Source organism: Streptococcus oralis (genome assembly GCF_021497945.1).
GTDB lineage: Bacteria > Bacillota > Bacilli > Lactobacillales > Streptococcaceae > Streptococcus > Streptococcus oralis_BR.
On sequence record NZ_CP046524.1, the window covers coordinates 1,790,667 to 1,848,337 of the forward strand.

Annotated in this window: 50 protein-coding genes (2 of these 50 cut by a window edge); 13 read left to right on the forward strand and 37 right to left on the reverse strand. The window is 41.7% G+C overall.

The annotated features are described in order from the left end of the window. From dltB to tsaB, 16 genes are all read right to left on the reverse strand, one after another. A protein-coding gene (gene dltB / locus GOM47_RS08940) for a D-alanyl-lipoteichoic acid biosynthesis protein DltB (RefSeq protein ID WP_049477566.1) crosses the window boundary here: on the reverse strand, positions 1 to 882 show its 5' portion. 273 nt of this gene lie to the left of the window's left edge; the window shows 882 of its 1,155 coding nt (coding positions 1-882); the start codon lies at positions 880 to 882; its stop codon lies off the left edge, out of view. 158 nt (positions 883 to 1,040) lie between these two features. Next, positions 1,041 to 1,733, reverse strand: a complete 693-nt coding sequence (locus GOM47_RS08945; RefSeq protein ID WP_235080581.1) for a methionine ABC transporter permease — start codon at positions 1,731 to 1,733, stop codon at positions 1,041 to 1,043. Position 1,734: 1 nt separating this feature from the next. Next, positions 1,735 to 2,796, reverse strand: a complete 1,062-nt coding sequence (locus GOM47_RS08950; RefSeq protein ID WP_235080582.1) for a methionine ABC transporter ATP-binding protein — start codon at positions 2,794 to 2,796, stop codon at positions 1,735 to 1,737. Next, a complete protein-coding gene (locus GOM47_RS08955) occupies positions 2,789 to 4,162 on the reverse strand; it encodes a M20 family metallopeptidase (protein ID WP_235080583.1) in 1,374 nt (457 codons plus the stop codon). Before GOM47_RS08955 ends, GOM47_RS08950 begins: the two co-directional genes overlap by 8 nt. A 120-nt stretch (positions 4,163 to 4,282) precedes the next feature. Beyond that, entirely contained in the window at positions 4,283 to 5,137 is an 855-nt protein-coding gene (locus GOM47_RS08960) for a MetQ/NlpA family ABC transporter substrate-binding protein (RefSeq protein WP_000694518.1), read from the reverse strand. A gap of 153 nt (positions 5,138 to 5,290) precedes the next feature. Then, a complete protein-coding gene (locus tag GOM47_RS08965; RefSeq protein ID WP_235080584.1) occupies positions 5,291 to 6,133 on the reverse strand; it encodes an amino acid ABC transporter substrate-binding protein in 843 nt (280 codons plus the stop codon). A 102-nt stretch (positions 6,134 to 6,235) separates the two neighbouring features. Then, a complete protein-coding gene (locus tag GOM47_RS08970; protein WP_235080585.1) occupies positions 6,236 to 6,559 on the reverse strand; it encodes an AzlD domain-containing protein in 324 nt (107 codons plus the stop codon). Next, positions 6,549 to 7,244, reverse strand: a complete 696-nt coding sequence (locus tag GOM47_RS08975; RefSeq protein ID WP_235080586.1) for an AzlC family ABC transporter permease — start codon at positions 7,242 to 7,244, stop codon at positions 6,549 to 6,551. Before GOM47_RS08975 ends, GOM47_RS08970 begins: the two co-directional genes overlap by 11 nt. Before the next feature lie 137 nt (positions 7,245 to 7,381). Next, positions 7,382 to 7,990, reverse strand: coding sequence for a hypothetical protein (locus GOM47_RS08980; protein ID WP_235080587.1), 609 nt, complete (start codon positions 7,988 to 7,990; stop codon positions 7,382 to 7,384). A 189-nt stretch (positions 7,991 to 8,179) separates the two neighbouring features. Continuing rightward, positions 8,180 to 8,854 (reverse strand): CPBP family intramembrane glutamic endopeptidase, encoded by a 675-nt coding sequence (locus tag GOM47_RS08985; protein WP_235080588.1) that lies wholly within the window; start codon positions 8,852 to 8,854, stop codon positions 8,180 to 8,182. Positions 8,855 to 9,023: 169 nt separating this feature from the next. After that, complete coding sequence (locus tag GOM47_RS08990) at positions 9,024 to 9,692, reverse strand: CPBP family intramembrane glutamic endopeptidase (RefSeq protein ID WP_235080589.1); 669 nt, start codon at positions 9,690 to 9,692, stop codon at positions 9,024 to 9,026. 66 nt (positions 9,693 to 9,758) lie between these two features. Beyond that, a complete protein-coding gene (locus tag GOM47_RS08995) occupies positions 9,759 to 9,959 on the reverse strand; it encodes a peptide pheromone VP1 (RefSeq protein WP_235081288.1) in 201 nt (66 codons plus the stop codon). Between the two features lie 162 nt (positions 9,960 to 10,121). After that, the gene (locus GOM47_RS09000) at positions 10,122 to 10,985 is read right to left on the reverse strand and encodes an Rgg/GadR/MutR family transcriptional regulator (RefSeq protein WP_235080590.1); all 864 of its coding nucleotides are present in this window, start codon (positions 10,983 to 10,985) and stop codon (positions 10,122 to 10,124) included. A gap of 110 nt (positions 10,986 to 11,095) precedes the next feature. Further along, positions 11,096 to 12,106, reverse strand: a complete 1,011-nt coding sequence (tsaD, locus tag GOM47_RS09005; RefSeq protein WP_235080591.1) for a tRNA (adenosine(37)-N6)-threonylcarbamoyltransferase complex transferase subunit TsaD — start codon at positions 12,104 to 12,106, stop codon at positions 11,096 to 11,098. After that, positions 12,096 to 12,533: a ribosomal protein S18-alanine N-acetyltransferase gene (rimI, locus tag GOM47_RS09010; RefSeq protein ID WP_235080592.1), complete on the reverse strand. Its 438-nt coding sequence runs from the start codon at positions 12,531 to 12,533 to the stop codon at positions 12,096 to 12,098. Before rimI ends, tsaD begins: the two co-directional genes overlap by 11 nt. Continuing rightward, positions 12,530 to 13,213, reverse strand: a complete 684-nt coding sequence (gene tsaB / locus GOM47_RS09015; RefSeq protein WP_235080593.1) for a tRNA (adenosine(37)-N6)-threonylcarbamoyltransferase complex dimerization subunit type 1 TsaB — start codon at positions 13,211 to 13,213, stop codon at positions 12,530 to 12,532. Before tsaB ends, rimI begins: the two co-directional genes overlap by 4 nt. Positions 13,214 to 13,403: 190 nt before the next feature. Between tsaB and cibA the strand changes: the two genes are divergently transcribed. Beyond that, positions 13,404 to 13,586 carry a fratricide two-peptide bacteriocin subunit CibA gene (cibA, locus tag GOM47_RS09020; RefSeq protein ID WP_000180842.1) on the forward strand — a complete coding sequence of 61 codons (183 nt, stop codon included), beginning with the start codon at positions 13,404 to 13,406 and terminating at the stop codon, positions 13,584 to 13,586. A gap of 1 nt (position 13,587) precedes the next feature. Continuing rightward, positions 13,588 to 13,731, forward strand: a complete 144-nt coding sequence (locus tag GOM47_RS09025) for a bacteriocin (protein ID WP_235080594.1) — start codon at positions 13,588 to 13,590, stop codon at positions 13,729 to 13,731. Between the two features lie 270 nt (positions 13,732 to 14,001). Here the strand turns inward: GOM47_RS09025 and GOM47_RS09030 are convergent, their stop codons facing one another. After that, positions 14,002 to 14,217, reverse strand: coding sequence for a hypothetical protein (locus GOM47_RS09030; protein WP_000492020.1), 216 nt, complete (start codon positions 14,215 to 14,217; stop codon positions 14,002 to 14,004). Positions 14,218 to 14,507: 290 nt separating this feature from the next. Here GOM47_RS09030 and GOM47_RS09035 point away from each other — a divergent pair, with 290 nt between their 5' ends. Further along, positions 14,508 to 14,741: a DNA-dependent RNA polymerase subunit epsilon gene (locus GOM47_RS09035; RefSeq protein WP_000639588.1), complete on the forward strand. Its 234-nt coding sequence runs from the start codon at positions 14,508 to 14,510 to the stop codon at positions 14,739 to 14,741. 1 nt (position 14,742) lies between these two features. Beyond that, positions 14,743 to 16,425, forward strand: a complete 1,683-nt coding sequence (rnjA, locus tag GOM47_RS09040; protein WP_000331971.1) for a ribonuclease J1 — start codon at positions 14,743 to 14,745, stop codon at positions 16,423 to 16,425. A 197-nt stretch (positions 16,426 to 16,622) separates the two neighbouring features. On the opposite strand, the gene GOM47_RS09045 is transcribed toward rnjA, so the two are convergent. The 8 genes from GOM47_RS09045 to GOM47_RS09080 all read right to left on the reverse strand — a co-directional run bounded on the left by GOM47_RS09045 (position 16,623) and on the right by GOM47_RS09080 (position 26,130). Next, positions 16,623 to 17,204, reverse strand: coding sequence for a hypothetical protein (locus GOM47_RS09045; RefSeq protein WP_125424969.1), 582 nt, complete (start codon positions 17,202 to 17,204; stop codon positions 16,623 to 16,625). 780 nt (positions 17,205 to 17,984) lie between these two features. Next, a complete protein-coding gene (mnmG, locus tag GOM47_RS09050; protein ID WP_235080595.1) occupies positions 17,985 to 19,898 on the reverse strand; it encodes a tRNA uridine-5-carboxymethylaminomethyl(34) synthesis enzyme MnmG in 1,914 nt (637 codons plus the stop codon). 8 nt (positions 19,899 to 19,906) lie between these two features. Continuing rightward, complete coding sequence (locus GOM47_RS09055) at positions 19,907 to 20,362, reverse strand: NUDIX hydrolase (protein WP_070695962.1); 456 nt, start codon at positions 20,360 to 20,362, stop codon at positions 19,907 to 19,909. A 140-nt stretch (positions 20,363 to 20,502) separates the two neighbouring features. After that, complete coding sequence (gene mnmA / locus GOM47_RS09060; protein ID WP_070695960.1) at positions 20,503 to 21,624, reverse strand: tRNA 2-thiouridine(34) synthase MnmA; 1,122 nt, start codon at positions 21,622 to 21,624, stop codon at positions 20,503 to 20,505. Positions 21,625 to 21,785: 161 nt separating this feature from the next. Continuing rightward, positions 21,786 to 23,177 carry an argininosuccinate lyase gene (gene argH, locus GOM47_RS09065; protein ID WP_001125690.1) on the reverse strand — a complete coding sequence of 464 codons (1,392 nt, stop codon included), beginning with the start codon at positions 23,175 to 23,177 and terminating at the stop codon, positions 21,786 to 21,788. A 27-nt stretch (positions 23,178 to 23,204) separates the two neighbouring features. Then, positions 23,205 to 24,401, reverse strand: a complete 1,197-nt coding sequence (locus GOM47_RS09070; protein WP_000031908.1) for an argininosuccinate synthase — start codon at positions 24,399 to 24,401, stop codon at positions 23,205 to 23,207. Positions 24,402 to 24,416: 15 nt separating this feature from the next. After that, positions 24,417 to 25,223, reverse strand: coding sequence for an ABC transporter substrate-binding protein (locus GOM47_RS09075; RefSeq protein WP_139689683.1), 807 nt, complete (start codon positions 25,221 to 25,223; stop codon positions 24,417 to 24,419). A 277-nt stretch (positions 25,224 to 25,500) separates the two neighbouring features. After that, positions 25,501 to 26,130 (reverse strand): LysM peptidoglycan-binding domain-containing protein, encoded by a 630-nt coding sequence (locus GOM47_RS09080; RefSeq protein ID WP_235080596.1) that lies wholly within the window; start codon positions 26,128 to 26,130, stop codon positions 25,501 to 25,503. A 241-nt stretch (positions 26,131 to 26,371) separates the two neighbouring features. Between GOM47_RS09080 and sdaAB the strand changes: the two genes are divergently transcribed. Genes sdaAB through GOM47_RS09095 form a run of 3 tightly spaced genes read left to right on the forward strand, consistent with a single transcriptional unit; the run spans position 26,372 to position 28,581 of the window. After that, entirely contained in the window at positions 26,372 to 27,043 is a 672-nt protein-coding gene (gene sdaAB, locus GOM47_RS09085; protein ID WP_000555868.1) for an L-serine ammonia-lyase, iron-sulfur-dependent subunit beta, read from the forward strand. 8 nt (positions 27,044 to 27,051) lie between these two features. After that, positions 27,052 to 27,924 (forward strand): L-serine ammonia-lyase, iron-sulfur-dependent, subunit alpha, encoded by an 873-nt coding sequence (gene sdaAA / locus GOM47_RS09090; RefSeq protein WP_049478962.1) that lies wholly within the window; start codon positions 27,052 to 27,054, stop codon positions 27,922 to 27,924. 27 nt (positions 27,925 to 27,951) lie between these two features. Next, positions 27,952 to 28,581, forward strand: a complete 630-nt coding sequence (locus tag GOM47_RS09095; protein WP_049490502.1) for an HAD-IA family hydrolase — start codon at positions 27,952 to 27,954, stop codon at positions 28,579 to 28,581. A gap of 95 nt (positions 28,582 to 28,676) precedes the next feature. Here the strand turns inward: GOM47_RS09095 and GOM47_RS09100 are convergent, their stop codons facing one another. Continuing rightward, positions 28,677 to 30,527, reverse strand: coding sequence for a nucleoside-diphosphate sugar epimerase/dehydratase (locus tag GOM47_RS09100; RefSeq protein WP_235080597.1), 1,851 nt, complete (start codon positions 30,525 to 30,527; stop codon positions 28,677 to 28,679). An 81-nt stretch (positions 30,528 to 30,608) separates the two neighbouring features. Next, positions 30,609 to 31,439 (reverse strand): glycosyltransferase, encoded by an 831-nt coding sequence (locus tag GOM47_RS09105; protein ID WP_235080598.1) that lies wholly within the window; start codon positions 31,437 to 31,439, stop codon positions 30,609 to 30,611. A gap of 222 nt (positions 31,440 to 31,661) precedes the next feature. Here GOM47_RS09105 and GOM47_RS09110 point away from each other — a divergent pair, with 222 nt between their 5' ends. The 6 genes from GOM47_RS09110 to GOM47_RS09135 all read left to right on the forward strand — a co-directional run bounded on the left by GOM47_RS09110 (position 31,662) and on the right by GOM47_RS09135 (position 38,825). Next, positions 31,662 to 32,828 carry a CynX/NimT family MFS transporter gene (locus GOM47_RS09110; RefSeq protein WP_235080599.1) on the forward strand — a complete coding sequence of 389 codons (1,167 nt, stop codon included), beginning with the start codon at positions 31,662 to 31,664 and terminating at the stop codon, positions 32,826 to 32,828. A gap of 201 nt (positions 32,829 to 33,029) precedes the next feature. Next, positions 33,030 to 35,813, forward strand: a complete 2,784-nt coding sequence (locus GOM47_RS09115; RefSeq protein WP_235080600.1) for a DUF2971 domain-containing protein — start codon at positions 33,030 to 33,032, stop codon at positions 35,811 to 35,813. Between the two features lie 155 nt (positions 35,814 to 35,968). Then, positions 35,969 to 36,295 (forward strand): PadR family transcriptional regulator, encoded by a 327-nt coding sequence (locus GOM47_RS09120; RefSeq protein ID WP_000273860.1) that lies wholly within the window; start codon positions 35,969 to 35,971, stop codon positions 36,293 to 36,295. Further along, positions 36,282 to 36,875 carry a DUF1700 domain-containing protein gene (locus GOM47_RS09125; RefSeq protein ID WP_235080601.1) on the forward strand — a complete coding sequence of 198 codons (594 nt, stop codon included), beginning with the start codon at positions 36,282 to 36,284 and terminating at the stop codon, positions 36,873 to 36,875. Before GOM47_RS09120 ends, GOM47_RS09125 begins: the two co-directional genes overlap by 14 nt. After that, on the forward strand, positions 36,868 to 37,800 hold the full coding sequence (locus tag GOM47_RS09130; protein WP_001229043.1) for a DUF4097 family beta strand repeat-containing protein: 933 nt from the start codon (positions 36,868 to 36,870) through the stop codon (positions 37,798 to 37,800). Before GOM47_RS09125 ends, GOM47_RS09130 begins: the two co-directional genes overlap by 8 nt. Positions 37,801 to 37,862: 62 nt before the next feature. After that, positions 37,863 to 38,825, forward strand: coding sequence for a DUF6574 domain-containing protein (locus GOM47_RS09135; protein ID WP_235080602.1), 963 nt, complete (start codon positions 37,863 to 37,865; stop codon positions 38,823 to 38,825). A 62-nt stretch (positions 38,826 to 38,887) separates the two neighbouring features. On the opposite strand, the gene GOM47_RS09140 is transcribed toward GOM47_RS09135, so the two are convergent. The 10 genes from GOM47_RS09140 to GOM47_RS09185 form a co-directional block, all read right to left on the reverse strand. Next, complete coding sequence (locus tag GOM47_RS09140) at positions 38,888 to 39,748, reverse strand: DUF4299 family protein (protein ID WP_235080603.1); 861 nt, start codon at positions 39,746 to 39,748, stop codon at positions 38,888 to 38,890. Positions 39,749 to 39,869: 121 nt separating this feature from the next. Then, positions 39,870 to 40,856 (reverse strand): rhodanese-related sulfurtransferase, encoded by a 987-nt coding sequence (locus GOM47_RS09145; RefSeq protein ID WP_001030012.1) that lies wholly within the window; start codon positions 40,854 to 40,856, stop codon positions 39,870 to 39,872. A 307-nt stretch (positions 40,857 to 41,163) separates the two neighbouring features. Continuing rightward, on the reverse strand, positions 41,164 to 42,648 hold the full coding sequence (locus tag GOM47_RS09150) for an ABC transporter substrate-binding protein (RefSeq protein WP_235080604.1): 1,485 nt from the start codon (positions 42,646 to 42,648) through the stop codon (positions 41,164 to 41,166). Between the two features lie 107 nt (positions 42,649 to 42,755). Beyond that, positions 42,756 to 43,676: a carbohydrate ABC transporter permease gene (locus tag GOM47_RS09155; RefSeq protein WP_000818290.1), complete on the reverse strand. Its 921-nt coding sequence runs from the start codon at positions 43,674 to 43,676 to the stop codon at positions 42,756 to 42,758. A 13-nt stretch (positions 43,677 to 43,689) separates the two neighbouring features. Next, positions 43,690 to 44,619 (reverse strand): ABC transporter permease, encoded by a 930-nt coding sequence (locus GOM47_RS09160; RefSeq protein WP_235080605.1) that lies wholly within the window; start codon positions 44,617 to 44,619, stop codon positions 43,690 to 43,692. 209 nt (positions 44,620 to 44,828) lie between these two features. Further along, a complete protein-coding gene (locus GOM47_RS09165) occupies positions 44,829 to 45,944 on the reverse strand; it encodes a DUF4767 domain-containing protein (protein ID WP_235080606.1) in 1,116 nt (371 codons plus the stop codon). A 1,305-nt stretch (positions 45,945 to 47,249) separates the two neighbouring features. Beyond that, a complete protein-coding gene (locus tag GOM47_RS09170) occupies positions 47,250 to 53,201 on the reverse strand; it encodes a mucin-binding protein (RefSeq protein WP_235080607.1) in 5,952 nt (1,983 codons plus the stop codon). A 309-nt stretch (positions 53,202 to 53,510) separates the two neighbouring features. Then, positions 53,511 to 55,391, reverse strand: a complete 1,881-nt coding sequence (locus tag GOM47_RS09175) for a beta-N-acetylhexosaminidase (protein WP_235080608.1) — start codon at positions 55,389 to 55,391, stop codon at positions 53,511 to 53,513. Then, a complete protein-coding gene (locus GOM47_RS09180) occupies positions 55,385 to 56,254 on the reverse strand; it encodes an ROK family protein (protein WP_235080609.1) in 870 nt (289 codons plus the stop codon). The genes GOM47_RS09175 and GOM47_RS09180 overlap by 7 nt, the downstream gene beginning before the upstream one ends. 133 nt (positions 56,255 to 56,387) lie before the next feature. Further along, positions 56,388 to 57,671, reverse strand: the 3' end of a protein-coding gene (locus GOM47_RS09185; RefSeq protein WP_235080610.1) for an alpha-mannosidase. The gene runs 1,362 nt beyond the window's last position; 1,284 of the gene's 2,646 nt are visible here — the last part of the coding sequence; the start codon falls outside the window, past its right edge; it ends in the stop codon at positions 56,388 to 56,390.

A 57,671-nucleotide genomic window follows, 5' to 3' on the forward strand; every position in this document is an offset into this window, starting at 1 on the left:
TAGTCTATTTTTAAACCATTTTTTCCTGATAACCTGCATCAATACTCTTGAAAATACAAAATCTCTCAACCAGGTCGACAAGGTGATATGCCATCTGGTCCAGAAATCTTTGATATCGACACTCAAGAAAGGTTTGTTAAAGTTCATCGGTGTCTGAATACCTAGAATGTTACTACTTCCAACGGCCATTAGACTGTAGCCTGCAAAGTCAAAGAACAGATACAAGGTATAGAGGTACATATACTTGATTGAATAAACGACTGTGCCAGTATTATTTAGAGCGAGTAACATCTGGTAAACATAGGTTGATAAAACAATCTTGTAAAGGAGGCCTAGAACGATACGATACACACCGTCCCCTGCTAACTCTAGATACTCTTTTCGGGGCATGACCTCGTTTATCTCTTTTAAAAATCTCCTACTCCGATCAATCGGACCAGCACTAACTGTTGGGAAAAAGAGCAAAAACTGTAGATAATCTTTTACAGTGATTTTTTCTTTGATTAAGCCATCCGATATCTCTAACATGATCTGAATGGTCTTAAAGGACATGTAAGAAATTCCAATAAAGGCCAACAAATGCAGAGAAGTCAGGGCAAAGACTTTATTGATCACCAAAGGAAGAATGGAAAGGAAAACCAGTGGTTTCAGCCACTTTGCCTCTATCCGCTGCGCTAGAAAAACCAGAAAATACTGGTAAACGATAAAGGCGAGTAAATAGACAATCATCGCTCGGCTCTTACCATAGATAGCTCCTGCAAATAAGAGGGAGAGCGCCAAAATATAGTAGTCTTTACGTTTTTCAAAAAAGTTTACCACAAAACCAATCAGTAAAACTACAAACAAGAGAAGGAAAAACTCATTCCCCTCGAAATAATTCATACCAGACAAACTCCTTTACATTATCATCTCTTCTACAGCAAACTTTTTGATTTGCTAATTGAGGACCTTTATTTATTATAGCATATTTCTAAAAAGAAGCTTTATCCTTCTTGCATTTCGGTGAGAAAACAAAAAGGAGTCCCTTTGAACTCCTTCCATTATTTATGACTTAGTTTCTTGGTCAAGAAATCTCCCAAGAACTGGATCGTAAAGATAATCAAGATGATAATGATGGTTGCCAAGATGGTCACATCGTGATTGTAACGGTTAAATCCATAAGCAATGGCCACGTTACCGATACCACCAGCACCAACTGCTCCCGCCATGGCTGTTTCCCCAACAAGGGAAATCAAAGTCACAGTCGTCACACGAATCAAATCTGGCAAACCTTCTGATAGGTAAACACCCACGATATCCCAGAAGGTCGCTCCGCTCGCTTGAGCCGCCTCAATGACACCGCCATCCAGCTCAGCCAAGACAACCTGCACCTGACGGGCAAAGAAGGCAAAGACTGCAAAAGAAAGGGGGACAAGGGCTGCATTTGGCCCGATACTTGTTTTAACAATCAAGTGAGAGAGTGGCGACATGATTGCCAAGAGGATGATAAATGGTACCGCGCGGAAAATAGAGGTAATCTTGTCTAAAATCCAGAAGATAACCTTATTTTCCAAGACACCGCCTGGCGCTGTCAAGACGAGGAAAAGACCTGCTACCAACCCCAAGAACCCTCCGATGATGAAAGAAAGAACTGTCATATAAAGAGTTAGGTAGATGGCTGTTCCCCAGCCTGCCTGACCAGCCCAGCCCATCTTATAGACATTTGGTAGATAAGTTTGAATCAAGTCTGTCATTTTACTGTCCTCCCTTCAATACTTTTAGCTGGACGCCAGCCTGACGGATGGCATCTTGAGCACCTACTAGCGCTGCTTTTTCCCCTGACAAGACCACAACCAATTCTCCAACAGGAGTGCCATCGAGAATTTCGATATTTCCATAAAGGATATTAGCCGTTACTTGGTAATGCTTGTACAATTCATTTAAAAGTGGTTCGTCTGTCGAAGCCCCCGCATACTTGAGCTGCACTAAAATACTGTTCTCAGATAAATGTTCTACGATTTCTTGCTTCTCAATCTTGACCATGGCTTCATCAATACCTGTAGCTGTTGAGATAAAGTCTTGGGTCAAAGGTTGTTTAGGATTTGAGAAGATTTCAAGGACACTACCTTCTTCAATCAAACGACCATCCTGCATGACTGCTACACGATTAGCAATGTCTTTGACAATCTGCATTTCGTGTGTAATCAGGACAACGGTCAAGCCTAATTTTTGGTTCAAATCTTGCAACAAGGCCAAAATCTGCTTGGTTGTCTTAGGGTCGAGGGCAGAGGTTGACTCGTCTGAAATCAAAATTTTCGGATCATTGGCCAAGGCACGCGCAATGGCCACACGCTGTTTTTGTCCTCCAGATAGTTGTGAAGGGTAGTTTTCAGCACGATCTGCAAGGCCAACCAAGTCTAACAACTTAGCTACTTTTGCTTTCTTTTCTTCCTTGCTGAGTCCAGAATGTTTGAGGGCAAAAGCCACATTTTCCTCTGCTGTTTTTTGACTCATGAGGTTGAAATGCTGGAAAATCATCCCGATATCTTGACGTTTGCGACGCAACTGCTCTGCCGTCAAGGTCACCTTACCATCAAAAATCACATCGTCGTCAATAGTAATTTTGCCTGCAGATGGTTTTTGCAGGAGGTTAATCACCCGGACTAGAGTGGATTTTCCTGCTCCAGAATATCCAACGATTCCGTAGATATCCCCTTCTTGGATGTGAATGGTCACATCCTTGACTGCTGTGATGGTTCTCTTCTTTTGGTGAAAAGTCACATCGATCTGATCTAACTTGATAATATCTCTACTCATAGCTTCTAATCAGCTCCTCTACTAATTCAATATGGGTGTAGTAATCGGCGATTCGCACGTTTTCATCTCCACCGTGGTCTCGGCTATTGGCATTCCCTAAACCGAAGGCTACCATAGGTACCTCTAGGGCGTCAAAGACCGTATGCATAGGTCCTGTCCCCGCTGTAGTCGGCAAGACCGATACGCCCTGTGAATAGAATTTCTTGGCCAACTCGATGACATTGAGAATGGCTGGCTCACTCATATCGCTTCGATAACTCATCTCTCCCAAGGTATAATATAATTCTACCTTATCAAAACCATTTTTGTCTAGCTGTTTCCGAATTTTTTCCAGAACATCATGTGGTTCTAAGCCAGGAACCAGACGAACTTCTAGCTTGGCATTAGCTTCTGCTGGCAAAATAGTCTTAACACCCTGACCTTGATAACCTGACTGGATTCCCTCTATATTGAGTGCAGGCTCAAAAAAGAATCGTTTGAGAAAGGCAGCGCGCTCCTCTTGTAAGAGAGGCAATTCCAAGCCGTAAATGCGACTGATTTCCCCAGGGTTGCCCTGTGCATAGGTATCCACCAAGGCTAGTTCTCGTTCATTTGGCTCTTGAACATCCTCGTACAAGTCTTCTACTAAGATACGGCCATCTGCAGCGCGTAGGCTACTTAAGGCCTGGATAAGATACCATGGTGCTGACTCCACGACACCTCCATAACTCGAGTGAATGTCCACATCCGCACTTTTCACCTTGGCATCAAAGGTCACGATTCCCTTGTTTCCACCAGAAATTTCTAACTGCTCCAAGGCATTTTTGGTTCCTTGCTCCCAGACTAGCAAATCTGCTCCACGGAGCTTGTCTGCGTGTTTCTCTAAATACTTATCTAGGTCTGTCGAAGCCGATTCCTCCGCCCCCTCCATGATAAAACTGATATTGACTGGCAGGTCATCATGGTGCTGCATATACTTTCTCAGAGCACTCAAACGAGCCGTGATGTGGCCTTTGTCGTCATCAACCCCACGCCCATACATAAAGCCATTTCGAACAGAAAGTGTAAAGGGATCCTCTGTCCAGATCTGATCTCCGTCCGCTGGTACGGTGTCATAGTGGTTATAGAAGATCAAGGTCTTAGCATCTGGACGCGAACTCTTGAAATGCGCCATGACAAAAGGCGCCGTGTAGCTCTCATCAATCTCGACTTCAGCTCCCACACGCTTGAAAATCTCACCCAGATAATTTGCGACTTCCTTGAGTCCAACCTGCTGGGCAAAGACCGATTTCTTAGAAATCAAGGTACGCAAAACTTCAAAGTAATGCTGGGCTACATGATCCTTTTCAAATTTTTCAATCTGTTCTTGTTCGCTAGGAAAAACCATTTTTCTCTCCCTTTCTACTGAGGACTTGTATCTATGGACGGACGACTAGATTATCTTCTTCAAAACCAACAGTCTAGACAAAAGCAAGAGGTGGAAACTCTCCCACCTCCCTATGTCTTATTACCAAACTGGTTGGTCCAAACCGTCTGATGTTTCTTCGATAACTTTTTTCACTTCATCAGTGTGGTAAGCTGCGATAATTTTCTTGATGGCATCAGCCTTAGGTGATGATTCCCAATCTTTTTTCGCAACAATGATGTTGTACCATTGTTTTGAGTTTTCATCAGCTTGCTCTTTGAAGAGTGCTTTCTTGTAGTCCAATTTTGCTTCTGTAACGAAGGTATTGTTTACAACGGCAGCGTCAACTGATGACAATGAACGAGCTGTTTGAGTAGCATCCAATTCAGTAATCTTCAAGTTCTTTGGATTTTCTTTGATGTTTGCGATTGTAGCAAGTTCAGTTCCTGAAACATCCAACTTGATCAAACCAGCTGATTGAAGAAGGTAAAGAGCACGGCTTTCGTTAGTAGCATCGTTTGGTACTGCGATTTCACCGTTATCTGGGATTTCTTCCACTTTAGTGTACTTGTTTTCTTCTCCATTTTTACCTGAGTAAAGGCGGATTGGTGAGATATAAGTCTCTGCAATCGCTACAAGATCTTTTCCGTTTTCTTTGTTCCAGTTGTTCAAGAAGTTATAGTGTTGGAAAGCGTTCAAGTCTACTTCACCATCAGCAGTTGCCTTGTTTGGTTGTGAGTAATCTGTAAACTCTGTGAATTCCAATTTAATGCCGTCTTTTTCAACTAATTCTTGGACTTTGTCCCAACGTGCTTCCTCTGAGCCACTACGGTTAACAGTCGCAATTTTAACTGTAGTTGTATTGTCTGCTTTCTTGTCTGAATTTCCGCAAGCTGCAAGTGTAAGGCCTGCTACTGTAGCAATAGCTGCTACGCCTAACCATTTTTTAATTTTCATGATTCTTTCTCCTTTAAAAATAATACCGTAATAGTATCTCATACTTTATTTGATTTCGCAAATTGTTATTAGATAGGCAGACATATAGTTTGAAACTATAAGTCTAGAAGTTGCAAAATCATCCACCTACGAGAGAATGGATGATTTACAAACTTATTTAATATCAGCTTCTGCTGGTAGGTAAGAACCGCCAAAGAACTGTTGAGATAATTTTTCAAGAGTTCCGTCTTTGTATAGTTCTTGGATGCGTTTATCCACAAATTCCTTCAACTCATCTTGGCCTTTTGCAAGAAGTGGGTATACGTAAGGTTGTTGGTCGCTTGGAAGTTCGATGACTTTCAAATTATCCAAACCTTGGTTTTTGATAACTGTCTCTACACCGATTTTGTCAAAAATCTTGTAGTCAAATTGTCCATCACTTAGACGAGACATAATTTGTTGGAAGTCAGCCTTTGTATAGTTAAGGATAGTTGGATTATCTGCGTGTTGTTTGTTGTATTCTTCCAATTGTTTAGCTGAGGTTGTTCCTTGAACGACTTCAGTTGATTTTCCACCGATATCATCAAGAGACTTGATGCTGTTGTCGTCCTTTTTCACAACAAGAACGTTAGGATTTTTAGCAATTGGTGCTGCGTAGAGGTATTTTTCTGCACGTTCTTTTGTATAGCTGATATTGTTAACCGCCATTTGGTAACGATCTGCGTCAAGGCCTGCAAAGATACCTGACCATTCTGTCTTTTCAAACTTAACATCATACTTGTCAGAGTCTTTAAAGATAGCACGGACTACTTCAATCTCATAACCAGTCAACTCGCCATTTTCTTCGTAGTTAAATGGTTTTGGTGAAGCATTGGTTGCAACGATAATTTCTTTCTTACCAGATGTTGCTTCACTAGTTGTAGCATCTTTCTTCTCACCACCTGAGCAAGCTGCTAGTAGACCTGCGGCAACAAGCCCTAGAGCAGCAAGAGATGAATATTTGACGATTTTTTTCATGTCATTTCCTCCAAAATAGAATACCTTACTATCTTATCAGAAAATAATTTTTTTCGCTATTATATGATATCTATCTCGGTGATAGGTTTTTTTTATGGCTGACTAAAAGACCAGACGCAAGACTGCAACCAAGACTACTCCAAAAAGAACTGTACCCACTAGATTGCGGTAGCGAAAGGCTACAAAAGCCGTTGGAAAAACAGCCAAAAAGTCCAGCCACTTGATCTGAGGTAGGCTCCCAACCTTACCTGACACCACACTTGAAAGGATCAAGGCAAAGATAATGGAAACAGGCAAAAATTTCAAAAAACGCTCAACGATAGCTGGCAAACCCTTGTACTTAACCAAGATGAAGGGAATCATACGAGGTATCCAAGTCACTAGGCCCGAAAAGATAACGGCTAATAAAAGATATTTACTGACCATCTAAGACCACCCCCATTGTACATCCAAGTAGCGTCGCAAATAGAACAGCTAGAGACTGAGACACCAATGTCAAGAGCAAAAAGAAAGACACCGTAACAACTGCTAGGATTTTCAGCAGATTGCGGACAGGAATCCGTCTTTGCATAATCTGGAACTGCGAAGCAAAAATCCCGATAAACATTCCCACAAGGGCAAAATCAAGGCCAAAGATTTCTGGATTTGGCAGTAAACCACCTAGAGCTGTCCCAACAACTGTCCCAACAAACCAAGCTACATAACTGTTGAGATTATTCCCATGCATCCACATAGGATTGACCTTGTCTGTATGGGCTAATTCTCCCATCAAAACCCCGTAAGTCTCATCTGTCAAGAGACTAGACATACCGATATTTTGCCAGAGACTGGTATGACGGAAATAGGTCGACGCATGCAAGCTCAGCAAAAAGAGTCGTAAATTGATTAAAAAGACTGTCATGGCAATGGCTGCTACAGGTGCTTGGACCGCAATCAGTGCCAACATGGCAAACTGGGCGCTCCCAGCATAAACAAAGAGGCTCATCAAGCCCATCTCAACAGGTGTCACATAGGGTGCGCCAATAATCCCACAAGCCAGGCCAATGCTGACATAGCCAAGGGCAGTCGGCATGGCCGCCTGAGCACCTTCCCAAAATCCTTTTTCTTTCATCCTTCTCCTCGTATTCTCTCCAATTGAGGCTGTTCATCATCACAGCCACAGCACGGACTATTATAACATATTCAAAGAAGAGAAAAAAGTTTCGGAATCGAAACTAAGTGCCAGCAAAAAGTGCTGAAGAGGAAGCATCATGGATACATGAGAAATTGATCCACTCGGATAGTATACTTATCGGTTTCTGTGTCTGTAGCATATTTATTTTCTGTTGGATAGACATCAACCCAGAGTTCCCACTGTTGTCCCTTCAACTTGACCTTGTAGCGATAACCGTCATCATAGAGGCCAACTGTATCAGTTGCCATGGACTGGTAATCTGGGAGTTCTTCCAGTTCTTTTTTTACAGTCTGGGATAAGTTATTGAGCAATGCTTCCTGCTCAGCTTTTGAGGCAACGGGAAAATAAGCCGCTACTGTTTCCAAGTGATGCGATTTTGAAAATGTAAAGGTCGCTCGGCCTGGATAGCCTTTCAAAGTAATCTGCTCATAGTGATAGAAAAGACGACCTGTTTTATAGAAATACGGATCTTCTGCACGCCAAGTGTCCCGATAAGCCATTTCTGTTTCCTCAACCACTTTATCAGCTTCTCCAAATACTTCTTCAAAAGATTTAGGAGACATACCGAACGAAAGGGATTCAAACAAGACCAGTTGTGTCTTTTTGATATTCTGGCAAGCTGATAAAAGCAGGAGTAAGGCTCCAATAGCAAGCAAACTACTGATTATTTTTGTATTTTTCATATATCTACTATACAAGAAAAGGCTAGGATTGACAAACTTTGATAGAGTTGGATTCCGTGATTGATTTTAAAATTACTTTTTCATTTAAGGTAACAAGGAATTGAACAAGGACTATTATTAGATATTTTAGATAAAGAAAAAGACTGGAGCGCCAGCCTTATCTATGTGATGTAAATATTTCTGCTAAACCTAATACCCAAACACCAGTAAACTGACAGTAATTAAGAAGCTATTCCACAAGATGTGGAGCGCTATTGACCAATAAACTGAACGAGTATAACGAAAGAACATACAGAGTAGCAGACCTGCTCCAGCATAAATGATGAAGTCTGTTAACACCCATCCATATTGCAAAACATGAATAAGACTAAAGAGAGTGGAGGAAGCGATAACATCTATATAGTACTTTTTCAATTTAGATAGTGCTGTCATCAGAAGCCCACGAAAGACCAATTCTTCAACTATCGGAGCAATGAGACTGCCATAGAGAATGCGCGTTACAAAGTAACTAATTCCTGTCAAATTAGCTGCTTCTTTCACAATTGCACTCCCATTTTGCGTGCTGGGAAAGATCCGAGTCGTTATATTTACCCACAAAAACATCAATATAAAGGAAAGAAAGAAAATACCCAGATAGGACCAACGAAACTGGAAGCGACCGTACTCTTTCCAACGTTGACTCTTAACAAGAACCACAGTAGCAGCAATTCCTTCAATTACTATCAATAAAATTTGAATCCCATAAAATCCAAAATCTGATAATTGATCCATAAACTCTAATCTCACTACTAAATTAAAAATCAAGTAATAAGACATAAGTACCAAAATGGTCCCTAGGTAAAATTTCGTTTCTTTCCCTTTCATAGTTGATCCTTTTAAGTTTTATTTACGTCGTCTTTCAGCCAAACCTACCCAGAGTCCTTTCATCCAATCAAAAGCTCCGTAAGGGCTTGGTCCAATACCACAAACTGACTCGGGAATTTTTATGTCATAGCCAGTGTTCTCTTTTGCTAATTAGGATTATTGAAAAACTCTAAAATAACAAGGGGAGAATTTGACCAATGCCATTGTAGACTATGTGTAGTCCAATAGGCCAATAAATGGACTTTGTCACTCTAAATAAGACTGCAAATATGAGACCGCCACCCATATATACGAAAAAGTCTGTCAAGACCCAACCGTGGTTACTAATGTGCAAGATTCCAAACAAAGCAGCCGAACCGAGCACATCCAGTCCCCATTTCTTTCCTTTTTCCAGAGCGGTCATCACCAACCCACGATAAATCATCTCTTCAAAAATGGGACCTGCAATTACAGGATAGAAAAAATACATCAAAAATGCCGTTGCTCCCGTAAAAGTAGGAACATCCAGTTGATAAGCAATTTCATTTCTGGTAGATGGGAAAAGATAAAATGTGACGAAATTCCAAATAACAAAAGCAAGAAGAGCTAAGAAGGAATAGAAAAGATAGATTCCTTTAAATTTTCTACTGTTGATTTTCTGCCATTTCCCTGACCAAACCATAACAATAATAGCAAGCAGAACCACTAGAAAATTCAACAACATATCTGACAAATAATAGGCAAAATCAGATAGACCAGCAACAAGGTCGCTGTGTAAGACCAGACGAATCAAGAACTGGTCAGCAATGACAAGTAGAATAGCTATAAACAAGTAGTAGCGTGAGATTATCTTTTTCATCCTATTTTCTCCTATACTATGTAATAAAAACAGCCCCTACCCAAGAAAAGGCAAGGGCTTTGAATATCAATAACGGCGGCGATTAACAGTGGAAGAATCATGGTTAAAATATTTCTCCCAGAAATTAGTAATTGACCAAGGTGTTCCTATACCTCCCCAACCTCCACCGCCTGGGATATTGGCAACATACACAAAATCTCCTCCGTAAACCTTCTCCAACTCAGCTTCTGTCAATTCCATTGTTTCTGCAAATTGTAAATTTAACATCATTTACACTCCTTCAATTATTTTTACTTGTAAACCACTTCTGCGACCTAGGATTTGCTTCAAATGTCTTACAAGGACAGTATAACACGAAAACTGGCTTATTTTAAAAAATCGCATATTTGACATTTTTTCTCATAGAAATCTCTCATTTGCGATTGTTGACTAATCGATAAGCTCTTTGTATTGCTGCAAACGCAATTCAAAAAGGGCTGTTAATTGGGGATTCTCTAATATTTGCAGAGATTGGATAAAGTGTTCAATCTCTTTTTGATTGCTTCCTTTGGTTTGAAGGAAAATGCTCATCTTCTTTAAAAACTGCCACAATAATTTCTCAAAAACATCGTATGGACGGAGCATGCTCTCCAACTCGGACTCAAAGATTGGGATGTAAGAGAAAAGCTTACGCTCCATGAGCTCTGATATGATATTCAGATAGCCACTTTTCATATACAGTCTATTGTGTGCCAATTCTTTAAATTCCTTGGATTTTTCGAGTAAGGAGGTTGATAAAAAGATCAGATCTTGATTACTCAAGAAGGGCATAGTGTTACAAAATATATAGAGTTCAAACCAGGTCCAAGACTCGATAGCATAAAGGTAGGTGGTCAAAAACTCACGATCCTCCTCTTCGAGCAGATAGCTTTTATCCAAGGAATGGATAGCATTTTTAATCACGACGGCATTCAAACGACGATAGGTCTGCGCTATCTGTTCCTGCTCGATTTCCTCCAACAGTTGCTCTAAACCCGCTATATCTTGATGGGCAAAGCGATCCACAACCTTTCGACCAAATCGCATATGTGGGGATTCTTGATAGTTGTTGAGCTTGTGCCCAAACTCATCGAAGGTCACATTAATCCCTTGGATAGCTAGAATCAGCTTATCCGCAGACAGCATAGACTGCCCTAATTCAAACTTGGATAGCTGAGATGCTGTCAGTCCATCACAAGCTACATCTGACTGCTTGAGTTTTCGCGCCAAGCGTAATTCCTTGTAAAATTCTCCCAATTCCTGTTTTTCAATCATGGCCAAACTCCCCTTTAAAAATTCCCTTTACTATTCTATTCGTAAAAAATTTTACTTTTTTAACATATTATAAAATATTTTAGCAAAAAAGCCAGCTCGAAGCTGACTCTTTATTCCATAGTATCAAAGGCGAGGCTTGGTTTGGCGTTGAGGTCCAGGCCTGCAAAATTTTCTTTGTTCCACTCGCTGACGCTGGCATAAGCAATCATACCTGCATTGTCTCCGCAAAGGCGTAGGGGTGGGATGATGACCTTGACATCGGTGATTTCAGCTGCTAGGCGTTCTCTGAGACCTTTATTAGCTGCCACGCCACCGGCTACGACTAGGGTTTTAACAGGGTATTTTTCCAAGGCTTTCTTGGTTTTTGCCATAAGAATATCCATGACTGCTGCTTGGAAAGATGCTGACAGGTCTTCCTTGGACAAGCTTTCTCCCTTTTGCTCAGCATTATGGTGAAGATTGATAAAGGCAGACTTCAAACCTGAGAAGGAAAACTCCAGATTATCTTCCTTAATCATAGCACGAGGAAAATCATAAATATCCTGTCCCTGATGAGCTAGCTCATCAATCTCGCGACCTGCTGGATAGGTCAAACCCATGACACGGCCTACCTTATCATAGGCCTCACCAACCGCATCATCCCGCGTTTCCCCAACAATCTTGTAATCCCCAGCCTCAGAAACATAGACCAACTCTGTGTGCCCACCACTGACTAAGAGGGCTAACAAGGGAAACTCCAACGGCTCCACACTCTGAGCTGCCATGAGGTGCCCAGCCATGTGATTCACGGGGATCAGCGGAAGGCCGTAAGCCCAAGCAAAGGCCTTGGCAGCTGACAAACCAACTAGCAGTGCTCCGACTAATCCTGGTCCGTAGGTGACCGCAACAGCTGTTACATCCTCTTCGGTAATCCCTGCTTCTGCTAATGCCTCCTCGATGCAGGCTGTAATAACCTCGACATGGTGACGACTGGCCACTTCTGGCACTACGCCCCCAAAACGTTTGTGACTCTCAATTTGACTCGCAATGACATTGGACAAGAGCTCATCGTCATTTTTCAGTACGGCGACACTGGTCTCATCACAGGATGTCTCAAATGCTAAAATATATCTATCCTTCATCTACTTCTCTCTTCATGATGATGGCGTCCTCGGCTGGGTCATGGTAGTAGGCCTTTCGCTCAGCGATGACCGCCATCTTTTCTTTCTTGTAAAATGCTTGCGCTCGGTGATTTGACTTTCTAACTTCGAGGAAAATTTCCTTGTCAGTCGGCAGTGTCGCAAACAAGGCTGACGCAATTCCCTGACCTTGATAGGCTTGTTTGACAGCGATTTGTAGGACTTCGGCTTCAAAGAGATTCTCCTGAACGGCTAGAAATCCACTCACTTCTCCCCCATCATAAGCCAGAGCATACCAAGTCTGATCTTGGGACAGGTCTGATTGGATTTGTTCCAGCGTCCAAGGGCTGACTGGGTAAACATCTACCATAACAGCATAGATAGCTTGAGCCAAGTCAGGTTGCTGTTGGATTCGTTTGATCTTTATCATAGGCGTTTAATGTAGGACTCGCCAGACTCGGTGTGGTTCTTGAGCCAGTTTTCCTCGGCTTCAACACGTTTGAGGTAATTGGGCACAAAGTCGTGCAAGGAGTCTGCTTCCTTATCCCAGGCCCAAAGAGCTAGATTAGCTGCATTTGGCAGGGTTTCTTGGTAGCTAGCTTGTGGTAGCTGTTCTTGGATCTGTTCCACAAAGGGGCCAACTTCTCCGACAAAGGTTACCTGTTCAGCATCCTTGACCTGCTCTAGCACTTCCGCAAAGGACAGGTGTGCTTCTGGCAAGACAGGCTGAGCATTTTCATAAAACCCTGCATAAACATTGTTGCGACGTGCATCCATGATAGAAACCACCAATCCTTCTTGTTGGCGTGGCACCAGAGCCAAGAGGCTGGACATCCCCACTAACTCGATGTTCAGGGTATGGGCTAGAGTCTTGGCAGTTGCTACCGCGATTCGCAAACCTGTGTAGCTACCAGGTCCCTCTGCCACCACGATGCGATCCAAATTCTTGGGTGTCCAATCCAAACTTGCCATCAAAAAATCAATGGCAGGCATGAGGGTAATACTGTGATTTTTCTTGATATTGATCATAGTCTCGGCAAGAACTTGCTTGTCCTCTAAAATAGCGAGAGACAGAGCCTTGCTGGACGTATCAAAAGCTAATACTTTCATAACACATTCCTATCTTTTTGTCTGTTTACTATTATACTACAAAAGGCGATGCATGGGAATTTTCTTTCTTCCCAAACAAAAAGCCTTGCCACTTAGACAAAGAGGAAGGCAAAAAAATTTTAAAAAAGTTGCAGCTTTTTCCTATCTTTCCCGAATATATAAGTGAACAAGAAAAAAGGAGGAAAGTTCAATGACAAATTTTGACGTTCTTGACAATCAATTTTTATCGTTATCTGAAAACGAATTATCAGATATTGATGGTGGTCTCGCTCCCTTAGTTATCTTTGGAGTAGCAGTATCTTGGAAAGCTATTGCAGGTGGAACAGCACTTGTAGGTTCTGGTTTGGCAGCTGGTTATTTTTTAGGAGGTTAGTATGATTAAAGGTTTGAATAAGTATTGTGCAATTTCTAATAAAGAATTGCAAGGAATTAAGGGTGGTTTTGGCGTAGGTGTTGGTATAGCTTTATTTATGGCTGCTTACACTATCGGGAAAGATCTTCGTAAAAAGTTTGGATAAGTCATGCTAGATAAAAATTACATTTTTAGAAGGGTAAACTTTTTTCTCTTCTTCGGCTATAGCCTGCTCTATCTTCTAAATGATTTAAACATAACTAGGATCTCCTTACCAGTTGATTTATCGGTTTGTATTGTTTTCTTTTTATGTTTCAACTCGATTTTCGATACGAGAGATCATCGTGAACATAAGGATATCACCTGAAAATAGAAAAATCCGCCCCATCTATCAAGACGAGGTGGATTTTCTGTATATTTAGATGAATAATTGAGATCAAACATTTAAACCAAAATGAAAAACGAGCCAGACAACATAGGTGACAAGGAGGAGAAAAATTGAATAGAGTGTCACAAAAGCAAGCTTCCAAAGGAATTTTGTTTTGCGGTGTTCCAGATACGTAAAAATAAGATTTCCACCGTATACACAGGCTACAAAAACTATAAACATCAGGAGGCGAACCCCGATTGCAAATTCAAACAAACTAAACATCCTTAATCCTCCTTGTTTTAAAAGCTATAGGGAATATTCCCATCCATAAACTTCCCTTTCTATTTCCATTATAACACCTAAGCGCTCTCCAACCAAATCCTACCTGTCTTTTTGCTCCTGCTTCCCCTCCCGACTTTCTCTATTTCCGTCTTTTACTAATTTTTCATTTTGTGGTATAATTGAAATAATTGTAACGAATCAAGGTCAATCTAGACACAAAATGGAATGAAATCAAGCAAATCTCTACTAAAAGTTTGGAATAAGCTGACCTGTAAATAGAAAGGAACTATATGATTTACAAAGTTTTTTATCAAGAAACAAAAGAACGTAGCCCACGTCGTGAAACAACACGCTCACTTTACCTAGACATCGATGCCAGCTCAGAACTTGAGGGCCGTATCGCTGCTCGCCAACTTGTCGAAGAAAACCGCCCAGAGTACAACATCGAGTATATCGAACTCTTGTCTGACAAATTGCTAGATTACGAAAAAGAAACTGGCGTCTTCGAAATCACGGAGTTCTAATATGGCCTATACTCTTAAACCTGAAGAAGTCGGCGTTTTTGCCATCGGTGGTCTGGGAGAAATCGGAAAAAACACATACGGAATTGAATACCAAGACGAGATTATCATCGTCGATGCTGGGATTAAATTCCCAGAAGATGACTTGCTGGGTATTGACTATGTTATCCCCGACTACTCTTACATCGTAGACAATATTGACCGCGTCAAGGCTGTTTTGATCACACACGGACACGAGGACCACATTGGTGGGATTCCTTTCCTGCTCAAACAAGCAAATGTCCCTATCTACGCTGGACCGCTTGCCCTGGCTTTGATCCGTGGAAAACTCGAAGAACACGGTCTCTTGCGTAACGCCAAACTTTACGAAATCAACCATAACACTGAGTTAACCTTTAAAAATCTCAAGGCAACTTTCTTTAGAACCACTCACTCTATTCCAGAGCCTTTGGGGATTGTCATTCATACCCCTCAAGGAAAAATCGTCTGTACGGGTGACTTCAAGTTCGACTTTACACCAGTTGGTGAACCAGCGGACTTGCACCGTATGGCTGCTCTTGGGGAAGAAGGCGTTCTCTGTCTCCTCTCGGACTCGACAAATGCAGAAGTGCCAACCTTTACCAACTCTGAAAAAGTCGTTGGTCAGTCCATCATGAAGATTATCCAAGGCATCGAAGGACGTATCATCTTTGCATCCTTTGCCTCCAATATCTTCCGTCTCCAGCAAGCAACGGATGCCGCTGTTAAGACTGGACGCAAGATTGCAGTCTTTGGTCGTTCGATGGAAAAGGCCATTGTCAACGGAATCGAGCTTGGCTACATCAAAGCTCCTAAGGGAACCTTTATTGAGCCAAATGAAATCAAAGACTACCCTGCAGGCGAGGTTCTGATTCTCTGTACAGGTAGCCAGGGCGAGCCGATGGCAGCCCTCTCTCGTATCGCTAACGGAACCCACCGTCAGGTGCAACTCCAACCCGGCGATACCGTTATCTTCTCTTCTAGCCCAATCCCAGGAAACACTACTAGCGTCAACAAGCTGATTAACATCATTTCTGAAGCTGGTGTCGAAGTCATCCACGGTAAGATTAACAATATCCACACCTCTGGACACGGTGGTCAGCAAGAGCAAAAACTCATGCTCCGCTTGATTAAACCCAAATACTTCATGCCTGTCCATGGTGAATACCGTATGCAAAAAGTCCACGCTGGACTAGCGGTGGATACGGGTGTCGAGAAGGACAATATCTTTATCATGAGCAATGGTGATGTGCTTGCCCTTACTGCTAACTCAGCCCGTATCGCAGGTCACTTCAATGCTCAAGATATCTATGTTGATGGAAATCGTATCGGTGAAATCGGCGCTGCTGTCCTCAAAGACCGTCGTGATCTATCTGAAGATGGTGTCGTTCTAGCAGTCGCAACTGTTGACTTCAAGTCTAAAATGATCTTGTCTGGCCCAGACATCCTCAGCCGAGGCTTTGTCTACATGAGAGAGTCTGGCGACTTGATTCGCCAAAGCCAGCGCATCCTCTTCAATGCTATTCGTATCGCGCTGAAGAACAAAGATGCTAGCGTGCAATCTGTCAATGGTGCCATTGTCAACGCTATTCGTCCTTTCCTCTATGAAAATACAGAACGTGAACCGATTATTATCCCTATGATCCTCACACCAGATGAAGAAGAATAAATCATCCCTCACCCATGAAGCACACCCCAAAAGTTGGATTTTGCTCTTACTTTTTGGGGTGTGCTTCATTATTGTGTGAGCTTTATTTAAGTAAAAATTCCTGAGGACTGTCAGTTCCTCAGGAATTTGATGTGCTTATGCACCACATCTTCGTTATTCTAGTCTGTTATATTTTTTCTTTTATTTTTATAAAGTAGTTAACTGTAAGTTCTCAACTCGGTCCAAACATTTGTGTTACTAAATGTCTTAATCCGTCCAGCTGGACGCCATTCATTAGTTCCTTGATATTTAACCTCCAATTTATAAATATTAACTGTAAAAGAAGCTTTCAAAACTATATAACCATATTTATAAGGCGGAACAAAATGAGTAGCTGCGCTTCCATAAGTAAAACCTATTCCATACTCAGAAGAAGAAAAACTTTGTCCTGATGATATTGACACACTAGCTCCTGAGCTCCCCCCATAAACAGTATAAGAAACTCTTCCAGAAACCGCTGTATCACGGTAAGAGCTGAGGTATGTTCTACGAACACTACTTACTCCATAAGAACGGAATGAGCTTGCATTAGAAGGCGTTATATTTCTAGATTTTAAAAATTGTTCTCTAGTTTCTAAATTTTCAAACTCATAAATTACTCCAGTTTTATTTTCTTTTAATACCAACTCTGATATCACTTCAAAATCAGGACTTGGAATAGTATCTGCTTTGACGTCTAAAAATATTCCAAAAGTGAGCAAGCTAAACAACAATAAGAATATCGACTTAAGTCTGTTCATATCCAATCTCCATTCTAACTAGAAAATCGAAGACTAAAAATAAAATGATATTATTTTTTCAAACTCTTAAAAATCATAATCACCCCTACCACCATTCCTAAAGACGGAACTGGACGCCACAACAAACTCCAAAATATAGATTGTATTTTTAACATTAGCTCGTCATCAACTGCATGGTAAGGATTTATATGGAAAAGCAAAAAAGAGCAACATATGACCAAAACACCACATAGAAATAAGATATCTGGATTTATTTTTCTAATTTTAATCAGCTCCTTCCACAATACTTTATTTTAAAACAAAAAGACGAGTAGAGTATTCAGTAAAACAACTACTGACAAACTCCTCCTTTCTAGTTTAGCTAAATACTTTTGTTAACGATTTCATTTTATCATAAAATAATTTTAATGTCAAATTTATTTATAAATATAGTTCTATAAATAATAATAAGTAACAGATTCTCCTATAGTCAATATTCCCCATCACTATCATTACTTTTACAACTATCAATCTCAAGTCAACATTTCTTCTATCAAAATTATATTTACTCATCATTTTAAATGTTTTAATAATAATTTATCGGTAGCATAAAAGATTTCTTTTAATCAAATATTTAAATATGCAATAAAAAACTAGAGTCCATTAACAAAACAGCCCCGTCTTCGGAGCTGTTTTTCTCTATGCTTTCTTTTGAGATTAAAACTCAATAAAAATCGAAATCAGACTAGAAGGCTAGGCGAAAGCATAACTTAAGTTAGGTGAGCCGAAGCCGACGACGTATCATTTTGATTTTTGAAGAGTTTTAGAAATACTGCGATTTTTACCTTCCAAATACACCATCAAAATAGAAATATCTGCTGGATTTACTCCCGAAATACGGCTGGCTTGACCGATGGTTTCTGGATTGATGAGTTTGAACTTCTGGCGGGCTTCTGTTGCAATGGAGTCAATATCATCCCAGTCAATATTAGCTGGAATGCGTTTTTCTTCCATGCGTTTCATCTTGGCAACCTGATCCATGGCTTTGGAAATATAGCCTTCGTACTTGATCTCTGTTTCAATCAATTCGATAATCTTGTCATCCAAGTCCTCGGCAGCTGGCCCTATGAAGGCCACCACATCTTGGTAAGAAACTTCTGGACGGCGAAGGAATTCCTTGGCTGTAACCGCATCTGTCAACGGCTTGAAGCCCATTTCCTCAACCTTAGCATTGGTTTCTTTGACTGGCTTGAGTTTGATACTGTCTAGGCGCTTCATCTCATTGTCAAGTTGATTTTTCTTGATTTCAAAGCGGGCCCAGCGTTCATCGTCCACAAGGCCAATCTCGCGCCCCATCTCTGTCAAACGCATATCGGCATTGTCATGACGGAGGATGAGACGGTATTCTGCACGACTGGTCAAGAGACGGTAAGGTTCAATGGTTCCCTTAGTTACCAAGTCGTCAATCATCACTCCGATATAACCGTCGCTGCGCTTCAAAATCAACTCAGGTTTGCCTTGTATTTTTAGAGCCGCATTGATACCAGCGATAATCCCTTGGCCAGCAGCTTCTTCGTAACCTGACGTTCCATTTGTCTGACCAGCAGTAAAGAGTCCTGAGATTTTCTTGGTTTCCAGAGTCGCACGCAACTGGTGTGGCAAGACCATGTCGTACTCAATGGCATAACCAGTACGCATCATTTCAGCATTTTCCAAACCTTTGATGGAATGAACCAAATCACGTTGGACATCCTCAGGTAGACTGGTTGAAAGACCCTGGACATAGACTTCCTCTGTATTGCGCCCTTCTGGCTCAAGGAAGAGTTGGTGACGTTCCTTGTCTGCAAAGCGCACAATCTTGTCTTCAATTGACGGACAGTAACGAGGTCCCACTCCCTTGACCACACCTGTAAACATAGGCGCACGGTGGAGGTTGTTTTGGATAATCTCATGACTGGTACCGTTGGTGTAGGTCAACCAGCATGGCACCTGGTCCTTGACATAGTCCTCATCACGTGAAGTGTAGGAGAAGTGATTTGGCGCTTCATCTCCTGGCTGAATCTCTGTCACATCGTAATTGATAGAGGAAGCCTTGACACGTGGAGGGGTTCCTGTCTTGAAACGACCAATTTCGAGTCCCAGTTCCTTGAGATTGTCAGCAAGGTTAATCGAAGCCAGACTGTGGTTAGGACCTGACGAATACTTGAGGTCTCCGATGATGATTTCCCCACGGAGTGCAGTCCCTGTCGTCACGATAACAGCTTTAGCAGCATATTCTTGATGAGTAGCTGTACGCACACCAACAACCTTTCCATCTTCGACCAAAATCTCATCAATCATGGTTTGACGAAGGGTGAGATTCTCTTGATTTTCAACTGTCTTGCGCATCTCCTTAGAGTAAAGCTCTTTGTCAGCTTGCGCACGAAGGGCACGGACAGCTGGCCCCTTCCCAGTGTTGAGCATCTTCATCTGGATGTAAGTCTTGTCAATGGTTTTAGCCATCTCGCCACCGAGGGCATCGACTTCACGCACGACAATCCCCTTGGCAGAACCACCGATAGAAGGGTTACAAGGCATGAAAGCCAGCATTTCAATGTTGATGGTCGCAAGCAAGACCCTACAGCCCATACGGCTAGCAGCTAGAGATGCCTCCACCCCAGCGTGTCCCGCACCGATTACAATAATATCGTATTCTTCCGTAAAATTATAAGTCATTTTCTCTCCTATTCCTCAAGATGAATGTGTCTTAGTTGGCCGTCCCAATCTGGCAGGGCTGTTTTTAAAAAGGTTGGAACTAGCTGGATATTCTGGAGTTCATCCAAGTCAATCCACTCACAAGGCTGCATTTTTTCGTCTTCCTGCATGGTCAATGGGGCGTCCTCCAGCAAGTTCACCAGGTAATGAAACTCGATGTTGTGATAGGAAACACCGTCTTGTTCAAAACGATTTTCAACCACAAAAGCTAGCTGTCCAGCTTGAGCTCGGACACCTAATTCTTCCCTCACTTCACGAACTACCGCGTCTTCCGTGATTTCATTAACTTGAATCGCACCGCCAATAGTGTAATACTTGCCCTTATCTTTGGTAACTAGGAGCTTGCCATTTTGGAGAATCAAGGCTGCCGCCCGAACACCAAAGACCGTGTCTCCCACTGTTGTCCGAAAGTCTTGTTGAGTCATTTTTGTCCTTTCCCTTAAACGACACAAAAACAGTCAAAACTCGTAAGAAGTGCAGGACAAAAAAGCCTGCAACATCCATGAGCTTTGACCATCATTTCTATTGCTTTTATTATTGTAGCAAATTGAGAAAATTTGTCAATCTAAATGTACTGACAAACTTGTCCATCTCGATAAGCATTGTCAATCAGGCCACCACCTAGGCACTCTTCGCCATCGTAAAAGACAACTGCCTGTCCTGGTGTGATGGCGCGTTGCGGTTCCGCAAAGATAACTTCTGCCTTATCTCCTTTGACATGTACTGTCACCTTAGAATCAGGCTGACGGTAGCGGAATTTAGCCGTACAGTCTAGCGTAAATTCCTCTGGCATGTCACGAGTAAAGTGAACCTGACTGGCCTCTAGGCTGGTTGACATGAGCGAGTCATGGTAGAAACCTTGGCCGACATAGAGGATATTCTTGCTTAGGTCTTTTCCGACAACGAACCAAGGGGCATTGTCACCACCGTGTTGCCCACCGATACCGAGACCGCCACGCTGACCAATCGTATAGTACATCAGGCCTGCATGCTCACCCATATCGCGACCATCCACAGTCATCATGCGACCAGGCTGGGCTGGCAGATAGTTGCTGAGAAAGTTTTTAAAGTTCTTTTCTCCGATAAAGCAAATCCCTGTCGAGTCTTTCTTCTTAGCAGTCGCAAGTCCTGCTTCTTCAGCTAGTCTGCGAACTTCAGGCTTTTCCAAATGTCCCAAGGGGAACATGGTTTTTTGGAGTTGTTCTTGCGAAAGTTGACTGAGGAAATAGGTCTGGTCCTTGCCATTGTCCACGCCACGAAGCATGTGAACGATGCCATCCTCATCACGCGCCACTCGAGCATAATGCCCCGTCGCTACATAGTCTGCGCCTAAGGTCATAGCATAGTCCAAAAAGGCCTTGAACTTGATTTCCTTGTTACACATAACGTCTGGATTTGGCGTGCGTCCTGCACGGTATTCCGCTAGGAAATACTCAAAGACGCGGTCCCAGTACTCTTTTTCAAAATTGACAGAGTAGTAAGGAATGCCGATCTGGTCTGCCACCGCAGCCACATCCTTGTAATCTTCGGTCGCCGTACAGACGCCGTTTTCATCTGTGTCATCCCAGTTCTTCATGAAGATACCGATCACATCGTAGCCCTGCTCCTTGAGCAAGAGAGCCGTCACCGACGAATCAACACCACCACTCATCCCCACAACAACACGTGTTTTAGAGTTATCACTCATGGTAAGTCTCCCATCTATTCGTTTATTCACGATTGAAGGTCGTGTGTGCTTTAACGATTGAAGGTCGCTTGAGCAGTATTCATTATAACACGCTTGGTTGGAGAAGACAAGAAAGAGGCTGATAAATCATCTCAACCTCTCTTTCTTCCTTTGCAAACGAATCAATTTTCCCCTTTAAGTTCTTTCTTCGCTTGTTCTATCTGGTATTTCACTTGCTCAAAGCCGGTTCCTCCTAAGGAATTCCGTCTCCGAACAGCGGTTTCTGGACGCAAGTAGATATAAATATCCTCTTCAATCAAGGGATGGTAGGCTTGCAACTCCTCCAAATCCCAATCTTGGATGTTTTTACCATGCTTGATAGAGTCTAGAACCAATTTCCCTACAATTTCATGCGCTTCTCTAAAAGGGAGTCCTTTTTCAGCCAAATAATCTGCCAGTTCGGTCGCATTCGAAAAATCATTCTCTGTGGATTGCTGCATTTTGGCCTTATTAACCTGCATGCTCGATAGCATACCTGCCAACACATCCAGAGAATTTAAAATCGTTTCTACTGTATCAAACATGCCTTCCTTGTCCTCTTGCAAATCCTTATTGTAAGCCAGAGGCAAAGACTTCATGACGGTCAATAGCCCAAGCAAGTTCCCGTAAACTCGGCCTGTCTTCCCTCGAATCAATTCCGCCATATCAGGATTTTTCTTCTGGGGCATGATAGATGAACCCGTTGAAAAGCTATCAGACAAGCTAATGTACTGATACTCAAAACTGCACCAATTGATGATTTCCTCACAAAAACGACTCATATGCATCATCAAAATGCTGGCATTTGACAGAAATTCTAAGATAAAATCACGGTCACTCACTGCGTCCAAGGAATTGGTATAGGGTTGTTGGAAACCCAATAAATCACTCGATAATTGACGATCGATTGGAAAAGTTGTCCCCGCTAAGGCAGCCGCACCCAGTGGAGATAGGTCCGTATGTTTCAAGTTAAATGCAAAGCGCTCGCTATCCCTTTGGAACATATTATAATAAGCCATGAGATGATGGGCAAAACTAATCGGTTGGGCATGTTGCAAATGAGTATAACCTGGCATGATGGTTTCCACATGTTTTTCAGCCAAATCCAGCAAAACACTGTTCAGATTCGCCAACTTATCCAAGACATGGCCAAGCTGCTCCTTTAGATATAAGTGCATATCCGTTGCGACTTGGTCATTCCGAGAACGAGCCGTGTGTAGTTTCCCAGCCAGAGGACCAATTTTCTCTGTCAGCAACACTTCCATATTCATATGAATATCTTCATTTGCAATATCAAAATGAAGCTCTCCTGCCTCTAAATCTCGCAACAAAGCTTGCAGACCATCTTGGATCTGCTCTGCCTCTTCCAAGCTTAAAATGCCAGTCTGTCCTAGCATTTGAACATGAGCTAGGGAACCCATCAAATCAAATTTTGCCAGCTGGTGGTCAAAAGAAATACTCGCACCGAACTGTTCTACCCAATCTTCCACAGTGCCTTCAAATCGACCACCCCATAATTTTGTATTTTTCGGCATATCCTGTCGTCCCTTTCTATCGCGTCACTACTCAACATTTTTCTGAACTTCTGAATAAACCTTAGTCGGAAGCCCCCAAAGCTTGATAAATCCAACAGCCGCATCTTGGTCAAAAGTATCCGCACTAGTATAAGTCGCCAAATTTTCATCGTAAAGAGAATTTGGTGATTTCCGAGCCACTACCTGGGCGTTCCCCTTATAGAGTTTAACTTTTGCAGTTCCATTGACAACTTTCTGTGTCTCCTTGATATAGGCAATCAAAGCCTGAGTTGCTGGGCTAAACCACAAAGCATTATAGATGAGATTGGACAACTCATTTTCGATAATAGGTTTGAAATGAGCCACTTCTCTCACAAGAGTCAAGTCTTCAATCTCCTTATGAGCTGCCAATAAAGTCACAGCGCCTGGGCACTCATAAATCTCTCTTGACTTAATACCGACTAGGCGATTTTCCACATGGTCAATACGACCGACACCATGTTTGCCCGCAATTTCATTTAGCTTTTGAATCAAATCCGCTACTTTCATCTTCTCACCATTGAGGGAGATGGGCACCCCGCAGCTAAACTCAATGTCAATAAATTCTGGACTGTCTGGTGCCTCTTCCGGCGAAGATGTGATTCCAAATGCTTCTTCTGGCGCTTGGTTCCAAGGGTTTTCCAAGACACCACATTCATTTGCACGTCCCCAAAGATTTTGATCGACAGAGTAAGGATTGTCAAGGTCAGCAGGAACTGGAACACCGTTTTCTTTGGCATATTGGATTTCTTCTTCACGAGACCATTTCCACTCACGAACAGGCGCAACTACTTTTAAATTGGGATCCAAAGCCGCAATAGAGACTTCAAACCGAACTTGGTCGTTTCCCTTACCTGTACAACCATGAGCAATTGTGGTTGCCCCCGTCTGATGAGCTATCTCAACTAGTTTTTTTGAAATAAGAGGGCGACTCAGAGCAGATACCAAGGGATACTTCTGTTCATAGTAGGCATGAGCCTGAAGGGCCACTAAAACATAGTCATTAGCAAATTCTTCCTTAACATCAATGACATAAGACTCAACAGCCCCAACCTTGAGAGCTTTATCGTGGATGAATTCCAGATCTTTTCCTTCACCCACATCCATACAAACAGCAATCACATCATAGTCTTTTTTTAACCATGTAATAGCAACTGATGTATCCAATCCACCTGAATAGGCTAAAATGACTTTTTCCTTACTCATTTCTCATCCTTCTTTCTATTTTTCGATAGAGGCTTTAAAAGCATCGTCAATCAATTTGTCCAACTCCCCAGAATCCTTCAACTTCTGGATGGTTTTGTCAACCGCCTCTTTTAATTCTTTACTGTCTTTTTTCATCGCAACAGCGTAGGAATCTTCTTTGTCATTGTCAAAATCAAACTCAGCGATGGCTAGGTCTGGATTATTCTCTACAAAGCCTTTCGCCACTGGTTCCTCAAAGATAACTGCATCCAGTTGCCCTGATTTCAAATCTGTTATCAAATTTCCATTTTTAGGAAGTGAAACGAGAGAAGCATTCTGCAAGGTTTCTTTGGCCAGAGTTTCCTGGATAGAGCCTTTCTGCGCTCCAACCTTTTTCTGAGCCAAATCCTTGACTGATTGGTAATTCGTTAATTCAGATTTTCTTACGATAACCTTATTTTTCGAAGTGTAGTAGGGAATTGAAAAATCGTAAACTTGACTTCTCTCTTCCGTTTTAGAAACACCTGATATGGCAAGATCTGCCTTTCCTGAATCAAGACTAGCCAGTACATTGTCAAAACTCATTGGAGAGAACTCCACTTCTACACCTAGTTCTTTTGCGATGGCTTTGGCTAGCTCAACGTCTGAACCTACAATCTGATTTTTCCCATCGACCAATTTCTGGTATTCAAATGGAGCAAACTCTGGATTTAGGGCCACCACCAATTTTCCTTTAGCCTTAATGGCTTCAACACCTTGGGATTGAGTGTTACTACAAGCAAATAATAAGGGAAACATAAGCAAACCAAACATCGTCATCAACACCTTCTTCACTTTATTCATAGAAGAGCCTCCTTTTATTTTTATACTTTATTATTGTATAAATAATACTCCTCTCGCTTTCGTTTGTCAAGGAAAAACTGCATTTTATTTCATTTAAATCAAGAAAAAGCTTACTATATGATATATTTTTACACACAATAAGATTATTTATACTATTTGAGTTTTAAAACAATTTGAAGAATTTCGTTGGAATTATACAAATAGAGCATTACTGAGAAGATTGTTACGCTTTTTGTTATAGAGAAACAAAAAAGAGCCCTAAAGGACTCTTTTATTCTTAATACCAACCGTTGTTAAGCCAGAAGTTCTTGGCAGCTGTCCATGAACCGTAACGTCCTGCAACGTAGGCATCTGCTACACGTTCTTGGTTTTCAGCTGAGTAGTCACCGTTCAAGTATGAATCTGTCAATTGGTAACGTCCGATGTAACGTCCGTTTGTAGCAGTGTAGCTACCGCCTGATTCTTTTTGAGCAATCCATTCTTTGGCTTCTGCTTCAGAACCACTTACAGTAGAAGCTGCTGCAGTGTTGCTTTCTGCTGCTGGAGCTGGAGTTGCAGGTGCAGCTGGCGCTTCATAAGTTGTTGTTGCTGCTGGAGCTTCTTCAACTGTTTCTGTAGCTACTGGAGCTGTTTCTTCCGTTGTTGCTGCTGGAGCTACAGTTGAAGCTGTTCCTTCGATAACCAAAACTTGGTCAACATAGATAAGGTGAATATCTTTGATGTTGTTTTTTGCTGCCAATTTTTCAACAGTTGTGTTGTACTTCTCAGCGATTTCTGAAAGAGTATCACCTGATTTAACTGTGTAAGTTACAGTTTCTTGGGCAGATGCAAGTGATGGAGCAAAGAAAGCAAGCAAAGTTGCTACTCCTGCGATAGTTGTTTTAATTTTTTTAGTTGTTAATGACATATCTAAAAATTCTCCTTCCATTGGATATATCTATGATACCTTTTAAATGTTACCGTTGTTTAACGGTTTTATGTAGAAATATTACAAAAATGTTTTATATTTACCGTTTTAAGGAGGTTTTTGTCACAAAAGACCTTATTTTATACTATCTTTAATCATTTTAAGCTTTTGATAAGGGAAATAAGCGCGGAGGTCCATTCTTTGATATAATAGATATAAGAATCTTTGTAAGGGGAAACAGATGCACTCACTTCGTTTTCAATCTGTCTTTGACATTATCGGACCTGTCATGATTGGCCCATCAAGTAGCCACACAGCTGGAGCTGTTCGCATCGGGAAAATCGTCTCTTCCATCTTTGACGATACGCCGACAGAAGTCGAATTCCAATTATTTAATTCATTTGCCAAAACCTACCGTGGTCATGGAACCGACCTTGCTCTCGTCGCTGGTATATTAGGTATGGATACGGACGATCCCGATATTCCAAATAGCCTTGAGATTGCCCATAAACGTGGTATCAAGATTGTCTGGACCATTCAGAAAGATAGCAACGCTCCTCATCCTAACACCACTAAAATTACTGTGAAGAATGAACACAAATCCATCAGTGTGACAGGAATTTCCATCGGTGGAGGAAATATCCAAGTTACGGAGCTTAACGGCTTTGCTGTCTCTCTCAACATGAACACACCAACCATTATCATCGTGCATCAAGATGTTCCAGGTATGATTGCCCATGTTACTGAAGCCCTCTCTCGTTTCGATATCAACATCGCTCAGATGAATGTGACTCGAGAAAAAGCTGGAGAAAAAGCCATTATGATTATCGAAGTCGATAGTCGAAGTTGCGAAGAGGCGATTGAAGAAATCCGAAAAATCCCTCATCTCCACAATGTCAATTTCTTTAAGTAGGAGGAAACATGTTTTATTCTATCAAAGAATTGGTCGAGCAGGCGGATCTAGACTTCCAAGGAAATGTCGCAGAACTCATGATTGCGACAGAATATCAACTAACCGGTCGGGAACGGCCAGAAGTTCTCCTCCTCATGGAACGCAATCTAGAAGTCATGAAAGCCTCTGTCGAGCTCGGTCTCAGTAAAAATAAATCCCGTAGTGGCCTAACGGGTGGAGACGCGGCCAAACTAGACCGCCATCTCAAAAGTGGCAAGGCCTTGTCGGACTTTACCATCCTATCAGCAGCCCGTAATGCCATCGCGGTCAATGAACACAATGCGAAGATGGGCTTGGTCTGTGCCACTCCAACCGCAGGAAGTGCTGGCTGTCTGCCAGCCGTTCTCACTGCTGCTATCCAAAAACTTGACCTCAGCCACGAAGAACAGTTAGATTTCCTCTTTGCTGCTGGTGCCTTTGGATTGGTTATCGCAAACAATGCCTCTATCTCGGGTGCTGAAGGTGGCTGTCAGGCCGAAGTCGGCTCTGCCTCCGCCATGAGTGCCGCAGCCTTGACTTTGGCCGCAGGTGGAACGCCCTATCAGGCTAGCCAAGCCATCGCCTTTGTCATTAAAAATATGCTAGGTCTCATCTGTGACCCTGTTGCTGGTTTGGTTGAAGTTCCCTGTGTCAAACGAAATGCCATGGGAGCTAGCTTTGCCTTTATCGCGGCTGATATGGCCTTGGCAGGTATCGAATCTAAGATCCCTGTCGATGAAGTTATCGATGCCATGTACCAAGTCGGATCAAGTCTTCCAACTGCCTTTCGTGAAACGGCCGAGGGTGGACTCGCCGCCACACCTACTGGTCGCCGCCTACAAAAAGAAATCTTCGGAGAATAAGCTTATCTATATCTATTAGGAGAAACTATGCCCTCTATCTCAGCAATCTTTTTTGATCTAGACGGAACCCTGGTTGACAGTTCCATCGGGATCCACAATGCCTTTACCCATACCTTTAAAGAGCTAGGAGTTCCGAGTCCTGATGCCAAAACCATTCGTGGTTTCATGGGCCCGCCACTTGAAAGTAGCTTTGCGACCTGCCTTCCCAAGGAACAAATCTCGGAGGCCGTCCAGATATACCGCTCTTACTACAAGGAAAAAGGCATCCACGAAGCCCAACTCTTCCCCCGAATAACGGAATTGCTTCAAGAGCTTTCGCAAAACTACCCTCTCTACATCACTACAACAAAGAATACTCCTACTGCTCATGATATGACTAAAAATCTGGGAATCCATCATTTCTTTGATGGCATTTACGGCTCTAGTCCTGAAACGCCACACAAGGCGGATGTCATCCGTTACGCCTTGCAAACGCATCAACTCCCTGCGGACCAAGTCCTCATCATCGGGGATACCAAGTTTGATATGATTGGAGCCCAAGAAACTGGTATTAAAAAGTTTGCTGTTACTTGGGGATTTGGAGAAGAGGCTGATTTGCTCAGCTATCAACCTGACTGGATTGCCCATACCATTGATGATATCATTAAGCAACTATAAATAATACAACAATTTGAAATTACAGAGTAAAAAGGCCAAGGTCCTGTACAAACAGAACCTTGGCCTTTTATTTATAATTAATTTGTTAGACACTCTTACTCAGCATGGGTTGTCTCATTTGCAAAGGAAATGATGGCTTCTTTGAGCTCATCTCCGCTGAGTGAACGGAACTCTTCAATCTTTTGATCGATGGCTTCTAGCGGCATGACGTTTACCTTACCAACGAAAATCTTGTCCATAACTTGGTTATCAACCAATTCGGTCGAAACCAAGAGTTCCTCATAGAGTTTTTCACCTGGGCGGATACCGACCTCAACGATTGGAATTTCACTTTCTGTGTGCCCGCTTAGAAGGACCATTTTCTTAGCCAAGTCATAGATCTTAACTGGTTTACCCATATCGAGGATAAAGACTTCTCCGTCCTTGGCATAAGCGCCAGCATGGATTACCAGACGACTGGCCTCTGGAATGGTCATAAAGTAACGTGTCATACGGAAGTCTGTCACCGTTACAGGACCGCCTTCAGCAATCTGACGTTCAAAGACAGGAATCACACTACCACGACTACCCAGAACATTCCCAAAACGGACTGCACAGTAGGTTGATTTACTACGTTGGTTAAAGCCAGTGACAATCAATTCTGCCACGCGCTTAGTCGCACCCATAACATTTGGTGGATTGACTGCCTTGTCAGTCGAAATCATGACCATCTTAGGTACTTTGGCTGCATCAACAGCCTTGGCAACATTGTAGGTTCCGAGGATATTGTTCTTGAAAGCTTCTTTTGGATTGCGTTCCATCATCGGAACATGTTTGTGGGCTGCAGCATGGTAAACGATGGCCGGTTTGTACTGTTCAAACACTTGTAGAAGACGGTCATAGTCCTGAATATCTGCAATAACAGGAACATAATCAATCCCTTGGAATGTACGGATCAATTCATGATAAACGAGATAGATGGAATTTTCGCCATGCCCCAGCAAAATCACGCGTTCAGGATTGAAGCGACTGACCTGACGACAAATCTCTGAACCAATCGAACCGCCGGCTCCTGTCACCAAGATGGTCTTGCCTGTAAGCTCTGCACCAAGACGGGATTCGTCGAGACGGATTTCCTGACGCCCCAAAAGGTCTGTGATATCAATTTTCTGGAAACCGCTCCCTGGTTGGTGAAGTCCCTGAACAACTGTTTCAACCTTGGGCATCTTGTAACATTTGATACCGAGTTTATTACACATCTGCAAGATGCGTTCGTACTCTGATGGGTCAAGCGAAGGAATCGCTACGATGACGCGCTCGATTTGGTGGCGTTTGGCCAATTCAGGCAGATTATCATAAGAACCCAAAACGGAAATTCCACCTAGTTTTTGCCCTTTTTTCTTTTCATCATTGTCCAAAATTCCCACCAACTCGAGGTCACTAGTTGGGTGTTGGTAGCTGTTCATAAAGAGGGCCCCACCATCACCAGCACCAATCAAGAAGGTACGACGGTGTTCTCCATCTCCACTGCCTTTTTTGCGTTTGGAGTAAATCAATTGCCAAGTGATACGAGGAAGCAAGATCAGGAAGGTACTCAATAAGATAAAGAGTATGATGAATCGGATAGAAAATAGAGGAAGAAAAGCGTAGCAAAGTCCGTAAGAGACAATGCTGCTGACGGTTACGCCAAAAAAGATTTTTAAGAAATCTGTGATTTTACTATAGCGACTAATACTCGCATTGAGCCCCCAAAATCCAATCATGATTTGATAGAAGAGGAAAGCCAAACCAGTATAGATAACATAGTCCACAGGCGCTGGGTTAATCAAGCCATAAAAGAGAATGTAAGACACGATGATGGAAACCACCATACTAATAATATCAAATACACCCCAGAACACCTGCTTTTGCTGTTTATTTAAAATTTCAACCAGATCAATCACATAATCTGTTAGTTTTTTATTCATAGGAATTTACTCTTTCTTAAAAGAATGCAAATAAATATACTGTCATTATAACATTTTTTGTCTATTTTATCTTTTACAATACTATTTATTTTTTCTTAATAATTTCACAAAAATAAACTGACGTACAAAACCTGGACAAAGTGCCACAATCGCCTGAATGGCAATGCTTTTCGCATATTCCATGTAGGAAATTTGCCCTCTTTCAAGCATGCGCTGACGAGCCTGACGATAGAGTTTGAGGTAGCGCAAACCACCACGACGTTCAAACATCCCTGCACCGACACGAACCTGACACAAGATCTGATCGAGGTTTCCAGTCTTGGCACCTGCGGCAATCATATTGAGCCAGAGGAGATCATCCTCCATATAAAGCCCATCTTCGTAGTTGCCTGCCTTGAGAACCATATCCTTCTTGAACATGACTGTCATGTGGTTAAAAGCACTTCTCATTCTTTGGTAAGCTGCAATGTCTGCGTGCTGAGTAGGAACACGACGGTAAGAAACAATCTCGTCAGGGTTGTCAATAAATTCTGCAATATGTCCACCTAAGAGATCCAGATTTTCCCGTTCCATTAGTTGGACTTGTTTTTCAAAGCGGTCAGCTACCGCTATATCATCTGTATCCATGCGAGCGATGATATCGTACTGACACTGTAAAACACCGTATCGAAGAGCCAAACCTAAACCTTGATTTTGCTCTAAGGGGCAACGCTTAACTGGAATCTCTGACTGCGCTTCCACTTCATCTAGCACTTGATAGAGTTCGGGCGTGAGCGGCCCGTCCTCAACAAGAACAAGCTCACTTGGTTTCAAGGTCTGGTTTTGAATACTCTTGATAGCATCTCTTAAAAACGTCGGATTTTCCTTTACATAGACCGACATCAAAACGCTGATTTTTTGCTTTTCAGACACAGTTTTTCTCCAATTTATAGATTTCCTTCCACTATTTTATCACAAAATTTCCTAGTTTCCTATTTTTATCTCAAATCAAGAAAAATTCTAGTAAAGAAATCTGTCCCTTTTCACTCTATTTTCAGTTAAATCATTCTAGCTTTCTTAGCAGTCCTCTCCTTGACATTATAAGGAAAAAACCTTAAAATAAGCTGTTATTAAAATCATCTTATCGAGGTTTTTATGAAAAAACAATCACTCTTTTTTGTTCTAGGAATTGTCTTAATCGGGACTGTTTTACGTTCTCCTTTTACTGCTTTACCAACTATTTTAGGAGATATCGCTCAGGGACTAGGAGTTGAGGTTAGTTCTCTTGGGATTTTAACCAGTCTCCCTCTCTTGATGTTTGCTCTTTTCTCGGCTTTTGCAAGCCGCTTGGCACAAAAAATCGGACTAGAGCATCTCTTTACTTACTGTCTTCTCCTCTTAACTATTGGCTCTGTCATTCGTATCTTCAATCTTCCCCTTCTCTATCTAGGAACTCTGATTATCGGTGCGAGCATCGCCATTTTCAATGTACTCCTCCCAAGTATGATCCAGGCAAATCAACCTCGAAAAATTAGTTTCCTAACAACTCTCTATGTCACTGCCATGGGGATTTCAACGGCCATCGCTTCTTATCTTTCGGTCCCTATCACCCAAGCTAGTTCTTGGAAAGGCCTCATCCTCGTTCTCAGCCTTCTATGTCTGGTCACTCTGCTAGTCTGGTTGCCAAATCATCGCCACAACCACTATCTAGAAAGGCAGCAAGAAAAGCAAGTCAAAGAAAATATTCTAAAAAGTAAAGATGTCTGGGCTATCATTATCTTTGGCGGGCTTCAGTCCTTGCTCTTTTATACAAGTATGACCTGGTTGCCAACGATGGCTATTAGTGCTGGTCTTTCTAATAGCGATGCGGCTCTTCTAGCTTCTATCTTCTCGCTGATCAGCATTCCTTTTTCCATGACCATCCCAAGTCTAACAACTCGTTTGTCAGACGGTCACCGTCAAATCATGCTGGCAATTATCTCTATCGCTGGTATGATAGGAATTGCCATGCTCTTGTATCCAAGCGACAACTTCCTCTACTGGCTAGTCGCTCACCTCTTAATTGGGACGGCATGTAGCGCCCTCTTTCCTTATCTCATGGTCTGCTTCTCACTTAAGACCAGCTCGCCTGAAAAGACTGCGCAACTCTCAGGTCTGGCGCAAACAGGGGGTTACATCTTGGCGGCCTTTGGTCCTACCTTGTTTGGTTATAGCTTTGACCTTTTCCAATCTTGGATTCCAGCTGTCCTTGCCCTTCTAGCCATCGATATCATCTTGACTATCTCACTCTTTATGGTGGATCGGGCGGATAAGATCCTTTAATTATTCTAAAATACTCCTCAGATATAAACAATGCAAAGCCAGACTCTGTCTGGTTTTTTTGGTGCTTATACCAACAAAAGCACCTCCACCTGTTAGCAGAAAAATGGCATTTTTGATATAATAAGATGTATAAAAACTAATTCTCATACGAAAAATGCATTAGTTTATAAGATAGCTACTATTTTAAACGAGGTACACAGAATGGATGAACAGAAATACAATTTGGAACAAAGCATAGCAGAGTTAGGTAAGCTCCTTGACTTATCAGCCAAAGAGACAAATAAGGATACCTGTGAAACTCTAGCTGAAAAAGCAAAAATAATTTATGAGGGACATCCTGAATCAGAAGACATTGCTTTAGGTTATGCTTTGGTTCTTTTCAATTTATCGGTTGAACAAAAAAATGTTGAGGAGCGTTGGAACACTGCTAATTCTGTCAAAGAAATTTTTGATCGCTTCAATCATTCTGAAACCATTGCTTTACAGTATGCTAAGGCTTTAGTCAATTTGTCAGCTAAACAAGAAAGTGTTGAGGAGCGTTGGAACACTGCTAATTCTGTCAAAGAAATTTTTGATCGCTTCAATCAATCTGAAGACATTGCTTTACATTATGCTATGGCTTTAGTCAATTTGTCAGCAAAACAAGAAAATGTTGAGGGGCGTTGGAACACTGCTAATTCTGTCAAACAAATTGTTGACCGCTTCAATCATTCTGAAACCATTGCTTTACAGTATGCTAAGGCTTTAGTCAATTTGTCAGTTGAACAAAAAAATGTTGAGGAGCGTTGGAACACCGCTAATTCTGTCAAAGAAATTTTTGATCGCTTCAATCATTCTGAAGACATTGCTTTACATTACGCTATGGCTTTAGTCAATTTGTCAGCTATACAAGAAAATGTTGAGGAGCGTTGGAACACCGCTAATTCTGTCAAAGAAATTTTTGACCGCTTCAATCAATCTGAAGACATTGCTTTACGTTATGCTTTTGCTCTGGGCTATTTGTCGGTTGAACAAGTGAATGTTGAGGAGCGTTGGAACACTGTTAATTCTGTCAAAGAAATTTTTGACCGCTTCAAACAGTCTGAAGGCATTGCATCACTTTATGGTATTCTTCTGGTCAATTTATCAGCTATACAAGAAAATGTTGAGGAGCGTTGGAACACTGCTAATTCTGTCAAAGAAATTTTTGACCGCTTCAATCAATCTGAAACCATTGCTTTACAATATGCTAAGGCTTTAGTCTATATGTCACGCAAACAAAAAAGTGTTAAGGAGCGTTGGAACACTGCTAATTCTGTCAAAGAAATTTTTGACCGCTTCAATCAATCTGAAGACATTGCTTTACGTTATGCTTTTGCTCTGGGCTATTTGTCGGTTGAACAAGTGAATGTTGAGGAGCGTTGGAACACTGTTAATTCTGTCAAAGAAATTTTTGACCGCTTCAAACAGTCTGAAGACATTGCATCACTTTATAGTATCGTTCTAGTCAATTTATCAGCTATACAAGAAAATGTTGAGGAGCGAATAAACACTGTTAATTCTGTCAAAGAAATCTTTGAGCTTTTCAAACATTCTGAGGACATTTCTTTAGATTATGCCAATGCTCTTTTCAATCTTTCAAACCTGAAAGATGATATCGAGCAAATAGAGAATACAGTTAATATAATATTAGATATCCTAAAAAATTTCTCTAGCGTTGAAATTCTTAATATTCTAGTGGAAATACTACAAAAAAACCCTGATATAAAATTAGATACAGATAAGATTCCAACTACTAGTCTCACAAAAGTTTTAGATAAGCTGTGTTTAAATTCTAATATTAACACGGACAGAGAATTACTAATTCGTGCTTTAAACCTTAAACTTGCTTCAGGTCGTAAACTAGTTTTAAATACAAAATATGATATTTTAAACGGTTGGATTGAATACTATAAAGATGTTAAAGATAAAGGTAAACTCAATCAATTAATAGATATCTATAGGATCGTTCAAGAAATCAAATTTAAACTTGGTTTGAAAGAAGATAATAAGAAGCTTCAATTTGGCCATTACACCAAGGGAAGCACTCTCCAAATTATGTTAGATCAAGAGGAGAATGAAAAGAAGAAAAGTACTTTTTCGGTATCTGGGAAAACTCGATTGTATAATGCTAATTATATGAATGATCCTGAAGAAGGAATCGTCATAGAACAGATATTGGGCTTAGATAGGCGAGACATCTTGGAACCAAGTTCTTGGTTTTTAATGAGTTTTACAAACAAAACAGATGATTTGGCCATGTGGTCCCAGTATGGTGATGATGCCAAAGGCGTTTGTTTGGTACTTCGTGAAGATGATTTTTCTAGATTTACTTCCTTTAATGATGTTTCTTGGCGTAAAGAGGCCATCCCCTTAGTAGAGACAATGAGTAAGGTAGACTCTACTCTATCGTATGATTTAAAAGGCTCACCAAATGAATTAAATAATATTAAACCAACTGTAGCTATTAAAGATGAAGAAAAAGAGAATGTACCAAAACGGAATAACGATTATCTTTACCGAATTGCCTATGTTAAAAATATAGGTGAAGATATAGAACTTGAACAAACCGAACTATTTGAGAAGTCGGAAATAGAAGAATTAGAAAAATTGTTGAATAGTTTAAAAGAAAAACTAGATATCGGTTCAGAAGTTACGGAGGAGAACTATCAAGATGCTATTGCTAAATGTATCGAAGAAATTCGTTACTTATTCAAATCTGTAGATTATAAATATGAGAATGAACTGCGTATCTTACGCTATGCTAATCTAGACCCAAGTAATGATAAAATCAAAATTGATAAAACCTCTGGGATAGGCAAACTTTATGTAGAACGTGAAAATTCAATTCAAATCGATGAAGTCATTTTCGGCCCTAAGTTTCCAAATCCTGAGTACGTGACTCCTCTATTAAAACTTTTAGATAAGGAAATTAACTATAAGAAATCCACAATAAAATTTAGATAAAGCCTGACAAGATTCTCTAAACTTCTAGTTTTTACTAGGAGTTTTTTATATGTAAAATTTTTACACATATTTCTTGACAGGGCTTTCATATTGAGATACAATATATTTGAAAAGAGTATATATAAAATTTTTATATAATGAAAAGGAGGTTTCCCATGTACTTCCCAACATCCTCTGCCTTGATCGAGTTTCTCATCTTGGCTGTACTGGAGCAGGGGGATTCTTATGGTTATGAGATTAGTCAAACCATTAAGCTCATCGCCAATATCAAAGAATCTACGCTCTATCCCATTCTCAAAAAATTGGAAGCCAGTGGCTTTCTGACCACCTACTCTAGAGAGTTTCAGGGGCGTATGCGCAAATACTACTCCTTGACTAATCGGGGCGTAGAGCAGCTCGTTACTCTAAAGGAAGAGTGGACGCTCTATACCGACACCGTCAACGGCATCATAGAAGGGAGTATCCGCCATGACAAGAACTGACTATCTGACTCAGTTAGAAACCTATCTCAATAAACTGCCTGAAGCTGACCGCATCGAAGCTATGGACTACTTTAAGGAACTATTTGACGATGCTGGCCCAGAGGGCGAAGAGGAACTCATTGCCAGTCTGGGAACACCTAAAGAAGCTGCCCATGATGTCCTCTCTGATCTTCTCGATAAAAAAGTCAATGAAGCCCCTGCTCAAAAGAATGACCGCCAACTGCTACACATTGCCCTCCTGGCTCTGCTAGTAGCTCCTATCGGAATTCCGGTCGGGATCGGCATCCTCATGGCCATCATCGGTATTATTATCGCGGCTGCCTCCGTCATTCTAGCCTTTTTCACCGTTTCGGTGACGGGTATCCTGCTAGGTGGACTCTTTATCGTAGAGAGCTTTAGCGTCCTAGTCGAAGCCAAATCTGCCTTTATTTTGATTTTCGGGGCTGGTTTGCTTGCTATCGGTGCTTCTTCTCTTGTTCTACTAGGTATCTCCTATGTAGCCCGTTTCTTTGGCCTCCTAATCGTCCGCTTGGTGCAATGGATTCTTAAAAAAGGAAAGAGAGGTGACAGACATGCGTAAATTGACGAAAGGATTTCTCATCTTTGGTGTGGTTTCTACAATCCTTGGTTTTATCATGATCATTGTAGGCGCCCAGTCCAATGGTATTCAAAGTTTGCTTGCCATGTCAAAAGACCCCGTCTATGACAATCGTATCGAAGAAGTTACCTTTGGAAGCGAAGTGGAAAAACTTGATTTGACCCTTGAAGAACACAGCCTAACCATCACAGAGTCTGTAGATGACAAGATCCATATCACCTATCATCCTTCCGTGTCTGGCCGTCACGATCTGACTACTGGCATGAGTGACAAAACACTGAGCGTCACTGACAAACAAGCCTCCCAACATCGTTTTCTCGGATCAGGAATCGAAGGCCTACTTCATATCGCCAGCAGCTATTCCAACCGTTTTAATGAAGTTATTCTCTCCCTACCTAAAGGAAGAAGGTTGCAAGCCATCACCGTCTCAGTCAATCGTGGACAGACCTCCATCCGTCAAGCCACCCTTGAAAATGCGACAATCAAAACAAAAGGCTACCACTTAAGAATAACAGAAAGCTCCATCAAGAACAGTACACTAACGACACCTAGTATTATCAATATTTTTGATACAGAATTGACAGATAGCCAGGTCAAGACGGAAGGGGAACACATCTATGCTGAAAATATCAAGGTCCGCGGTAAGGTAGAACTAGACTCTCATAACGACTTAAGACTCTTTCTTTCTAAGACAGAATTCGATCGTATCAATCTAGATATTTCTTCTCAGCATGGCGGTATCTATCGTAAAGCACAAAGAGAGCATCCTAAACAAAAAGAGAATGAACTTGCCAACCCTTATAAAACTGAAAAAGCCGATGTCAAGGACCTACTGATTATAAAAGCCAACCAGGATATCTACCTACCTAAGGAGGAAGAGTACTCTTCTCCATCTAGAAACCATTGACAAAAACGCTTTCATCTGCTAGTCTAAAGATAGAAAAGTACCATAAAAAAGGAGGTTCCACCATGACACAAGAATGGTTTGAAAGCGCCGACCTAGAGAAGAAATCAGCTCAGACGAAATCGGAAATCCAACCCGACCAACCAGAGACTTCGGAAACTGTGGAGACTGAACCACAAGCAAGCGAAGAAACTCCTATCTTATCTAAAGAGTCGAAAACGCATGAGGAGGAAACTCCTCAAATAATCGAGGAAACCCAAACGAAGGAAGAGGGAGAAGGGAAAGCTGAAGAGGAATGCAACCAAGAAAACTCTGTAAAAGAGAAAAGTATTCTCAGCAAAGCTTTAGAGAGTCCTTACATCCCAGATATCGATCCCCGCAAAACTGCTAGATTCAAAGAAGAAATCTCACTATTTTGGTCTTGGCTGCTAGATGCCATCCAAGAACCAACTGCCAGCAAGAATACGGACCAAAAGCATCGTTACAGTGTCTTTGCCCTACTCACCTTGCTGTCGTCAATCAACCTTTTCTTTAGTATCTATCATGTCAAACGCCTCTACTATGGCTATATGGTCTCTATTGCTAATAGTTCTCCTAACCAGCTCCCACCTTTAGATCTCTTTGCTGGACTTTCGATTCTGGTCGCTAGCGCTCTATTTTACTTTTCCATCATTTTGGGAGGTTTTACTGTCCGACGTGTGTTGGACCAGGAGAGCGACTTTACATTCCAAGAAGCCTTCGATCGTTATAGCAGACTCTTTGCTATCCCACTTGTCCTAACCGCTCTAGCAAGTTTCTTTGCACTTTTTGGTGGCTTACGATTTGCTGGCATCCTTACTCTTCTAAGCATGACCATCTTTGCCCTTGGCAATCTCTTTGTGATTAGCAAGCCTAGTAAGACCAGTAGCCTTGACCCATTTTATCGATTCTTGCTAGCTGTCTTACTTGATGGCGCTATTCTCTTACCCTTCTTCATTGCAGAGCTCGCACTGACAGTGGACTACCTTCGCATCCTGACCTTCTTTTAATCAAAATCCCTGCCATTTGTTAATGACAGGGATTTTTATGCTTACTCTTTTTTAAACAAGACCTACTCGATGCTTGCCAATTCTTCAAAATCTTTTCCCAAAATGGCTTGTACTTCTAATTGATTGGCATCTAGTTGGTGGTAAAATGCTGTTGGTAGTGACTCTAGAAATCTTGCATAGTCCAAGCGAGCGATGGATTCGTAGTCTTCTGCTTTGGACCCATCACCAAAAATCGTCACTAGGTCAATCTCCCAAACAAGCTCCTTGCCTGCCAGCTGCTCGGTATAAGGAGCTGGTACAAAGGGTTCCTTTGGCAAAATCGTCTTGACTCCCTGGGCTAGGTGATAGATACCGTGCACCTTGCCTTGAGCATCTGGGTAAAATTTCACACTGGCAAGGTAGGCATCAGAGCCTTGAACCTTCTTGACCAGCTCTTCAAAATGTGCCAATCCATCCTCAGCCAAAAAGCTCTCGAGGTATTCCTTGTTGAAATAGATAGGGGACAAGAGCCCTTGGCAATATACTAAACGAACCGCCTTATCCGCTAAATATTGCTTGACCGTTTGTCGGAAATAGGTTTCAAAGTCAAAGTCTTCTAACCCTTCTACCACTTGCCCCAACTTACTCGATAGGGCTTGGAGGAGAGTCTCTACAATCTCCCAGTCCGCTCTGGTAAGGAAGTCTGGAATCACCACTTGATAGCCTTTTCGGCTATCCGCATAGTTCACTTTGAAGAGAAATTGTGACTGACCTACAATCCCACACTCGATATACTCGAGACGATTGAGTGGCTGACGGAGATAGACTGCATCATAACTATGCGACTCCAAGCCCTCCACCAAGGCCAAGATGGACTTGGCAGTCAAGACCTCCTGTTGTCCTAGAATACTTTCTTTATTTGGGATAAAAAATGTTTTCGCCATAACTGGCCTCCTTTGAAATCGTTTACATACAGTATAATCTATTTTCCTAAAAGATACAGAAACAAACTTTAGATTTTTAGATAAAAAGCATAGAAAAACAACCCCTAAGGACTGTTTGATGTTATACAGTAGCGACTTGATCCAAGCTTTCACCGATAGCTGCTAGGCGCTCGATTACTTCTGCTTGTGTCAATTCATTTTCTGAAACATAGCGGTTTCGTGGGTGAACACGGCACTCGTGTGAGCATCCACGAAGGTACTTGTCTTCATTTTCTTCTGATGTTAGGATACGACGGTTACAGAAGGGATTTCCACAGTTGACATAACGTTCACATGGTGTTCCATCAAACCAGTCTTTCCCTACGATGGTTGGGTTAACATGGTTAACATCAACGGCGATACGCTCGTCAAAGACGTACATTTTCCCATCCCAAAGCTCACCTTGAACTTCTGGGTCTTTACCGTAAGTTGCTATTCCTCCGTGCAATTGGCCGACATCTTTGTAGCCTTCACGCACCATCCAGCCTGAGAATTTCTCACAGCGAACGCCACCTGTACAGTAAACCACGACACGCTTGTCCATGAATTTTTCCTTGTTATCACGGACCCATTGTGGTAACTCACGGAAGTTGCGGATGTCTGGACGGATAGCCCCACGGAAATGTCCTAGGTCGTACTCATAATCGTTACGTGTGTCAAGGACCACTGTATCTTCATCAAGAAGGGCTTCTTTGAACTCTTTTGGAGACAAGTAAGCACCTGTTGTTTCAAGTGGGTTGATATCGTTGTCAAAGTCGTTGTCTTCCAAACCAAGGTGGACAATTTCTTTCTTGTAGCGAACAAACATCTTCTTGAAGGCTTGTTCATTTTCTTCGTCAATCTTGAACCAGAGGTCTTCCATTCCTGGGAGGCTGTGAACGTAGTCCATATATTTTTGAGTTGTTTCGTAGTCACCTGAAACGGTTCCGTTAATTCCCTCGTCAGCGACTAGGATACGGCCTTTGAGACCGATTGATTTACAGAAAGCCAAGTGGTCTGCAGCAAATTGCTCTGCATTTTCAATTGGAGTATAAAGGTAGTAAAGTAAGACACGAATATCTTTTGCCATAAGATTTGTTCTCTTTTCTATTCTTAAATTTTCAGAATTTTTCATTCAACTATACTAGTATACCCACTTGAGAAAACGAATGCAATTTATTTGACCGGAAATCATAAGGAGGAGACTCTATCGGCTCCTCTACCAGTAATTCTGGAAAGGACAAGGTTAGATAGAGGTATGTGTGTCAAATCGCCTCAACTCTCAGAATTGCTACTTTCATTTTTGCATCCAAAAATCACTACCTTCCCTAGAAAACTAGGGAAGGCAGTGATTGTATTTTTAGGAATTAGGAATGAATACACGAAATCAGTTTATCTTATGATTTTTTGCTTTTCAAGAATTCGTCGTATTGTTTTTGCATTTCATCCAATACTTTTTGGTATGCACCTTCAGATTTCAGTTTTTCCATCAATTCTGGAATAGCTTTATCTGGGTCAACAGTACCAGTATTGATAGCTGTATCGAATTGTTGCATTGTGTTAGTGATTGCAGAGATTTCAGATTTTACGCTATCAGTGTTAAAGATGAATCCAAGAGCTGGAGACTCTTTAGCATCAGCCAAATCTTTCTTAGATTGAGCAATTTGCTCATCTGTTACGTTTTCGTTGATGTAAAGGATCCAGTTGTTACCTGTGTTCCATCCACCCATGTGAGTGTTTCCTTTGTATCCTTCAAGGACGCGAACACGGTTTTCTTTACCTTCAATTTTCTCCCAGTTCTTGCCTTCTGGACCGTAAACAAGTCCGTTCAAGAGTTCAGGGTTAGTGTTCAAGAGGTTCAACACTTCCATTGATTTTTCTTTGTTCTTAGAGTTGTTTGAGATAACAAAGTTAGCAACTTGAGTTGTTTGGTTTTTCTTGATGAAGTTAGTGAATGGTTTGATTTGGATATCTTTGTTAGCTACACGAGAGAGCAAGCTGTTACCGTAGTCAGCTGGTCCTACTGTTTCTTCACGAACGAACCAAGTGTCTTGTTGAAGGTCAAATGAAGTGTCGCTTGTTGCTACGTCTTTTGGAATGTATCCTGCTTCGTAGAATTTGTGAAGAGTCTTCAAGTGCTCTTTGAAACGAGGAACGTCGTAACGGTTTACGATCTTAGTAGTATCCCCTTCAAGGTCGATAACGAATGGAAGTCCGTTAGCTACTGGGTAGTCAAAGTTTTCAGAAGGGATAAAGTTCTTAGTAACTGCAAATGGTACTACATCTGGAGCTTTTTCTTTGATTTGTTTCAAGACTGGTTCAAGTGTTTCGTATGAGTTTACACCTGAAATGTCGATACCGTATTTAGCAAGAAGAGTTCCGTTGAAGGCAAAGTTTTGTGAAGATGCAACGTTGGCCGCAACTGGAACAGCATAGATCTTACCGTTTACAGTGTTCCCTTTGATGTAAGCTGGGTCAAGTGCTTTGTAAAGATCTGCTCCTTCTTTCTTGTACAATTCTGTCAAGTCAGCATAAGCACCTTTTTGAGCGTTTACAATGTAGTTATCTGCAAAAGCGATATCGTAGTTTTCACCTGATGATGTGATAACTGACATTTTCTTACCGTAGTCACCCCATCCAAGGTATTGGATATCCAATTTAGCACCAACTTTTTCTTCGATGATTTTGTTTGCATTTTCTAGCAATTCATCCAAGTTGTCTGGTTTGTCACCGATTTGGTACATTTTAAGAACAGGTTTTTCTCCTGAAGCTGAGTCAGCAGCTTTTTTGTTGTTACCTGAAAGGTTCCCACAAGCAGCAAGACTTGCAGCCAAAGCGACTACGCTAGCAGATGCAAAAGCATATTTTTTCCAGTTTTTCATGATAAAAACTCCTTTTTTATTTTTAAACTTATAAACGATTTAATGATTTGTAACTTCAGCCACTAAGATGAAGTTAGGAAAAGAGAAACGGTGTTTCTCAGTAAGTCCTATTCTTTCACACCACCGATGGTCAAACCTTTTACAAAGTAGCGTTGGAAGAATGGATACAGAATGGCAATCGGAAGGGTTGCAACCACAACCATGGCCATACGTCCTGTTTCTTTTGGAAGAGCAACACCCAGTTGACCAGAAAGACCGACTGCTTTAGCAATGTAGTCCATATTTTGTTGGATTTGCATAAGCAAATACTGCAATGGATACAAGTTGTCACTCTTGATGTAAAGAAGGGCGTTGAACCAGTCGTTCCAGAAACCAAGAGCTGTCAAAAGCGTGATGGTTGCGATACCTGGTAGCGATAATGGTAAACAGATTTGGAAGAAGATCCGGGCTTCACTAGCACCATCAATACGAGCGGACTCGAGAATGGCTTCTGGAATGGTCTTCTTGAAGAAGGAACGCATCAAGATGATGTTAAATGGTGAGAGAAGCATTGGAACAATTAAGGCCCAAACTGTATCACCCAGTTGAAGCAAACGAGTTACCACGATATAGCCCGGAACCAAACCGGCGTTGAACAACATACTAAGTAGGACGAAAATCGTAAAGAATCTGCGGTACTTAAAGGTTGTCCGAGAAATGGCGTAGGCATAAGTGGTTGTGATAAAGACATTTGTCAAGGTTCCAACTACTGTTACAAATACTGAGATAAAGAGCGCTTGTAAAATCTTATCTTTAAACTGAGCCAAAAACTCGAAACCATCTAATCCAAACTGTGATGGGAAGAAGCTATATCCATGTTGGAGGATGCTCTTTTCATCTGTGATGGAAATCATGATGACAAAGATAAAGGGCAAGATACAAGAGAGAGCAATCAATCCAGAAATAATACTAAAGAAGATATCTGCCTTCTTACTAAAGGAGTGAATGCCGACATTATCAATTTTTGCTTTTTTAATTTTTTCTGCCATGCTTTCCTCCTTTCTAGAATAGTGCTGAATTTGGATCGACTCGTCTTGCAAGTATATTTGAGAAGATAACGAGAATCAAACCGACAACTGACTGATAAAGACCAGCTGCTGATGCCATACCAATATCCGCTGTTTGAGTCAAACCATTATAGACATAGACGTCTAGTACGTTGGTTACATTATAGAGCTGACCAGCATTGTGTGGGATTTGGTAGAAAAGACCGAAGTCTGCACGGAAGATGTTTCCGACTGCAAGGATAGTCAAAACAGTTATCAGCGGTGTCAACTGTGGAATCGTTACATTGCGAATCCGTTGCCACTTGCTAGCCCCGTCCACTGTTGCTGCTTCGTAGTAGGTTGGGTCAACTCCCATGATAGTCGCATAGTACATGACACTGCTATATCCAAAGCCTTTCCAGATACCTAGGAAAAGGAGAAGATATGGCCAGATACCCAAGTCTGCATAGAAGTTAATTCCCTTCACACCAATGGTTTCCAAGAAACGGTTGATAACCCCTTTGTCGATGTTTAGGAAAGCATCTGTAAAGAAACTGATGATAACCCATGACAAGAAGTAAGGGAACAACATAGATGTTTGGAAGATTTTAACCATTCTCTTAGAGCGGAGCTCGCTGAGGATGATGGCAATACCCACCGACACAATCAAGCCGATAAAGATAAATCCAAGGTTGTAAAGAACGGTATTACGAGTGATAATAAAAGCATCTTTAGAACTAAATAAGAACTTAAAGTTATCGAAACCAACCCACTTACTATTCATAATACTGTGGATAAATCCTTCACCACTCATATGGTAGTCTTTGAAGGCGACCACATTTCCAAATACTGGGATGTAGAAGAATAGAATCAACCAAAGCGCCCCTGGTAAAACCATCAAGAGAAAGATCCAGTTATCTCTTAAGGTCTTTGAAAACTTTTTCATAATTTCCTCCCATTTTATTCCTAAAAACTGATTTCATCGAATTTTTAGGTTTGATAACGATTACATTATTAGTATACTCCTATTTGAAGGCTAGGTTAAACTACTAATTATAGAAAAAACTCCACAAATTATTTTATGTGGAGAAGTTTTTTATAAGAAATAGGTTTCACGAGAAACACTCTACATGCGATAAATGTATTTCCTCTTTACTAATTGAAAACTTGTTCTAATATTGGGTGATGAAACTCGACAAAATGAACCTGGGCATTTATGATAGCCCCTGATTCATTTTTATCAATCTCTGGTCTTCCTTCGGTGTGTAAAAGAGCAGGATTACCATCCTTGTAGCCAAAGAGAATCACCTCTTTCTCTGCTTCATTCACATAGCAAGCTAGGATTTCAAACCGCCCAGAACCTGAACCTGCACTATACCCATACCATTTAACAGTATAATTCACCCCATCTACTTGTCCAAATTGCATTACCTGGTCTGGCACTGCTAGTCCATAGTAGTGACCATATGTTGCTAAGTTAGTTGACTTAAATCTTTCACCTTTACTATCCAAATAGAATTCCATGGCTGTTTTTATCTTGTCTATTAAAGAACTATTATCTGTATCTGGCTTGCTCTCTGTAGTTATACTCGTTTTTAATAGAAATTCCTTAAAACGTTGCGCTAAATCTGTGTTCTCAGTCTCTTCAAAATTTGCAGAAGGGATAGTTTCCAGTGTCTTATCGCTATGCAAAACCTGTGCTTGCCCATCCTTCAGTGTAAATAGGTAGAAATGTTTGTCCTGATTGTCATAGTAGGCATCCAAAACCAAGTAATCATAGGCATTGTCACTCGATACTCCAAAAACATTCCATTTGACACTTTTCTGAGAGACAGTTGTTGCTTCTAATTTTTTGATGAGATCATTCTTTTCATCAAAGTTTCTATGCTCTAGTCTATGATAGGACTGCCCCATAGAAGAAGCCCAACTTGCAAACTCTTCTTCCCACTTTTCGGTGTTGTATTGGATTAGCTTCTGAAAATCTGAGTAGTTCTTCATAATCAAGGCTTGATCAGTCGGATTAGATAACTGGAGTTCTTCCACGGCTGCAACTGTAGCAGCCATAGGTGACTGAACACTTGTATCCTTGGATTCTTTTTCGTGCGAAAGAGCCTTTTGATAGGAATCTGCTAAATAGTGAAAATAGTTGGTTGTTTCCTTGGTTTGTTGCTCCCTTGGTATTGACGGACTAGTTACGCCATCCTCTGTCGCTCTGTGGCAGGCAGATAAGACTAGCATACTAGCACCTAGGACCAGTAGTAACTTTTTCATGGTCATACCTCCAAACTATCTCTGTAGCCTCATTATACCACTTCCAAGCCTTTTTTCTATTGTATCCCTTGCTCTCAAAGATAGATCCGAAAAGAATAGGGATAATAGTCAGTTCAAAATATCTTATATAGACGGCTTAGAGATAGTTTCAAGAACAGCTACTCCGTCTCTCTTAAACAATAATATCTTGATTGACTTTTGCTTTATTTAGTGTTATTTTCAATATGAAATGGGTATTCAGTTAGAATGAGCAAGGAAAAAAACTGCGCTCATCAAACTGGTTCATAAATGTCGACACTCATAATAAAATATAGCACTTTGATTCGACTAAAATATTGACGTCTGAATATCAAAATGATGAAGGAGTTGAAGTCAATGAGAACTATAATCGTTTCGTTTATCATATTGTCAATCCTGACTGGAAGAATTCTATTACAGACCTTTCTCTCCAAAAAAGAAAGCAAGTGGCTTGGTTTAATCCTGCCGAGCATAACTTATGCCTTTTCTTTATTGATGGTCTTTTCTCTTGCCCATACTAACAGCATGACCTGGTGGGACATTTTCGGTCAGCTTATCTTAACTTTTTTTATTGCGAATATTCCTACCTCTGTTCTTTTAGCAATTTACTTCGCATGTCGAAAAAATCCTTAAAACAATGATTATACAGGATTTTGGGCAGGAGACTGAACACGAACAATTTATTAAGACAGCGTTCCTCCCCTCCCATAACAATCCTAGCCTTTTATCCCCTCGTGCTATTGTGGGGATTAAGTAGGATTATAGGGGGATGAGATAGGCTACAACCTGCTTTGTTTTTACCTTTTGGCCCCTAGTGTCGAATTGTTATGTGGCTTTTCTGCTGGTAAAAGAAGGGGTTGCTATAAATGGTTCTTCCCATTTACAGGGATTTTTAACTGGCTCATTCCATTTGTCGTTTTTGGTGAACGGTTTATGACAGCAGAATGGATTTCACTAACACTTATTGCGGTAGCCCCAGCTATTCTCGGTCTTTTAGCGGGGGTCTTTTCAGTAAGAAACATCGAACGATAGAATCTTAGTACAAGATTTAAAATAGAAACGAGGCGGAATTATTTAGTGATTTCGCCTCGTTTCTATTTCAGTGACCAAAAGTCTCTATTTGCACTAGCTCCTTTCTGAGTCTTATTCTTCAAAACAAGGGAAAAGCCCCACAAGTCAACCAACTGAGGTTGCCTGCGGGGCTTATTTTCCACTAAATCATTCATCTTTAAACTATTTCTAGTATTTCTTCAATGAAAGACCTGACTTTTTACAACTTATAAAAAGTTATTCGTCCTCTTTTTTCTGACGTCCTGCCAAGCCAAGAACTGATAGAAGCAAGCCTAGACCTGTCAGCGTCGCAAGGCTTGAACCAACCTGAGATTCACCTGTTCGTGGAAGAGTAGGTGCTGGGCGTTCTGGTGTGAACGGTGTCGTTGGTGCCCCTGGTTTAACTGGAGTATCAGGAGTATGAGGGACCTCTGGCGCTACTGGGATCGTAGTATAATGAACATCTTTAACAATGTTTTCTTGGGTAACCACTTCTGATGGAACAGTCGCAACATCCACAGTGTAACCTGGAATCACTGGCGATGGGACAGCGTCGTAGTTTGCCTTGTCGCTTGTCCAATCCGTCGTGCTCACAACAGAGCCAGTTACCTTGTCTGTCGTTACGGTACGTGTCCAAGTCGCTGTTTGTACCTTGTCTGCTGGGGTTTGACCACCGGCACCATGGTAGCGAACAGTCATGCTTACTTGTTTGGTTTCCTCAACTGAAACAGTTTTGTGTTTCAAGCGAATCACCACGTTTTGGTCTACGCTACTGTCGGTATCAAACTGAGCTGGCAATTCATCCTTGGAAACCACTTCGTAACCCTGTGCCAAATAACTTGCAATCACAGTTTCGTATTTCGTTTGAGCAGCAGCTGGAAGAGCAGTACCTGACTCACCGTTTGTCAATTCAACTTGCTTTTCCAGAGTCTGACCGGTTGTCTCATCTACAACTGTGTAAGTAACCTTTTGGGTTTGAGCTGTATTCTGAGCAGTATAATGCACATTCTTGACAATGTTTTCTTGGGTAACCACTTCTGATGGAACAGTCGCAACATCCACAGTGTAACCTGGAATCACTGGCGATGGGACAGCGTCATAGTTGGCTTTGTCGCTTGTCCAATCTGTCGTGTTCACAACAGAGCCAGTCACCTTGTCTGTCGTTACGGTACGTGTCCAAGTCGCTGTTTGTACCTTATCTGCTGGAGTTTGACCACCGGCACCATGGTAGCGAACAGTCATAGTCACTGCTTTATTTTCTTGACTAGAGCTTGTACCATGTTTCACGTGAACCACTACATTTTGGTCATAACTACTATCGAGGTCAAACTTAGCTGGAAGCTGGTCTTTTGAAACCAATTCATAACCTTGAGCTAGATAGGCGTCCACGATTGAATCATACTTCGCTTCTGTACCATTTGGAAGAGGAGTATCAGAGTTCCCACTTGTAAGCTCTTGCTTATCTTCCAGTGTGGTATTAGTTGTATCGTCAATAATAGTATAGGTTACTTTTTGTTTGTCGGCCTTGTATTTAACCGTAACCTTGATGTCAGCCTGATCAGCAGTTACGTTTTCTGCGTCAACTTTAGCCTTATCTGGTGTGTAGCCATCAACAGTTGGAGAAACTACCTCTGGGAAGGTGCCAGTAGATGGTGCCCAAGCCCCCGGTGTAACATCCTTCGTCACTTCATCTGTTTTCACTTCTCTAGTGAAAGTCAAGGTCGTTTTCTTCTCTGGAGCTGCTGGTGTATTATCATCCTCGTAGACGTAGTTAATCGTTTGCGTTACAGTCTTGGTTTCTGTAGAAGTTGACACTTTGTGTTTCACATGAACTACTACATTTTGGTCATAACTACTATCGAGGTCAAACTTAGCTGGAAGCTGGTCTTTTGAAACCAATTCATAACCTTGAGCTAGATAGGCGTCCACGATTGAATCATACTTCGCTTCTGTACCATTTGGAAGAGGAGTATCAGAGTTCCCACTTGTAAGCTCTTTCTTATATTCCAAAGTGGTATTAGTTGTATCATCGATGATGGTATAGGTTACTTTTTGTTTGTCGGCCTTGTATTTAACCGTAACCTTGATGTCAGCCTGATCAGCAGTTACGTTTTCTGCGTCAACTTTAGCCTTATCTGGTGTGTAGCCATCAACAGTTGGAGAAACTACCTCTGGGAAGGTGCCGACCGATGGAGTCCAAGCACCTTGCGTAGTCGTTTTAGTCACTTCATCTGTTTTCATTTCTCTAGAGAAAGTCAAGGTCGTTTTCTTCTCTGGAGCTGCTGGTGTATTGTCATCCTCGTAGAGGTAGTTAATCGTTTGGGTAACAGTTTTGGTTTCTGTAGAAGTTGACACTTTGTGTTTCAAGCGAATGACCACGTTTTGGTCCACGCTGCTGTCGGTGTCAAATTGGGCTGGCAATTCATCCTTAGAAGCCACTTCGTAACCTTGTGTTAAGTAGCCTGCGACTACGGTGTCGTATTTCGTTTGTGCTGCAGCTGGAAGAGCAGCACCAGACTCGCCTGTTGTCAATTCAACTTGATTTTCCAGAGTCTGACCTGTTGTCTCATCTACAACTGTGTAAGTAACTTTTTGCGTTTGGATTGTGTAATATACATCCTTAACAATATTCTCTTGAGTAACTGCTTCAGACGGCACCGTCTCGACATCCACGCTATAACCAGGAATCATTGGAGACGGAACAGCATCATAGTTTGCTTTGTCGCTTGTCCAAGCTGTGGCAGAAACTTCTGTGCCTGTGATCTTATCTTTTGTTACTGTACGAGTCCAAGTCGCTGTCTGCACATGGTCTGCCGGTGTTTGTCCACCGGCACCGTGATAACGAACAGTCAAGTTTACATCCTTGCTTTCTTGGATATCAGTTGTGCCATGCTTCAAGTGAACAACCACATTTTGATCGTGGCTACTGTCAAGGTCGAACTTAGCTGGAAGCTGGTCTTTCGAAACCAATTCATAACCTTGAGCTAGATAAGCATTCACCATTAAATCATATTTTTCTCGGGCACTGTCTGGAAGAGGAGTATCAGAGCCTCCGCTGGTAAGTACTTCCTTATCTTTCAGCGTTTTTTGGGCAGTGTCGTCAATGATGGTATAGGTTACTTTTTGCTTATCTGCTTTATAGGTAACCGTTTCTTCAATATCTGCGCTATCTCCCGTAATCTGTTCAACGGCTGCTACAGTTGCCTTATCTGGTGTATAACCATCAATCTTTGGAGAAACTACCTCTGGGAAGGTTCCGGTAGACGGGAACCAAGGACCCTTATAGACAATCTTATTAGTCACCAGATCCTTGTTGTTAATCCGATAGAACTTCAAAGTCTGAACCTTCGTATCCGCTGCCTCTGTGTTATCTTCATAAACATACTTGATGGTCTCTGTGACTGTCTTTGTTTCTTGAACTGCAGCTCCCTTATGATGTAGATGAACTTCAAAGGTTTGAAGATTTTCATTATAGGTTACACCAGTTGCTGGATAATTATCTGAAACGAGTCCATAATTTCGATCAGTATACGTCTTAATGGTTTCAGCTGTTCGATAAGGATCAGTCTGCCCATAAAAACCATTCAAATCCTTCGTTTCAAGCGTTTCCCCTGTTGTGTCATCAATGTAAGTGACCTTTGCACTAGCTGGATTAGCCGTATAAACGACTGTCTTTTCGATATTGTCACTGTTAGCCGTAATATTGTCAACTGCTGGAACCTCCGCTAAATCTGGAGTGTAACCTTTGATTGTTGGTGATGTTACGGCCGCAAAACTTGTTCCATTTTCCGCTGTCCAATCACCAGTTGTAACATTTGTAACAAGGTCAGTTGTTGCTGTTCTGGTGAATTTTAAGCTGCTAGTGTGGTCTGGAGCTGCTGGTGCACCGCCCTCGTATGTATAATGGATAGTTTCCTTAACCGTCTTTTCTTCTGTTACTGAAGTCTTTTTGTGTTTCAAATGAACTTCAAAGGTTTGAAGGGTTTCATTATAGGTTACACCATTTGTTGGATAATTGTCTGAAACAAGTTCATAATTTTGATCGGTATACGTCTTAATGGTTTCAGCTGTTCGATAAGGATCAGTCTGCCCATAAAAACCATTCAAATCCTTCGTTTCAAGAACTTTTCCTCCGTTAGTATCATCGTCAATATACGTAACTTTGGCACTAGATTTTTTGGCTGAATAGACATAATAAAATTCTTGGTCGTTGCTAGTGAATGGAATTTGTTTAGTAGTCTTTAACTGTGTACCATACGACGCGATTGCTGTATCAGCTGTTACAAGTGTGTAGCCTGTAATTGTTTTTGGATTAGCGTTATAATCAGGGGTTGGAGTGGCAGTTCCTCCTGCTGGATAACCATATTTATAGTCCTGAGTTTCAATTTCCTTGCCGTTTGTATCGACATAGTGTATTGTAATCTTCTTCTGACCTTCAGCACGCGCAACGGATGGGGTTGTTGTGGCAGAAATCGTTTCTTCTTTAAGCTTAGTTACATTACCATTGTCATCAACGTTATAACTATAACTTCTTGACTCATTCGTTATAGTATTCTTAATTGAGGAATCTGCAAAAGTAATTCGTGTTGAATGCCCAGTTCCTTGAATGACACTAGCATCCTTTAAAATAGCACTAACTTTTTTATTGACTTCTTCTGTTCTGTTGATTTCCTGATATTGATCGCCCATTTGAGCATAGTCGTCAGTTGGCCAAATATCATGATAGGTAGTAGCACCATTTCCTGTCATTTTTCCTAAATTAATAGCAACTGTGTAGGTCCCATCTCCATTATCAATAACAACTGAAGAATTTTTGCCTGCTTGCTTTAATGCTTTAAGAATAGTATCATTTGTTGAATTTGCAGGTAGATTTATTAACTTATTATCTGGATCTGAATTGATGCTAATAGAAGTTGAAGTATCTCCTTTAACAAGATATTTTCCATCCTCACTAATTGCTAAAGTAGAAGTATATCTTTTAAGGTCTGGTTTGATACTAACAATTTTTGACCCATTACCTGGTTTTATACGATGGACAGAAATGATATCACCATTTGGAATTCCTGTTTGTCCAGGGTTGGTACCATCGCTTGACAATAAATTATTATAATAATTTGCATCCCCAGTTGAAGTGCCTATTTTTATTGAATTTGCTCTATCGCTACTTGCACTATTATAAACAGCAAAAGGCGCCTGTGCTTTCTCAAATGTTCTTGGTGTTGGTTTAAAAGTAAACTTATTGCCATTTATTTCTAAAATAATATTTTCATAACTTGATTTTGCTGTAAATTTCCCAATAGTCGCTGCTTTTTGAGTGACCGATACCGTCTTTTCAGTATTTTGAGGCATATCTTGGAAGCTTTGGTCTAAGGTGATTTCATAGGCAAGATTATTGGGGTCAGAATGCACAAATTTAATTGTTCCAACACCATCTATCCGTTCTGCTGTTCCAGAACCAAGATTTGAATAATAGGCACCATAGGCATTATTTGTTAATTTAACTGGAATACGGAGAACATCACCTTTTTTCAGCGTCCCATCTTGTGTTATTTTAAAGTCCATTTGAACCTTGTCAAAGGGAACTTCTTGAGCAGGCAAAGGTTTTGTATCACCTGAACGCATAACAGTTCCATCTTTAGTCGTAACCGTTACTGAAAAATTCGAGATTTGAGTTGGGTTTTGTTGCAAACTTCTGCGCGTACGTACCGGAGCAGTCGAACGAGGAGTAGCTGCTGTTTGCCCATCAGTAGACTTTTCAACCAGCTTAGACTCAACAGGTGCTGGAGTTTCTTTTACGACTGCTGTCGAGTTTGAAGGAGCTACGGATTTTTTGTCTGCTCCTTCCACTTCAGGGGCAGTTTTTGAAACTGACACTTTCTTTTCTGCTTGTTCAACAGTTGGTGCTGGACTAGTAGCTTTTTCTGTTTCCTTAACTTCTGTGGCTGAAGATACTTTCTCTGACTCCACCACTGCTGATTGATCACTATTATTTTCTGATTTCACATCAGTTGTCGAGCTAGTCTCTACTAGACTGCTCAGATTGTTGTTTTCATCTGCTTGTACAGTTGGTGTGCCAAGCGCTACTCCATATATCGCCAAGCTAGCGATTGCAATCGAAACAAGTCCAACATTTTTCTTTCTTAGAGAAAATTTTTCATGTCTTCCCTTGTAAATTTTAAAACTCTTCACTTTCTATATTCCTTTCTAAGTTTGACATATGATTATTTTATTAGAGATAGACTTTTACAACCTCTACGCATAGGAAACCTCTGCTCTATATTATACATTTTACTCCTTGATAATTCAACTGATGCAGTTAAAATCTACCCACCTAATTTAATAAAAATCTTGATTCATATAGCTTTTAAGCACATGTATTGCTGAATATGTTATTCTATCAAATATCCCCTACTTTCTATATTTTATCTATTTTTAAATATTATATTTAAGCAAAAACATCTTCTTTTTATAAAGAAGATGTTTGTCAATATTCTACTCCTAAGTCGTATAAATCGTCGATGCTGTCGCAATGGTGTGCCACTGGTTAGCTGTAGTTGCTGCGAAATCCTTGTCTGCGTAGAAGTCAGTAAATGGTAGGATTTCAACTTCTAGCTCGTCGATGCGGTCAATCTGTCCTTCCAGATAAGCCTCGATGCGGCTTTCTGCGCGTTTGATGCGTTGCAAGAGTCCGCCCATACGGATATCGACCGTATCCAAACCAAAGACCTTGTTTTCTTTCAGCCATTGGTGGCTAAAGAGGGCATGGAAGTGTTCGATTTGGCTTCTAAGTTTTGGTAATTCTTGTCTTGCGATTTCTTTCAGACTTTCTTTATCACCCGCCTGGTAGGCCTGACGAATGCATCGTCCCACATCCACTTTACTGCTTAAAATCTGGTTCAACTGAGCCTGAGTTTCAAAGAGATAGGCATAATTCCCAGCTTTTTCTTTAATGTCAGTAAGCGTCTCAGCAGCCTGAGCGAAGTGCGGTTTGTCCTGTTCAGGTGTCATGTGCTGATCAAGGATCGGACAGAGAACATCCTGATAAAAGACATAGCGGTTGGGATTGATACCGCTGAGATTGCCTGGTAGGTCTGGCAAGAGATTGGCTAGGTCAATCTGCATGAAATCCTCAACTGATAGACCTGTATTGGTCTTGAAATGTGCAGACAAACGGTCTAGGTCATTGCGGTAGCAGAGTTCTGCCCAGATTTGCAAACTTGGTAGGATAGAAAACTGGGCTGTCTCGCCACCATTGTCCCCCCAACCAGTTACGATGACTTCTTTGATCTGATTAGCACGACAGGCTTTATTGGCCTCTATAGCCACTAGACGGCTGAAATGGTTGTGAGGCGTAAAACCAATCCACTTCCAAGCACCACCTGCAAAGGCGATATCTTGACTAATCTTATGGTGATTGCGGAAGTTACGGTTGTATTTTTCTTCGCTGTCTTGGTAATAATCCCAGTAAACCAAGGTTACACGATCTTTAAGACGGTCTAGGTAGACACGAGTTTCCTCTGGAATCTCCACGTCACGGTCGTACTGACCATCAGCTGACATGAGCTTAAAGAACATATCACTCCACATTTGGCAGTGGAAACCATACTTGTCTGCAATATCCAGCACGCGCTCCAAGTGTTGACACATGAGGAGACTGCGGTCTACAACGCCGTTCAAGATAAGGTAGCGTCCCAAGCCAACCAAGTGGGCTTCGTCCATGCCGATATTGACCTTGCGAGTTTGTAGTTTAGATAGCGTCGCAAACATGCCATCAATCAAATCATAAACCTTTTCTTCGCCAATAAGGAGAATGTCCTCTACATCACGGAGTTCCTGCACTTCCTTAACACCCCATTTGACGAAGGCCGACAAGTGGGCCAGGGTCTGGATACAAGGCACAAAGGTCATATCAAACTGCTGGGCATAGACTTCGATTTCCTGCAACTCTTCAGCTGAATAGGCGCCACGGAAGTAACCAAAATAAGGCTGCCCCTCAATCTGGTAGGTGTCTTCCATATAAAGCTCAAAGGTTGAGTAGCCCATGAGAGCCAAGACCTCAATCATCTGCTTGGCAAAAGCGACATTCAGCACCGCATTTCGGGAACAGTCTGCCATGTAGGCTAAATCTTCATAAGCCGCCTGCTCCTCAATCGCTACCTTATCACCTTCTCCTAGAGCTGTTGCCAACAAGGACAAGGCGCGGTAGAGTTGATGGGGTTTGCGATAAGTCAGGTGATAGTGTCCACCCTCACCCTTGAGAGAGATAGAGGCTTGGTCAGACTGAGTGACTGTTACCTCCACATCTGGTAAAGAAATATGCTTTGTCAGCAAGTCGATTGCCTGAGTTTGTTTGGGACTAAGTCCTGTAAATGTTACCACTGATTTTCCTCCTGTAGCCAGTTGACAAGGGCACCGTAGAGATTGGCATCTGCATGATAGGTGCAAGCTTGGATAACAGGTGCGACCGTGTATTCTTCGTAGGTTTCGACAAAGTTATCGACAGCCTTCTTGACACCTTGGATAAAGTCTGGGTTCTGACTGATGGAGCCTCCCAGACTAATGACATCTGGGTCGATGAGATACTGAATATTGAGCAAGCCTTGAGCCAAATTACGGTTCATGCGCAAAATAGCTTCTTGACAAAGAGCATTGCCTGCTACGGCCTCTTGGTAAATCTTGCGACCGTCCCAGTCAGTTTGACCAGATTTCTCAATTACGTAGCGCACCATATTTCCAGTTGACGCTAGTTGCGACCAGTTGTTGAGTTTTTCAGCAGGTGCAATAGTTGTCATGTAGCCAAACTCTCCCCCCAAGCCGTGGCGACCTCGGTGAAGCTTGCCATTGATAATCATAGCTCCGCCAATTCCTGTCCCAATCACGACACAGGCTGCATTTTCAATCTCTGGGTGAGCCAGCAGTTCACTAAGTCCAACACAGTTGGCATCATTTTCTAGATGGACAGGTAGCTGATGATGAGCAAGCGTCTCATACCAAGAAAAGCCATGGATGTAAGGCACAGCACTGATTCCCTCAATGACACCTGTTTCTTGATTGACCGCGCCTGGAACGCTCATGGCAATGCCCTTATAATCTTTCTCCGACAGACGTTGGTCTAGCCATGCCAGTAAATCTTCTAGGGTTTCTGGTGTCGGTGTACTTGTCTTATCTAGTATCTTTCCATCAGGAGTCAGACTGGCAAACTTAATCCCAGTCCCTCCAATATCAATGGTTGCAATCGTCATATTTTCACCAAAAAAGGGGCGAATCAGTAGTTTATTCTTACTCTTTCGCCCCTCCTTTCTTTTGTTATTTACTTCGTTTGACATTCTGCTGAATGAAAGATCAATCTCTCACTCTAGATAAGATTCAACTCTCTTAAATGTCTTCTTTTTTGATCAATTCTGTGCGAATCTCTTGTGGTGCTAAAAGTCCTGAATGAACTGGATATGGTCGCTCAAGCAAGTCCAAAATGGTTTGTTGGTGTTCTGATATACGCACATTTTCTTGACTCATATTGTAGTAACGGAGGACATATCCTTCTTCATTTTCCGCCACTTTAAAGGCTGTCGGGCAGACTTGCGGCAAGCTGAGCACCGCATGACTCAAGAGGCTACCAGTCGCAGCAACACTTCCTTCTTGTTTAGCAACTTGAAGACTAGTGAATGGTGTTTGGAAGGCTTTGGCACGACGGAAGGCTGAGAAGCGTTCTTGTGCTTGGTGGCATTCGAGAGCAAACTCGACTTCAAACTCACGCAAGCACTGAGCTTCTGGTGTTGGGAAGTAACCCCAGTCACCTAGCTCACCTGATGCACGCAAAATGGTCACTGCAATGGTGTCGTCTCCAAGGATTTCATACTCGTGCAATCCTTTATTAGCCACTGTCACCCCTTTTTCATCATCATACAGACTGACAAAGGCTTGTTGGTGTTGAGGATTTTCAGGATTTTCCCATGAAGCCGCTGGTTTGTTTGGTCTTGTCACCACCTCATAGATGCTTTCAGAGTCATTGCTTGGACGCGTGTTATGAGTCTTGACCAAGAGACGGATACGGTGGTCCTTGGCGGTGTTGGTAAAGCGAGTCTTGAAGCGGATTTGTGGATTGTCAACAAAGACGGTCATCTCTGTTTTCATAGGAAGGGTTGTCCATTCTTCTGAGCGCCCAGCTTCACGCGTCATAAACTCGATGATGCCTCTTTGTTCTGCATCCAATTTTTCGTCTGCACTCACTGGAATTGTCAATTCATGCTTGAGCAAAACCTTGACAAAACGAGCTGTATTTTCCAAGACCTCATAGCCTTTTAGCTCGGCGTAGATAGGCTCTGTTCCTTTTGGTTGGAAGTAAATATACTCATTTCCAATGTCACCACGGTCTTCAAAGCGAATAACATCTTCATAAGCTTCATGAGTTGTCTTGTCGTAGACCGTGATATTGTCATCCACACTGACCGTTACAAATGGCGTATCAATCACTCCATTTTGGTAAATACCGTCACGGTGTTCTTGTTCTCCTTCGAGCAATTGGAAGGTTGTCCAAGAAAGTGGTGCCAGATGAACAGGTACTGTCACGCGCACTTGTCGAGCGATACGAGCCTGACGGAACTTGTCTTTTGGTAAATCATACTCAAAATTAGCTCCCAGATCTTCGATTTTCGCTTCCAC

Coding starts and splice junctions, on each gene's coding strand:
- mnmG (WP_235080595.1), bottom strand. CDS start 19,898: ATGACTTATAATTTTACGGAAGAATACGATATTATTGTAATCGGTGCG.
- GOM47_RS09150 (WP_235080604.1), bottom strand. CDS start 42,648: ATGAAAAACTGGAAAAAATATGCTTTTGCATCTGCTAGCGTAGTCGCT.
- GOM47_RS08985 (WP_235080588.1), bottom strand. CDS start 8,854: ATGAAAGGGAAAGAAACGAAATTTTACCTAGGGACCATTTTGGTACTT.
- mnmA (WP_070695960.1), bottom strand. CDS start 21,624: ATGAGTGATAACTCTAAAACACGTGTTGTTGTGGGGATGAGTGGTGGT.
- tsaB (WP_235080593.1), bottom strand. CDS start 13,213: ATGAAAGTATTAGCTTTTGATACGTCCAGCAAGGCTCTGTCTCTCGCT.
- sdaAA (WP_049478962.1), top strand. CDS start 27,052: ATGTTTTATTCTATCAAAGAATTGGTCGAGCAGGCGGATCTAGACTTC.
- cibA (WP_000180842.1), top strand. CDS start 13,404: ATGACAAATTTTGACGTTCTTGACAATCAATTTTTATCGTTATCTGAA.
- GOM47_RS09080 (WP_235080596.1), bottom strand. CDS start 26,130: ATGTCATTAACAACTAAAAAAATTAAAACAACTATCGCAGGAGTAGCA.
- GOM47_RS09035 (WP_000639588.1), top strand. CDS start 14,508: ATGATTTACAAAGTTTTTTATCAAGAAACAAAAGAACGTAGCCCACGT.
- GOM47_RS09045 (WP_125424969.1), bottom strand. CDS start 17,204: ATGAACAGACTTAAGTCGATATTCTTATTGTTGTTTAGCTTGCTCACT.
- GOM47_RS09155 (WP_000818290.1), bottom strand. CDS start 43,676: ATGGCAGAAAAAATTAAAAAAGCAAAAATTGATAATGTCGGCATTCAC.
- sdaAB (WP_000555868.1), top strand. CDS start 26,372: ATGCACTCACTTCGTTTTCAATCTGTCTTTGACATTATCGGACCTGTC.
- GOM47_RS09075 (WP_139689683.1), bottom strand. CDS start 25,223: ATGAATAAAGTGAAGAAGGTGTTGATGACGATGTTTGGTTTGCTTATG.
- GOM47_RS09070 (WP_000031908.1), bottom strand. CDS start 24,401: ATGAGTAAGGAAAAAGTCATTTTAGCCTATTCAGGTGGATTGGATACA.
- GOM47_RS08965 (WP_235080584.1), bottom strand. CDS start 6,133: ATGAAAAAAATCGTCAAATATTCATCTCTTGCTGCTCTAGGGCTTGTT.
- GOM47_RS08975 (WP_235080586.1), bottom strand. CDS start 7,244: ATGAAAGAAAAAGGATTTTGGGAAGGTGCTCAGGCGGCCATGCCGACT.
- GOM47_RS09135 (WP_235080602.1), top strand. CDS start 37,863: ATGACACAAGAATGGTTTGAAAGCGCCGACCTAGAGAAGAAATCAGCT.
- tsaD (WP_235080591.1), bottom strand. CDS start 12,106: ATGAAGGATAGATATATTTTAGCATTTGAGACATCCTGTGATGAGACC.
- GOM47_RS09110 (WP_235080599.1), top strand. CDS start 31,662: ATGAAAAAACAATCACTCTTTTTTGTTCTAGGAATTGTCTTAATCGGG.
- GOM47_RS09165 (WP_235080606.1), bottom strand. CDS start 45,944: ATGAAAAAGTTACTACTGGTCCTAGGTGCTAGTATGCTAGTCTTATCT.
- GOM47_RS09130 (WP_001229043.1), top strand. CDS start 36,868: ATGCGTAAATTGACGAAAGGATTTCTCATCTTTGGTGTGGTTTCTACA.
- GOM47_RS08945 (WP_235080581.1), bottom strand. CDS start 1,733: ATGACAGACTTGATTCAAACTTATCTACCAAATGTCTATAAGATGGGC.
- GOM47_RS09055 (WP_070695962.1), bottom strand. CDS start 20,362: ATGACTCAACAAGACTTTCGGACAACAGTGGGAGACACGGTCTTTGGT.
- GOM47_RS08950 (WP_235080582.1), bottom strand. CDS start 2,796: ATGAGTAGAGATATTATCAAGTTAGATCAGATCGATGTGACTTTTCAC.
- argH (WP_001125690.1), bottom strand. CDS start 23,177: ATGCCGAAAAATACAAAATTATGGGGTGGTCGATTTGAAGGCACTGTG.
- GOM47_RS08970 (WP_235080585.1), bottom strand. CDS start 6,559: ATGGTCAGTAAATATCTTTTATTAGCCGTTATCTTTTCGGGCCTAGTG.
- GOM47_RS08960 (WP_000694518.1), bottom strand. CDS start 5,137: ATGAAAATTAAAAAATGGTTAGGCGTAGCAGCTATTGCTACAGTAGCA.
- GOM47_RS09115 (WP_235080600.1), top strand. CDS start 33,030: ATGGATGAACAGAAATACAATTTGGAACAAAGCATAGCAGAGTTAGGT.
- GOM47_RS08980 (WP_235080587.1), bottom strand. CDS start 7,990: ATGAAAAATACAAAAATAATCAGTAGTTTGCTTGCTATTGGAGCCTTA.
- GOM47_RS09125 (WP_235080601.1), top strand. CDS start 36,282: ATGACAAGAACTGACTATCTGACTCAGTTAGAAACCTATCTCAATAAA.
- GOM47_RS09120 (WP_000273860.1), top strand. CDS start 35,969: ATGTACTTCCCAACATCCTCTGCCTTGATCGAGTTTCTCATCTTGGCT.
- GOM47_RS09140 (WP_235080603.1), bottom strand. CDS start 39,748: ATGGCGAAAACATTTTTTATCCCAAATAAAGAAAGTATTCTAGGACAA.
- GOM47_RS09180 (WP_235080609.1), bottom strand. CDS start 56,254: ATGACGATTGCAACCATTGATATTGGAGGGACTGGGATTAAGTTTGCC.
- GOM47_RS08995 (WP_235081288.1), bottom strand. CDS start 9,959: ATGTTAAATTTACAATTTGCAGAAACAATGGAATTGACAGAAGCTGAG.
- GOM47_RS09095 (WP_049490502.1), top strand. CDS start 27,952: ATGCCCTCTATCTCAGCAATCTTTTTTGATCTAGACGGAACCCTGGTT.
- GOM47_RS09000 (WP_235080590.1), bottom strand. CDS start 10,985: ATGATTGAAAAACAGGAATTGGGAGAATTTTACAAGGAATTACGCTTG.
- rimI (WP_235080592.1), bottom strand. CDS start 12,533: ATGATAAAGATCAAACGAATCCAACAGCAACCTGACTTGGCTCAAGCT.
- GOM47_RS09160 (WP_235080605.1), bottom strand. CDS start 44,619: ATGAAAAAGTTTTCAAAGACCTTAAGAGATAACTGGATCTTTCTCTTG.
- GOM47_RS08990 (WP_235080589.1), bottom strand. CDS start 9,692: ATGAAAAAGATAATCTCACGCTACTACTTGTTTATAGCTATTCTACTT.
- GOM47_RS09145 (WP_001030012.1), bottom strand. CDS start 40,856: ATGGCAAAAGATATTCGTGTCTTACTTTACTACCTTTATACTCCAATT.
- GOM47_RS09030 (WP_000492020.1), bottom strand. CDS start 14,217: ATGTTTAGTTTGTTTGAATTTGCAATCGGGGTTCGCCTCCTGATGTTT.
- GOM47_RS09100 (WP_235080597.1), bottom strand. CDS start 30,527: ATGAATAAAAAACTAACAGATTATGTGATTGATCTGGTTGAAATTTTA.
- GOM47_RS09025 (WP_235080594.1), top strand. CDS start 13,588: ATGATTAAAGGTTTGAATAAGTATTGTGCAATTTCTAATAAAGAATTG.
- rnjA (WP_000331971.1), top strand. CDS start 14,743: ATGGCCTATACTCTTAAACCTGAAGAAGTCGGCGTTTTTGCCATCGGT.
- GOM47_RS08955 (WP_235080583.1), bottom strand. CDS start 4,162: ATGGTTTTTCCTAGCGAACAAGAACAGATTGAAAAATTTGAAAAGGAT.